43 protein-coding genes are annotated in these 57,671 nt (G+C 34.6%); 21 read left to right on the top strand and 22 right to left on the bottom strand.

Annotation, left to right across the window (positions count from 1 at the left end; translation table 11 throughout):
* Positions 1-326: 326 nt before the first annotated feature.
* From ABXQ82_RS00005 to ABXQ82_RS00040, 8 genes are all read left to right on the top strand, one after another.
* Positions 327-1,106, top strand: coding sequence for a metal ABC transporter ATP-binding protein (locus ABXQ82_RS00005; protein WP_367053244.1), 780 nt, complete (start codon positions 327-329; stop codon positions 1,104-1,106).
* Positions 1,107-1,525: 419 nt separating this feature from the next.
* Positions 1,526-2,653: a metal ABC transporter permease gene (locus ABXQ82_RS00010; protein WP_367053246.1), complete on the top strand. Its 1,128-nt coding sequence runs from the start codon at positions 1,526-1,528 to the stop codon at positions 2,651-2,653.
* Positions 2,646-3,806 (top strand): metal ABC transporter permease, encoded by a 1,161-nt coding sequence (locus ABXQ82_RS00015; RefSeq protein WP_367053248.1) that lies wholly within the window; start codon positions 2,646-2,648, stop codon positions 3,804-3,806. Before ABXQ82_RS00010 ends, ABXQ82_RS00015 begins: the two co-directional genes overlap by 8 nt.
* Before the next feature lie 57 nt (positions 3,807-3,863).
* Positions 3,864-4,169 (top strand): GIY-YIG nuclease family protein, encoded by a 306-nt coding sequence (locus ABXQ82_RS00020; RefSeq protein WP_367053250.1) that lies wholly within the window; start codon positions 3,864-3,866, stop codon positions 4,167-4,169.
* 195 nt (positions 4,170-4,364) lie between these two features.
* Positions 4,365-7,661, top strand: a complete 3,297-nt coding sequence (locus tag ABXQ82_RS00025; protein ID WP_367053252.1) for a tetratricopeptide repeat protein — start codon at positions 4,365-4,367, stop codon at positions 7,659-7,661.
* A gap of 2 nt (positions 7,662-7,663) precedes the next feature.
* Positions 7,664-9,580, top strand: coding sequence for a DUF3857 domain-containing protein (locus ABXQ82_RS00030; RefSeq protein WP_367053254.1), 1,917 nt, complete (start codon positions 7,664-7,666; stop codon positions 9,578-9,580).
* Positions 9,581-9,590: 10 nt separating this feature from the next.
* Positions 9,591-11,555 carry a DUF3857 domain-containing protein gene (locus ABXQ82_RS00035; protein WP_367053256.1) on the top strand — a complete coding sequence of 655 codons (1,965 nt, stop codon included), beginning with the start codon at positions 9,591-9,593 and terminating at the stop codon, positions 11,553-11,555.
* Between the two features lie 17 nt (positions 11,556-11,572).
* Positions 11,573-11,932, top strand: coding sequence for a YraN family protein (locus ABXQ82_RS00040; protein ID WP_367053258.1), 360 nt, complete (start codon positions 11,573-11,575; stop codon positions 11,930-11,932).
* Positions 11,933-12,020: 88 nt separating this feature from the next.
* On the opposite strand, the gene ABXQ82_RS00045 is transcribed toward ABXQ82_RS00040, so the two are convergent.
* Together ABXQ82_RS00045 and mfd are read right to left on the bottom strand one after the other, a co-directional pair.
* On the bottom strand, positions 12,021-13,355 hold the full coding sequence (locus tag ABXQ82_RS00045) for a TlpA disulfide reductase family protein (RefSeq protein ID WP_367053260.1): 1,335 nt from the start codon (positions 13,353-13,355) through the stop codon (positions 12,021-12,023).
* 33 nt (positions 13,356-13,388) lie between these two features.
* Positions 13,389-16,799, bottom strand: a complete 3,411-nt coding sequence (mfd, locus tag ABXQ82_RS00050) for a transcription-repair coupling factor (RefSeq protein WP_367053262.1) — start codon at positions 16,797-16,799, stop codon at positions 13,389-13,391.
* A 104-nt stretch (positions 16,800-16,903) separates the two neighbouring features.
* On the opposite strand from mfd, the gene ABXQ82_RS00055 reads away from it, so the two are divergent.
* Positions 16,904-17,551, top strand: a complete 648-nt coding sequence (locus tag ABXQ82_RS00055; protein ID WP_367053264.1) for a DUF2459 domain-containing protein — start codon at positions 16,904-16,906, stop codon at positions 17,549-17,551.
* Between the two features lie 300 nt (positions 17,552-17,851).
* Positions 17,852-18,283 (top strand): TerB family tellurite resistance protein, encoded by a 432-nt coding sequence (locus ABXQ82_RS00060; protein WP_367053266.1) that lies wholly within the window; start codon positions 17,852-17,854, stop codon positions 18,281-18,283.
* A 140-nt stretch (positions 18,284-18,423) separates the two neighbouring features.
* Here ABXQ82_RS00060 and ABXQ82_RS00065 read toward each other — a convergent pair whose 3' ends face one another.
* On the bottom strand, positions 18,424-19,350 hold the full coding sequence (locus ABXQ82_RS00065) for a LysR family transcriptional regulator (protein ID WP_367053268.1): 927 nt from the start codon (positions 19,348-19,350) through the stop codon (positions 18,424-18,426).
* A 91-nt stretch (positions 19,351-19,441) separates the two neighbouring features.
* Here ABXQ82_RS00065 and ABXQ82_RS00070 point away from each other — a divergent pair, with 91 nt between their 5' ends.
* Complete coding sequence (locus tag ABXQ82_RS00070; protein ID WP_367053270.1) at positions 19,442-20,410, top strand: sodium-dependent bicarbonate transport family permease; 969 nt, start codon at positions 19,442-19,444, stop codon at positions 20,408-20,410.
* Between the two features lie 90 nt (positions 20,411-20,500).
* Here ABXQ82_RS00070 and can read toward each other — a convergent pair whose 3' ends face one another.
* The 11 genes from can to ABXQ82_RS00125 all read right to left on the bottom strand — a co-directional run bounded on the left by can (position 20,501) and on the right by ABXQ82_RS00125 (position 33,314).
* Positions 20,501-21,142, bottom strand: coding sequence for a carbonate dehydratase (gene can, locus ABXQ82_RS00075; protein ID WP_367053272.1), 642 nt, complete (start codon positions 21,140-21,142; stop codon positions 20,501-20,503).
* A gap of 18 nt (positions 21,143-21,160) precedes the next feature.
* Positions 21,161-23,023 (bottom strand): SulP family inorganic anion transporter, encoded by a 1,863-nt coding sequence (locus ABXQ82_RS00080; RefSeq protein ID WP_367053274.1) that lies wholly within the window; start codon positions 23,021-23,023, stop codon positions 21,161-21,163.
* 154 nt (positions 23,024-23,177) lie between these two features.
* Positions 23,178-23,474: a hypothetical protein gene (locus tag ABXQ82_RS00085; RefSeq protein ID WP_367053276.1), complete on the bottom strand. Its 297-nt coding sequence runs from the start codon at positions 23,472-23,474 to the stop codon at positions 23,178-23,180.
* A 60-nt stretch (positions 23,475-23,534) separates the two neighbouring features.
* Positions 23,535-24,296, bottom strand: a complete 762-nt coding sequence (locus tag ABXQ82_RS00090) for a tetratricopeptide repeat protein (protein ID WP_367053278.1) — start codon at positions 24,294-24,296, stop codon at positions 23,535-23,537.
* A gap of 1 nt (position 24,297) precedes the next feature.
* Positions 24,298-26,070 carry a BatD family protein gene (locus tag ABXQ82_RS00095; protein WP_367053279.1) on the bottom strand — a complete coding sequence of 591 codons (1,773 nt, stop codon included), beginning with the start codon at positions 26,068-26,070 and terminating at the stop codon, positions 24,298-24,300.
* Between the two features lie 294 nt (positions 26,071-26,364).
* Positions 26,365-27,228: a tetratricopeptide repeat protein gene (locus ABXQ82_RS00100; protein WP_367053281.1), complete on the bottom strand. Its 864-nt coding sequence runs from the start codon at positions 27,226-27,228 to the stop codon at positions 26,365-26,367.
* 141 nt (positions 27,229-27,369) lie between these two features.
* Positions 27,370-28,407 (bottom strand): VWA domain-containing protein, encoded by a 1,038-nt coding sequence (locus tag ABXQ82_RS00105; RefSeq protein WP_367053283.1) that lies wholly within the window; start codon positions 28,405-28,407, stop codon positions 27,370-27,372.
* 197 nt (positions 28,408-28,604) lie between these two features.
* Positions 28,605-29,612: a VWA domain-containing protein gene (locus tag ABXQ82_RS00110; RefSeq protein ID WP_367053285.1), complete on the bottom strand. Its 1,008-nt coding sequence runs from the start codon at positions 29,610-29,612 to the stop codon at positions 28,605-28,607.
* Positions 29,612-31,294 carry a BatD family protein gene (locus tag ABXQ82_RS00115; protein ID WP_367053286.1) on the bottom strand — a complete coding sequence of 561 codons (1,683 nt, stop codon included), beginning with the start codon at positions 31,292-31,294 and terminating at the stop codon, positions 29,612-29,614. The genes ABXQ82_RS00110 and ABXQ82_RS00115 overlap by 1 nt, the downstream gene beginning before the upstream one ends.
* A gap of 14 nt (positions 31,295-31,308) precedes the next feature.
* Complete coding sequence (locus ABXQ82_RS00120) at positions 31,309-32,175, bottom strand: DUF58 domain-containing protein (RefSeq protein WP_367053288.1); 867 nt, start codon at positions 32,173-32,175, stop codon at positions 31,309-31,311.
* 137 nt (positions 32,176-32,312) lie between these two features.
* The gene (locus ABXQ82_RS00125; protein ID WP_367054014.1) at positions 32,313-33,314 is read right to left on the bottom strand and encodes a MoxR family ATPase; all 1,002 of its coding nucleotides are present in this window, start codon (positions 33,312-33,314) and stop codon (positions 32,313-32,315) included.
* A 339-nt stretch (positions 33,315-33,653) separates the two neighbouring features.
* Between ABXQ82_RS00125 and ABXQ82_RS00130 the strand changes: the two genes are divergently transcribed.
* The gene (locus ABXQ82_RS00130; RefSeq protein ID WP_367053290.1) at positions 33,654-34,787 is read left to right on the top strand and encodes an ATP-binding protein; all 1,134 of its coding nucleotides are present in this window, start codon (positions 33,654-33,656) and stop codon (positions 34,785-34,787) included.
* Positions 34,788-34,936: 149 nt separating this feature from the next.
* On the opposite strand, the gene ABXQ82_RS00135 is transcribed toward ABXQ82_RS00130, so the two are convergent.
* The 4 genes from ABXQ82_RS00135 to ABXQ82_RS00150 form a co-directional block, all read right to left on the bottom strand.
* Positions 34,937-36,127 (bottom strand): DUF1501 domain-containing protein, encoded by a 1,191-nt coding sequence (locus ABXQ82_RS00135; protein WP_367053292.1) that lies wholly within the window; start codon positions 36,125-36,127, stop codon positions 34,937-34,939.
* A 2-nt stretch (positions 36,128-36,129) separates the two neighbouring features.
* Positions 36,130-37,521, bottom strand: a complete 1,392-nt coding sequence (locus ABXQ82_RS00140) for a DUF1800 domain-containing protein (RefSeq protein WP_367053294.1) — start codon at positions 37,519-37,521, stop codon at positions 36,130-36,132.
* Between the two features lie 155 nt (positions 37,522-37,676).
* Positions 37,677-39,230: an aldehyde dehydrogenase family protein gene (locus tag ABXQ82_RS00145; protein ID WP_367053296.1), complete on the bottom strand. Its 1,554-nt coding sequence runs from the start codon at positions 39,228-39,230 to the stop codon at positions 37,677-37,679.
* Positions 39,231-39,383: 153 nt separating this feature from the next.
* Positions 39,384-41,654, bottom strand: coding sequence for a sulfatase-like hydrolase/transferase (locus ABXQ82_RS00150; protein ID WP_367053298.1), 2,271 nt, complete (start codon positions 41,652-41,654; stop codon positions 39,384-39,386).
* A 171-nt stretch (positions 41,655-41,825) separates the two neighbouring features.
* Between ABXQ82_RS00150 and ABXQ82_RS00155 the strand changes: the two genes are divergently transcribed.
* The 3 genes from ABXQ82_RS00155 (at position 41,826) to ABXQ82_RS00165 (ending at position 49,339) form a co-directional block, all read left to right on the top strand.
* On the top strand, positions 41,826-42,869 hold the full coding sequence (locus tag ABXQ82_RS00155; protein ID WP_367053300.1) for an isoaspartyl peptidase/L-asparaginase: 1,044 nt from the start codon (positions 41,826-41,828) through the stop codon (positions 42,867-42,869).
* 123 nt (positions 42,870-42,992) lie between these two features.
* A complete protein-coding gene (locus ABXQ82_RS00160; protein WP_367053302.1) occupies positions 42,993-48,563 on the top strand; it encodes an MG2 domain-containing protein in 5,571 nt (1,856 codons plus the stop codon).
* 572 nt (positions 48,564-49,135) lie between these two features.
* A complete protein-coding gene (locus ABXQ82_RS00165) occupies positions 49,136-49,339 on the top strand; it encodes a hypothetical protein (protein WP_367053304.1) in 204 nt (67 codons plus the stop codon).
* 4 nt (positions 49,340-49,343) lie between these two features.
* Here the strand turns inward: ABXQ82_RS00165 and ABXQ82_RS00170 are convergent, their stop codons facing one another.
* Positions 49,344-49,931: a riboflavin synthase gene (locus ABXQ82_RS00170; protein WP_367053306.1), complete on the bottom strand. Its 588-nt coding sequence runs from the start codon at positions 49,929-49,931 to the stop codon at positions 49,344-49,346.
* Positions 49,932-49,996: 65 nt separating this feature from the next.
* Here ABXQ82_RS00170 and pdxA point away from each other — a divergent pair, with 65 nt between their 5' ends.
* The 6 genes from pdxA to accC all read left to right on the top strand — a co-directional run bounded on the left by pdxA (position 49,997) and on the right by accC (position 55,005).
* Positions 49,997-51,055 (top strand): 4-hydroxythreonine-4-phosphate dehydrogenase PdxA, encoded by a 1,059-nt coding sequence (gene pdxA, locus ABXQ82_RS00175; RefSeq protein ID WP_367053308.1) that lies wholly within the window; start codon positions 49,997-49,999, stop codon positions 51,053-51,055.
* Positions 51,056-51,117: 62 nt separating this feature from the next.
* Complete coding sequence (locus ABXQ82_RS00180; RefSeq protein WP_367053310.1) at positions 51,118-51,654, top strand: DUF177 domain-containing protein; 537 nt, start codon at positions 51,118-51,120, stop codon at positions 51,652-51,654.
* Between the two features lie 8 nt (positions 51,655-51,662).
* Positions 51,663-51,866, top strand: coding sequence for a 50S ribosomal protein L32 (rpmF, locus tag ABXQ82_RS00185; protein ID WP_367053312.1), 204 nt, complete (start codon positions 51,663-51,665; stop codon positions 51,864-51,866).
* 177 nt (positions 51,867-52,043) lie between these two features.
* Positions 52,044-53,039 (top strand): beta-ketoacyl-ACP synthase III, encoded by a 996-nt coding sequence (locus ABXQ82_RS00190; RefSeq protein ID WP_367054017.1) that lies wholly within the window; start codon positions 52,044-52,046, stop codon positions 53,037-53,039.
* A gap of 30 nt (positions 53,040-53,069) precedes the next feature.
* Positions 53,070-53,555, top strand: a complete 486-nt coding sequence (gene accB, locus ABXQ82_RS00195; protein ID WP_367053314.1) for an acetyl-CoA carboxylase biotin carboxyl carrier protein — start codon at positions 53,070-53,072, stop codon at positions 53,553-53,555.
* Between the two features lie 94 nt (positions 53,556-53,649).
* Positions 53,650-55,005, top strand: coding sequence for an acetyl-CoA carboxylase biotin carboxylase subunit (gene accC / locus ABXQ82_RS00200; RefSeq protein WP_367053316.1), 1,356 nt, complete (start codon positions 53,650-53,652; stop codon positions 55,003-55,005).
* 262 nt (positions 55,006-55,267) lie between these two features.
* Here the strand turns inward: accC and ABXQ82_RS00205 are convergent, their stop codons facing one another.
* Genes ABXQ82_RS00205 through ABXQ82_RS00215 form a run of 3 tightly spaced genes read right to left on the bottom strand, consistent with a single transcriptional unit; the run spans position 55,268 to position 57,663 of the window.
* Positions 55,268-55,663, bottom strand: a complete 396-nt coding sequence (locus ABXQ82_RS00205) for a hypothetical protein (RefSeq protein ID WP_367053318.1) — start codon at positions 55,661-55,663, stop codon at positions 55,268-55,270.
* Entirely contained in the window at positions 55,641-57,143 is a 1,503-nt protein-coding gene (locus ABXQ82_RS00210) for a PIN domain-containing protein (protein ID WP_367053320.1), read from the bottom strand. Before ABXQ82_RS00210 ends, ABXQ82_RS00205 begins: the two co-directional genes overlap by 23 nt.
* The gene (locus ABXQ82_RS00215; RefSeq protein ID WP_367053322.1) at positions 57,127-57,663 is read right to left on the bottom strand and encodes an ATP-binding protein; all 537 of its coding nucleotides are present in this window, start codon (positions 57,661-57,663) and stop codon (positions 57,127-57,129) included. Before ABXQ82_RS00215 ends, ABXQ82_RS00210 begins: the two co-directional genes overlap by 17 nt.
* Between the last annotated feature and the right edge of the window lie 8 nt (positions 57,664-57,671).

Here is a 57,671-nt window from a genome sequence, read left to right on the forward strand (position 1 = left end):
AGAATTTAGAATTTAGAATTTAGAATTTAGAATTTAGAATTTAGAATTTAGAATTTAGAATTTAGAATTTAGAATTTAGAATTTAGAATTTAGAATTTAGAATTTAGAATTTAGAATTTAGAAAGTTGAAAAAATAATTTGGGAAATAAAAAAGAATCCAGTAGAAAGTCAACACTTGATTATATTCGCATAATTGAACATTAAACGCACAATCCCGAAGCGTCGGGACCGAGAACAGGAGAACAAAGTTCGACGCGGAGTTTTCAAATCGGTTTTCATACCAATGAAAAGCGGAATGAACATAGAATAATTTATAAAAAATAAATATGATTCTAAAGGAAGATAAAAATTCAAAAGAGACACCCACCTCCGCAGGTGCAGTAGCAGTAAAAGTAGATGACCTAACCGTAGCCTATAACTACAAACCCGTACTCTGGGACATCGATTTAGAAATCCCAGAAGGTGTACTTATGGCTATTGTAGGCCCAAACGGCGCGGGAAAATCAACCCTCATAAAATCAATTTTAGGCATTTTAAAACCCATTGCAGGCAGCGTTAGCATCTACGACAAACCTTATGAAAAACAACGAGAGCTAGTTGCGTATGTGCCACAAAAAGGAAGTGTAGATTGGGATTTCCCAACAACCGCTCTAGACGTTGTCATGATGGGAACTTATGGCAGTTTAGGCTGGATAAGGCGTCCAGGACAAAAAGAAAAAAAAGCAGCTTTGGAAGCCTTGGAGAAAGTAGGCATGCTTTCTTTTAAAGGCAGACAAATAAGTCAGTTATCTGGGGGACAACAACAACGTATTTTCCTTGCAAGAGCCTTAGTACAAAACGCATCTATTTACTTTATGGATGAACCTTTTCAAGGGGTAGATGCTACAACCGAAATTGCCATAATCAATATTTTAAAGGAATTAAGAAAAGCAGGAAAAACAGTCATCGTAGTACATCACGATTTACAAACCGTTCCTGAGTATTTCGATTGGGTAACTTTTTTAAACGTAAAAAAAATTGCCACAGGGCCAGTTAAAGATATTTTTAATGATGATAACTTAACTAAGACTTATGGTATTAACTATAAAGTGAGTATTCAGGAGTAAAAAGCCCCCTAACCCCCATGAGGGGGAACTCAAATCCCTCCTGAAAGGTTTCAAAAACCTTGTAGGTATGAAATGAAGAAGTAAAATAAAATGAGATTGTGAAACAAGTTCAAGGCAATAAAAGTATAACAGAGAGAAAAAATAAAAAAGCTAAGCAAAAAGTCAAGTCCTAAATCAATTCGTAGAATTGACCGTCAAGACGCAGAATAGATGAAGAAAAGCTCCGAGAAAAGGAGAACGAATGTTCGACGCGGCGTTTTCAAATCAGTTTTCATTCCGATAAAAATCGGAATGAAAACTTACTCGGCTTGAACTTGATTTCCTGCCGGCAGGCAGGTTTGGTTCGTTTTGCATCTAGGCAAAATGAACATTAAAATAAAAAGCGAAATCAGGAAGAGATTCCTGCCTTCGCAGGAATTATGGATATAACAGAATACTTTTCATTAGTCTTCACAGACTACACCCTAAGAACCATCACCTTGGGCACCGCCATACTAGGCGCAGTTACTGGTATGTTAGGAAGTTTCGCTGTACTCCGAAAACAAAGTTTATTAGGCGATGCCATTTCGCATGCAGCTTTACCCGGAATTGCGATCGCTTTTTTAATTACTGGTGCAAAAGACAGCAATGTCTTATTATTAGGCGCATTGGTTAGCGGACTCATTGGCACATTTTGGATTCGAGGTATCATTAGTAAAACACATTTAAAATCAGATACCGCTTTAGGATTAATTTTGTCGTTGTTTTTTGGTTTTGGGATGTTGCTACTCACTTTCATTCAAAAACAACCCAATGCAAATCAAGCAGGATTAGACAAATATTTATTTGGACAAGCAGCAACTCTTTTAGAAAGCGATGTTTGGATGATGACGATTGTAACAGGCATTTGTTTATTCGTTTTACTGCTCTTTTGGAAGGAATTTAAAATCCTTTTATTTGATGCAGATTACACCAAAACCTTAGGTTTCAACACAAAATTTATAGACATACTAATCACTATCTTCATAGTTCTAGCCATTGTTTTAGGATTACAAACCGTTGGTGTTGTACTTATGAGCGCTATGCTGTTAGCACCCGCAGCTGCTGCACGCCAATGGACAAATAGCTTAGGGGTAATGGTGTTTTTAGCCGCCATTTTCGGTGCATTTTCTGGGGTTTTTGGAACAGCCATAAGTGCGAGTCAAAACAATCTTTCAACAGGGCCAGTCATCGTTATTGTAGCAAGTGTTTTTGTATTGATTTCATTTATATTTTCACCAAGTAGAGGTTTGCTGTTTAAACAAATTCGTTTTATAAAAAACCGTCGCGATTTACAGCTACATAAAACATTATCATTTATGTATCATATCGCAGAAACCCACGATAATATTTCGCATCCGCACACCATAAAAATCTTAAATAATTTTCAAGGTTATACAAAAGGCACACTTCAAAAATTAGTAAGCAAAAACTATGTAGAACTTGATGGCGACATGTGGAGCTTAACCGAAGAAGGTTTTAAAACCGCTTCTAATTTGTACAACCAGCAAAACGAAAACAATGAGTAACGCACAACTAGAAATACAACTTATTGCGAGTTTGGTTGCCATTGCCTGCGCCATTCCCGGAACGTTTTTAGTCCTCAGAAAGATGGCGATGATTAGCGATGCAATTAGTCATTCTATTTTGCCAGGTATTGTTATTGGTTTTTTTATTACTCAAGATTTAAACTCGCCGCTACTTATTTTACTCGCTGCGCTTACAGGAATTATTACCGTTGTTTTGGTAGAGTACATTCAAAAAACTGGTTTGGTAAAGGAAGATACTGCTATTGGCTTAGTCTTTCCTGCGCTTTTTAGTATTGGTGTGATTATGATTGCCAAAAATGCAAATGATGTCCATTTGGATGTTGATGCTGTTTTATTGGGAGAATTAGCTTTTGCCCCTTTTGACAGACTATTAATTTCTGGAGTTGATGTAGGACCAAAATCATTATGGATTATTGGTAGCATCTTGATTATAACAATTGGTTTGCTCATTGCCTTTTTCAAAGAATTAAAGGTAAGCACATTCGATGCTGGTTTAGCAGCATCTTTAGGGTTTTCGCCAGCAATAATTCATTACGGATTGATGACGGTTTCGTCTGTAACTACAGTTGGCGCTTTTGATGCCGTTGGCGCAATTTTAGTAGTCGCCTTAATGATTGCTCCAGCCGCAACCGCATATCTGCTTACCAACAATTTAAAACGCATGCTTATTTACGCCATTTGTTTTGGAGTTTTTAGTGCCATTTCAGGCTATTGGGTAGCGCATTGGCTTGATGCTTCTATTTCTGGGTCTATAACCACAATGTTAGGCCTATTGTTTTTAGTGGTTTACTTATTCTCCCCAAACAAAGGTATTATAGCCGTAATGTATCGTGAAAAACAACAACGTACGGAAGTCTCTTTATTGACCTTTCTACTGCATTTAAAAAACCATACTGAAGAAAGCGAACGCCATGTAAACCACCTCAACGAACATATCAATTGGCAAAAAGTACGCTCTAAAACGGTATTGGATTTAGCTTTAAAAAACAACATGATTCGGTTTGATAAAAACATTGTGTATTTAACTGAAAAAGGGGACGATTTCACATCCCAAGCCATTGATTATATCATTACCAATCAAGATAATAAGATTGAACATATGAAAGATGATTTCTTTTTGTTTAGGGGGTAATTTGTCATTCAGAGCGGAGCGAAGAATCTCTTTTATAAAAAAATTTAAATTGATAATATGAAGACAATTGGCAATCACAATTATTACGTTTACATGCTTCCGAATAAAAACAAAACGGTTTTATATACTGGTGTAACTAATAATCTGAAAGAACGTCTTTATTATCATAAAAATCCACTTCCGTTTTCTAAAGCATTTACTTCAAAATATAATTGTTATTTTTTAGTTTACTACGAGCATTTTTATCAGATTGAAGATGCAATTACAAGAGAGAAACAGATAAAAGGTAAGAGTAGAGCAAAAAAAGATGCTTTAATTTTCGATTTTAATCCTTCATGGACTTTTTTAAATGATGATATTTAAAGATTCTTCAGTCGTTCCTCCTTCTGAATGACAAATACAAGTTATTGTTTAGGGGGTAACTTTGGTATCTTTATTGTGGCTATTATTCCATTCCTCACTATAATCACGTAGTTCAACAAAAAAATAATTTTTTCGGTTTAAAAATCAATGACCAAGTGTGATTTTTTCGTACATTTCTCGACCTAAACACACTTCATGAGACACATTTTAGCCCTAGCCCTTCTACTTTTTATTAGCCTTAAAAGTGAGGCACAAGAAAAAATTCCTTTTATCGATTTAGATGATATTTACGAGCAACTATCAGAAGGAGAAGAACTTTCAGATTACTCTAAAAACATTGAACTCCTAAATAAAATAAGCAAAAATGATTCTTCGTATTGTGATGTTTTGGTTTCTAAATCCTATTACCTTTTAAATTCAGAAAAGTATGAAGAAGCTCTAAAAACCATTGATGAAGGTCTCGGTTTAGATTGTGGCAGTTTAAATTTATCATTCTACATTAATAAAGGGTTAACCTATACCCTTATGGAAGATTACGACAAAGCAGTTGATGTCTATAAAAAAGCCTTGGAAACCTATCCAAAAAATGCTGAATTATGGTTCAACAAAGGCTTGGCATACGAAAAAGCAGAAAACCTAGAAGAAGCTATTAAGGCTTACCAAACTGCAATAACCCTAAAACCCACTTATGCACAACCGCATTTACAACTCGGGAATATTTGCTACAAACAAGAGCGCATGACACAAGCAATGATGTGTTTTAACGTCTATTTAATTTTAATTATTGATGAGGAAAATGACTTTAGAACTCTTCAATCGCTAAACAGCATTGTGTCTGATAAAAATAATAACGAAGCTAATCCAGACTTTGAAATATCTCCAGACGACGAAGCTTTTGATGACATGGATTTAATATTGAGCAATAAAATTGCTCTAAACAAGAAATATAAAACTGGGCATAAAATTGAAATACCACTTACCAAACAAAATCATGCTTTACTAGAACAAATAAAAGATTTTGAAGGAAACGATGGTTTTTGGGATAAAAAATATGTGCCATTATATAAATGGATTGCTGAACATGATCTGTTCGAAAATTTTACCTATACACTTTGCTACCCCATAGAAAATAAAAGGTATGCTAAAATAATTAAGAGCAACGAAAAAAATATTATAGATTTTCTTGGTAAATTCTATGATAAGTGGCGTGCTATTATGAGCAACAATACCATTGAATTTGATGGCAAAACCCAAGAGGTTTCAAATTTTTATTACAACAACTATACCCAAGCCGTTGGAAAAATGAACGGCGAAACTTCAGTAGGTAAATGGTTTATTTATAATGAAGACGGACAATTAGCCTCGGAAGGCACTTATGATGACAATGGCGAACGCGACCAAAAATGGACGTGGTACTACCCTAATGGCGACATTAAAGAAACGGCGTTATACGAAAACACCAAACTTAACGGTGCAAACCATCAGTTATTCAAAAATGGCAAACCAAATATTGTTACCAACTTCAAAGATGGAAAATTGGACGGCGAATACCTGCTCTATAACGACAAAGGCGCATTAATTGAAAAGAAATATTTTAAGGAAGGTAAATTGGATGGGCTATACAAGTCCTATTTCAAAGTGGGAGAATCGCTTCTGGAATGGCATGTCCCTTATAAAAACGGCGACGTTGCATCTATAGCCACCGAGTATTACGCCAATGGTGATGTATATGCTGATATTCCGTTTGAGAACGGCAAGAGACACGGGGTTGAAAAGAAATATTATTTCAACAAAAAAACATCTTCTGAAATTACATATGCGAATGGCCAATTAAACGGTGCCTATAAAACATATCATTCCAACGGAACGCTTTGGAAAGAAGGGATCAGTAAAGACGATTTTTACAACGGGCCATTTAAAACCTATTACAGAGACGGCACTTTAGAGAGCGATCAAACCTATATTGAAGGTAATCATGATGGAGACTATAAGCATTTCGACAGGGATGGAAAACCTCATTATGATTTTGAATATAGAAAAGGAGTAGTGCTCGCTTACAAATATTATGATAAAGAAGGTAACGTTATAAAGGAAGCTAGAAAAAAAGGAGGTAAATTTCAGTTTACTGGGTATTCTGCTCAAGGTGTAAAATTCTCGGAAGGTTTATATGATATTAAAGGTGGAAAAGAAGGGGTTTGGAAATTCTATTCTGATAATGGCGTATTGACAGCTAAAGGAAAATATTCTGACAACAAGGTTTTTGGAGCATATACCGATTATTATAATAACGGTGAAATTGAATCTATATCGCAATATGAAAACGATTCTCTTACTGGATATTACGTAGGCTACCACAAAAACGGTCAATTAAAACAACAGGGATGGTATAAAAAGAATGCTGCTCACGGCGAATGGCGTACCTACTACATCAACGGCACACTAAAGGAAATAAACTTTTACCATAATGGAGATTTGAACGGTACACAAGAATTATTTGCTGCCGATGGAAGACCCGAGCGCACCTATACCTACAAATTAGGAGAACTTGATTCTGAAGTTTATTTTGATCAAGATGGTAATACGCTTGGAAACATAAACTACCGTCCTAAAGAAAACGACTTCACCTTAACCTATAAATTAAGCAATGGAAAAACAGATTTTAAGTTAGATTATGTTAACGGCGTAAAACATGGCACCTACATAAGCTACGATTTTTATGGAAACACCTTGGTTGAAGGCACTTATAAAAATGGCGAAATGAATGGCGAGTGGATCTGGTATTTCCCCAATGGAAATAAAAGTATTGTAAAAAACTATCGCAATGGCACTTTACATGGCGACTATTTAGAGTATTACGAAAATGGGCAATTAGATGAAAAAGACGTTTATGTATTCGGAAAAATTGAAGGCACATCAACTTCGTTTCATGAAAATGGTGTACAATCGCATGCAACCGATTTTGAATACGGACAACTTCATGGTAAAAAATTATTTTATGATAACTCAGGAAAACTTCAATTGATAAGATTTTACAATTATGGCAGACTAATTGGATACAGTTATTTAGACACCAATTCTAAAGAGTTACCAATGATACCGTTGGAGAATGAAACTGGAAAAATAAAAGCTTTTTTCGATAACGGGAAAGTATCTCGGGATTTTGAATATAAAAATGGTGATTTATCAGGCAATTACAAAGAGTATTATTATTCTGGTCAGTTAGAAAGCGACATCACTTATAAATCGGGAAAATTTGATGGGACTGTAACCACCTATTATGCAAATGGTAACAAAAAGGGTGTCTATAATTATCAATACGGCGTACTTCAAGGTTTAGGAACAAAATATCATGAAAATGGTAACTTAAAAGAAGAAATAAACTATGTTAACGATTATAAAAATGGGGCTAGAAAATATTATAATACCAACGGAAAATTAATAAAAGAAGAACAGTATTTTAATGGTGATATTTACAAATCTAAAACCTTCTAAGTATGCGAATAATATTTTTTATCATCATTTTTTTGAGCCTTAATTGTTTGGGGCAAGAGTCGGAAGAGTTTCAACGCTACAAGGATTTGTACCCCAATTCCAATGCAGTCACTTTAAATAAGGAAATTATAATTACAATTGAATTGGATTCTGAAACTATTAATATTACCCAAGAACATTTAGAAGAAGATTTATATTTAGATGAAGGCGCAAGCAGAAACTCGAAGCGTTCATTACATTTTTCATCATTTTTTGAATTGGAAGATGTTGAAGCCTCTACTTTTTCCTTTTCAGACGGAAAGTACCGTGAAATAGAAGTAAAAGAATTTAAGGAAAAAGATGAATTAGATCAATCGTTTTATGACGATTCTAAATCTTTAAATTTTATTTACCCGAATCTTAAAAAAGGCTCTAAATCGCGTTTAAAATATTCCGAAAATGTTAAGAACCCTCGTTTTTTAAGTCCGTTTTATTTCGGCGATTTTTCCCCTATCATCAACAATAAAGTCACTATTGTTGCCCATAAGGACATCAATTTAAAATTCAAGGAATTTCATACTGAAGATTTGGGAATTCAGTTCAGTAAACAAGAAAAAAGGAACACCATTACTTACACTTGGGAACTTAAAAACATGGATAAGTTTAAGTACGAATCTAATTCTCCTACGTATAAAAAAATATTTCCGCACATTGTGCCCATCATCACATCTTATAAAACTAAAAACAATACTGTAGCACTAGCCAACGAGGTTTCAGATTTGTATAATTGGTACTATTCATTAGTGAAAGATATCAATAAAGACGTCCCAAACGAAGATCTTGTAAAAGTGGTTCATGAATTAACTGCTGACAAATCCAACGATTTTGAAAAGGTAAAAGCCATTTATTATTGGACACAAAAAAACATAAAATACATTGCTTTTGAGTATGCTTTGGGAGGTTTTATACCCAGACAAGCCAATGACATTTTTCAAAAAAAATATGGGGATTGTAAAGATAATTCCAGCATACTGTATCAAATGCTGGACATTGCTGGAATACAAGGTAATTTAACATGGATTGGCACACGAAAAATTCCGTATAGTTATGACGAAGTACCTACGCCAATAGTAGATAACCATATGATTTTATCTTACACAGAAGGTGATGACACCTATTTTTTAGATGCAACCGGACGATTTGTTCCCATTGATTATCCTACCCCATTTATTCAAGGAAAAGAAGCACTTATTTCGCAAGGCGAATCTGGTTTCATTATTAAAAAAGTCCCCGTTGTTCCAGCCGAAAAAAACGCTGTAATAGATGTTACGACGATTGACCTAGTCGGTGAAAATTTAGTCGGCACATCTAAAGTTGAAATCTCGGGCTATAGAAAACTAGACTGCTACAATGCTTTGGAATATATGAATACGGATGACAAATTGAAAACCTTCTTCATCAGGCAATTTCAAAAGGGAAATAACAAATTCATCGTTGAGGATTTTACCGAAACCAATAAATATGATTACGATAAGAATTATATAGTAGATTACAACTTCAACATTAATGGTTATGCTCAAAAATTAGGAAATGAGCTTTATATCAATCTTAATTTGAACAAAGAATTAAGTCCGTACAAAATGGATGAAGACCGAAAAAACGAGTTGGAATACGATTACAAAAACTATTTTAGTTACACCTCGATACTTAATATTCCAGAAGGTTATACGGTTGACTATATTCCAGAAAACGCAAGTGTTTCAAACGAATTTTTAAAGAGCAATATTAGCTATACATCCAAAGAAAACAGCATCACATACAAGCATGATGTTACCTTTAATTTCATAACGTTAAACTTAGAACAACAAAAAGAAATTAGTGGTCTTCTAAAAACCATTGAAAAAGCATACAAAGAAGTTATCGTACTCAAAAAATCATAATTTAAGCACCATGAAAAAAATAAACCTACTCCTTGCAATTCTGTTTTTAACGCAGTTTGCCGTATCTCAATCCGAACTTTTCTTTGAAGATTACACTTGGGAAGAAACGCCAAATTTCACTATTGAAGCAGAAGCCGATGACCACATGATAGCATTAAAGGACAAAACTGCTACCGAATTTTATTTTGAAGGCGACGGCTTGGTGGAATATTTTTTAGAGCACAAGGTGTTATGGTTAAACTCCGATGAAAAAATAGAAGCTTACAACAAAGTGTATTTGCCTTATAATTCATCTTCAGAATTAAAAATAAATAAGGCGCGAGTGATTACCAAAGACGGCGAAATTATTGAATTGGATGACAGCAAAATATTAACCGCTACCGACGATGAAACAGGGAGAAACTATAAATACTTCGCTTTTGAAGGTGTTACAAAAGGGAGTTTTATAGAATATTATTATGTGGTAAAACGCTATCCGAAATACAGTGGCAACAGTATTACATTTCAATCGAGTTTTGATAAAAAAAGTGTGGAGTTTGATCTCTACGCACCTAAAAACCTGATTTTTGAATTTAAAACTTATAACAAAATTCCAGAAGTAGAATTAGATACCGTTCTAAAAGAAAAGAAACATTGGCACTTAAAACTTCAGGATTTAAAAGGGCTTCAAAATGAAGAAGTATCAGCTTACAATGCATCAAAAAGCATGGTGGTCTATAAATTAGACCGCAACATCTTTAGCAATGTAAAAGACATATCCTCTTATAGTAAAGTGTCCCAAAACATCTATAATTTTTACTATCCTGAAATTAGTGATAGAACAAAAAAACAGCTCAAAAAATTCATTGCCGAGGCAACTGGTAAAAAAGAACTGGAAGGAGAAGCACTAATTAGAAAGCTGGAATTTTATATCAAAAGCAATATTTTTATAACCGCAGGAAGTGATGAAAAGCTAAAAGATTTAAGTGAAGTTATCACTAAAAAAGTAGCAAGTGAATCAGGTGTTTTAAAACTATATACCACACTTTTCAAATATCTTGATATCAAGCATGAGATTGTAATTACCAGCGATAGACAAGAACTAAAATTCGACAAGGATTTTGAGGCCAATAATTTTTTAACAGATTTTTTAATTTACTTCAACACATACAAAACCTATTTTTCTCCATCGGATTTGCAATCACGCTATGGCTTCCCTCCTGCCTTTTTAACCGATAATTACGGTTTGTTTATCAAAGAAGTGAAAGTTGGTGACTTTACTTCTGGTTTGGGCAAAGTAAAATACATTAAACCTATTCCTGCGGAAAAAACCGTGGATAAAATGATACTGGATATTTCTTTTGAAGCAGACAATATTGCCAATTGCAAGGTAAAATTAGATAGGTCTATGGCAGGTTATTACGGTATGTACTTTCACCCTGTAATGCATTTGATAAAACAAGAAAACAAAGACGAACTAGTTGAAGGGTTTGCCAAACGTATTAATGAAAATGTAACCATAAACAGTAAAGAAATCCAAAATGAAGACCCTGAATTGTTTGGGGTGAAACCTATCCATTTTATTTTAGATTTTGAATCGGAAGCGTTTACCGAAAAAGCGGGACGGAAATATTTGTTTAAAATAGGCGAACTTATCGGGAGACAAATGGAACTATACCAAGAAAAAGAGCGTGTATTACCAGTTGAAAATGAGTTTACAAGAAGCTATTTCAGAACTATAAATCTTAGCATCCCTGAAGGTTATAAAATCGCAAATCTTGATGATATCAACATTCATAATTCATTTTCGGAAGACGACAAGGAGATACTAATTTTTAATTCCTACTATAAACTAAATGGCAACCAATTAGAAATTACGGCAGACGAGCACTACCGCAAAAATAAGATTGACGTTGCCAATTACGAAGATTATAGAACAGTAATTAATAGTGCAGCAGATTTTAATAAAATAGTTTTGATTTTTGAACCTATTTAGAATTGGATATTTAATTCATGGCTAAACATAACGAACTAGGTGAAAAAGGCGAACAACTTGCAGTAGATTTTCTTCTGAAAAACAACTATGAGATTGTGGAACGAAATTATCGATTTGAAAAAGCCGAAGTTGATATTATTGCCAAAAAAGGAGATTTTTTGGCCATAGTTGAAGTAAAAACCCGTTCCACCACAGATTTTGGAGATCCACAAGATTTTGTGAAACCAAAGCAAATTCAGCGTTTGGTAAAAGCGGTTGATGAATATGTAGTTGTTAATGATTTAGATGTCGAAGTGCGCTTTGATATTATTGCCATTGTAAAAGAAAAAAAGGGCTTTAATATAGAACATTTAGAGAATGCTTTTTATCATTTTTAATTCCTGTGAAGGCAGGAATCTATTTTTTAAACCATTTAAAAGTTTGTGGATTCCTGCCTTCGCAGGAATGACAGAACTCCTTTAGAAATCATTCTAAATCAAAAAAAACTTTCAACTCTTCAAAATCAATAGGTTTAGCCACTATCTTTTTATCTTTATCTAAAATAAAATAGGTTGGTGTTGCGGTAACACCATAACTATCTCCAATTTCGTTATCCCATTTACCTTTACCGTAAACGTGCAGGAAATCAGGAAAATCGTAGGTTAAATTTTTCCATTTATAAGGTTCGTCTTCTAAACCAATGGCTATAACTTTAAGCTTTCCTTTTTCTAAGGTTTTTTCAAACTTATGTAATTCTGGTATTTCCTCTAAACAATGCGAACATGTACTACTCCAAAAGGCAATGATGTAATTTTGGGCAACATTTAGCTCACTTAATTTTTTGGTACTAGTTTTTTCTTTATTTGTGACTTCAAAAGAAAAATCTGGTGCTACACTTCCAATTGAGGTGTTTTGATATAATATCAAAGTTGCCAATAATTGCTGGTCGTTTAAGGCAACCGCCAAATCCATCAAATAATTTTCAGCTATAAAATTAGCAACAGGTTCTAGTTTTAAATCTACCATTTGCTCCCATAAATCTGTATATAAAGATTTTTTAATTGTTTGAGGTGCATCTTTCATGGCTTTATTAAAAATTGCGATGTTGTTTTTATAGGTCTCAATTTCATTTCCGTTTTTGGATGACATTCCGAAAACACAATTCAACATACGTTCCGTAAGAAACTTAGAGCGTTGCAATACTTCATTTTTAAAATCTACGTGGTCAAAATAATGTTTTTCAAGAAGGTTTACATAGGTTTTGGCATCCACAACCTTTTTAGGAATAAACGGTCTGTTCGCTTTTATAAAATGAGAAGCAATAGTGCCTTTTGAAGCATCTTCAAATCCTTTTTGGGTTTCGCGTTGGGTTTTAAAAATCGCTGCTAAGGCTAGCGTATCTTTGTCTTTATTTTCATCTCTAAAATAATTGCCAATAGTACTCGTAATCATGAGCATACTATTGGTGTAGGACGCCAATAATTTATTTTCTCTAGACGCTAAGAATTCAACACCAGTTTCAGAATTAAATGTTAGTTCCACATCCTCTTTCGCATTATAAATAACATCGAAATTATATTCTTCTTGCGGTACTGCATAGGTTATGCGATACATGCCTTTGGTAACGGTAGTATCTAATTTGAACTCAAACCTTCCATCCGCTTCAATTTTTGTATTGGTAATGTAACTGGAAAGTGTTGGTTCAACTTTATATAATAACGCAATTTCGAATTCTCCAGCAGGAGAAAACGTGCCTTTTATGCTATGTTGCGCAACCAATAGTGTCGGCAAAAAAAGTGCTAAAAAAAGTAACTGTTTCAATGTGATATTCTTTTTATTTTATTAAAACAACAATTAAGCCACAATAGGTTGTAAGGCTTCCAATGCTTGTTTTACTGATTTTATGTTATCAAATGTGAGCAATAAACGCAAACCTGCCCTGGTTTGTTTTTCCTTCATCTTACACACATTTGGATGTGTTTGTACAAACTGCAATACTTTGGTAAAACTACCACTTTGGTAGAAACTACTTTGCTGATCGGTAATAAAATAACCTATCAGTTTATTTTGTTTCAAAATGATTTTTTCGAATCCAATTTTGGTAGCCAACCACTTAATTTGGACACTATTTAATAAATCGGTCACTTGTTTTGGCAATTCTCCAAAGCGGTCAATTAACTGCACTTTAAATTGCTCTAATTCTTCTTCAGTTTTTAAATTATTCAGTTGGGTGTACAAATTTAAGCGTTCAGCAATATTATTCACGTAATCGTCTGGAAATAAGAGTTCAAAACTTGTGTCGATGGTGACATCTTTTACATAGACTTTGGTTGCTTCATCTTCATCGTAAAGCTCCTTAAACTCATTTTCCTTGAGTTCTTCAATAGCTTCATTCAATATTTTTTGATAGGTGTCAAAACCTATTTCATTGATAAAACCACTTTGCTCTCCGCCCAATAAATCGCCTGCACCACGGATTTCCAAATCTTTCATGGCGATGTTGAAACCGCTCCCCAATTCTGTGAATTGCTCTAAGGCCGTGATACGTTTTCGAGCATCATCTGTCATTGCGGAATACTCTGGTGTGATAAAATAACAGAATGCTTTTTTATTGCTTCTTCCTACACGACCGCGCATTTGGTGCAAATCACTTAATCCAAAATTATTGGCGTTATTTATAAAAATAGTGTTGGCATTTGGCACGTCCAAGCCACTCTCTACAATGGTTGTACTTACCAAAACATCAAAAGCACCATCCATAAATTGTAGCATAAGCTGCTCTAATTTTTTACCTTCCATTTGTCCGTGACCAATACCAATTTTAGCATCGGGGACTAAACGCTGTAACATCCCTGCAACCTCTTTAATATTTTCAATACGATTATGAATGAAGAAAATTTGCCCGCCACGTTGAATTTCATAACTCACGGCATCACGAATAATTTCTTCACTAAAACGAATGACATGACTTTCAATAGGATATCTGTTTGGAGGTGGTGTGGTAATTACCGATAAATCGCGAGCCGCCATTAAGCTAAACTGCAATGTTCTTGGAATAGGTGTTGCTGTTAAGGTTAACACATCTACATTATCTTTTAAAGTCTTTAATTTCTCCTTTACGGCTACGCCGAATTTTTGCTCTTCATCTACAATAAGTAAGCCTAAATCTTTAAATTTTACGTTTTTATTGACGAGTTGATGTGTGCCGATTATGATGTCAACCTTTCCTTGCTCTAAACCCTCTAAAGTTTCTCGTTTCTCTTTGGCGGTTCTAAAACGGTTTACGTAATCTACCGTAACAGGAAAGTCTTTCAACCGCTCTCTAAATGTTCTGGAATGTTGGTACGCTAAAATAGTTGTTGGTACCAATACTGCAACTTGTTTTCCGTTATCAACCGCTTTAAAAGCTGCACGAATAGCCACTTCTGTTTTCCCGAATCCTACATCGCCACATATCAATCTGTCCATAGGGCGTTCGCTTTCCATGTCCATTTTTATGTCAGCTGTTGCAGTGCTCTGATCTGGGGTGTCTTCGTAAATAAATGAGGCTTCCAACTCGTGTTGCATATAGCTATCAGGATTGTACTGATAGCCTTTTTCGGTTTTACGTTTTGCGTAAAGTTTAATTAAATTGAACGCAATATGCTTTACACGAGCCTTGGTCTTTTGTTTAAGGGTCTTCCACGCTTTACTCCCTAGTTTATAAATTTTAGGAGGTTTGCCATCTTTACCGTTAAACTTGGTTATTTTATGTAGCGAATGAATGCTTAAATACAGTACATCGCGCTCGCCATAAATCAGTTTTATCGCTTCTTGTTTTCTGCCCTCCACATCTATTTTTTGAAGTCCGCCAAAACGCCCAATACCATGATCGATGTGTGTGACGTAATCACCAATATCTAAGTTAGTCAGCTCCTTTAAAGTAATGGCTTGCTTTTTAGCATACCCATTTTTAAGATGAAATTTATGATAGCGTTCAAAAATTTGATGATCGGTGTAACAGACTATTTTAGTATCATGGTCGATAAAACCTTGATGCAGCGATAAAATAATGGTTTGATATTCTTTGACGTCGAGGTTTGAATCGTCGAAAATATCATGGAAACGTTTCGCTTGTTGTTCACTTACGCAGGCGATATAATTTTTATAACCGCTTTCGTGATTGGTATTTAAATTTTCAATTAAGAGATTGAATTGTTTGTTGAAAGCGGGTTGTGGTGTAGTGTTGAATTCTATTTCGTCTTTAGGAGGAGTTTGCGACGAAGTAATCTCATCCAAAGAAACAGATTGCTTCGTTTCTCTCGCAATGACGTTATTACTGAAAATAGTAGAACTTCCAAATTCAATAATTGAAAAATCGAGCAGTTGTTTTTTTAATACTGTGGAATCACAAAATAACTCGTGGGGTTCGGCATGTTTGATGTCATTAGATAGTGCTTTAAAAGCGTCTTCGGCTTTACTGTAGAAATCATCAATTCTGGAAAATAGCAAATCGGCATTTTTAATACATACAACTGTTTTTTGAGCGATGTATTTTAAAAAACTTTGTCGGCTTTCTTCCAGCAATTTATTCGCTACGTTAGGAATAATGTTGATTTTTTTTATCTGCTCTATCGATAGCTGCGTTTCTACATCAAAGGTCCTGATGCTATCTACCTCATCTCCAAAAAATTCTATTCTATAAGGCTCATCATGCGAAAATGAAAACACATCTACAATACCTCCACGAACGGAAAACTCGCCAGGTTCGGTAACAAAATCCACGCGCTTAAATTTGTACTCAAAAAGAATTTCGTTTACAAAATCTATGGATAAATTATCGTTTACACCAACTTTAAGTGTGTGGCGTTCTAACTCTTTTCGTGTGACTACCTGCTCAAATAAAGCATCGGGATAGGTTACAATTATTGCGGGTTTTTTTTGTGAATTTATACGGTTTAATACCTCAGCACGTAATAATACGTTGGCGTTATCGGTTTCTTCTATGTCGTAGGGTCTGCGGTAACTTCCTGGGTAGAACAATACATCTTTTTCACGACATAATTGTTCTAAATCGTTTAGGTAATGTGCCGCTTCCTCCTTATCATCAAAAACCAACAAAAAGGGCTTTTGTGCTTCCTTAAAAATACTGGAAATCACAAAGGAAAACGAGGCACCTACTAGTCCTTTTAAATGTGTTCTACTTTGGGGTTGGGCAATAGCAGCTTGCAGATTTTGCGTTTGCAAAGCCTGTAAATAAGTTTGCGAGAGGGACGATTTACTCACGTAATTTTGTTTTACGAGTGCAAATATACGGTTTAGGTTTATTCTAAAAATGATTTAGTGTAAATTAGCTTATGATTGCTAATTATATAAGTACAGTTTGATATTTGAAAACAATTAAAAAAATACTAAAGTGGATATTATACCTGTTAGCACTTCCTGTGCTATATACTATTATCTCTTTTTTACTAACTGCTATAACAATAAATAAGCCTGATACTGAATCAGAACATCATAGCAAAATTTATTTAAGCACAAACGGCGTTCATTTAAATATTGTTATTCAAAAAAAAGATATTGATACCGCACTTCTAAAAAGCTTATTAATATTAGAAAACGAAAAATATATTTCTTTTGGTTGGGGTGATGAAAATTTCTATATAAATACGCCTACATGGGGTGATTTAACATTCAAAAATGCCTTTTCCGCTATGTTTCTGAAGAGTTCTGCTTTAATACATTTGACTAGGTATTCATCAATTGAAAGTTCATGGGTTGAGGTTCCAATTGATGAATCGGAATTAAAAGATTTAAACAACTATATTTTAGATTCCTTTGTATTGGACGAAAACGGTAGTAAAATTATATTGCCTAACGTTGCTTATACATTGAACGATAATTTTTATAAAGCAAAAGGTAGTTATTCTTGTTTTAATACTTGCAATTCTTGGGTAAATAGAGGGTTTAAAACTTCTGGTCTAAAAGCTTGTTTATGGACCCCATTTGATTTTGGACTTATTGGTAAATATGAGTAAGAAACCTTTATTAAGACGCATTCTTCAAGATGTATTGTTGTTTGAAATTAAAATATTACTGAAAATTCTGAAAATAAAGGCTTCACTAGTTTGAGATTGCAGTGGCATCCTTTTAAAACTTATATGCAATAAATTTAGTAAGAACTACAAATAAACAGATAGCCGCGTCGAACACTCTACCATTGACGCTTTAAAAAAGATAGAAATCACTCGAAATGACATCCAGTTTATTTTATAAAAATGAGTTTAAATTCTTAAAAAAAATATGTAGGTTTGTAGCACTAAAAAAAGAAGCATATTATGTCGTTTTCAGATTTATTCGATAGTGGTTTTAAAAAGCGTAATGAGAGTCATTTTGCTGCAATTGTTCGTGTTGCCATGGATGATGGCATTATTACACCTGAAGAACAAGAGTTTTTGGACAGATTGGCGCAGAGATTGGAGATTGGCGAGGGAGATTTTAAGGCTATTTTAAAGAATTATAAATCGCACCCGATTAATCCGCCAGTATCATATGATAAACGTTTGGAGCGTTTGTACGACCTAGTACGCATGGTATATGTTGACCAAATAAAAGGGGATCCAGAGCACAAACTTTTAAATAAAATTGCTGTTGGACTTGGGTTTCACGCAGTAAACGTAAAATACATCATCGATAAGGCTTTAACCCTTGTAAATAATGGCGCAGATTTAGATAATTTTGTAGATCAAATAAAGAATATGAATAGATAAGAAATATATTGAACCGTCTTAAAATAGAGGGTTTTTATTAACTATAAATGAAACCAGAACATTGATTTGTTCTGGTTTTTTGTTTTGTTAAATGATTTATGTTGAGATAAAAGCTTTTCTAATAGAGACTCCAAAATAGCTTAATACTGCTCCATCCACTTGAAAAATTCGTTATAAACCTTGTCTTTTTCTTGTTTTACGTAGTCTAAAAAAGCTAGAGCTACCGGAGATAAATTCTTTTTCTTTAACCAGATTAATTTCCATTGCGATTCTAAAGGCAATCCTTTTACTGGAATAATTTTCAGCTCATTTTGAGATAATTCGTTCTTAATGCTTAGCAATGAAACTATAGACATCCCGATATCTGCTACTACTGCTTGTTTTATGGCTTCGTTGGTGGTTAATTCTAATTTTATTTTAGGTTGAATTTTCTCCTGCGCAAAAAACTGTTGCATCGTGTAGCGCGTTCCAGAACCTTCTTCTCTATATATTAATGGTATTCTTTTAAAAAGCGATTTGTCTTCAATCTTTTTAATATTCAAACTATGACTTTTTGCTGCTACAAGGTGTAGTCTATTCGCCATAAGTGGTTCTTCATTTAAATCTAAATGTTTCGGAATTACGGTAACCAAAGAAAAATCAACTTCGTTTTGCTCTAAATCTTTAATAACATTGGCCTTGTTTGAAACATCCAACACCAAATCTATTTCTGGATGCTGTTTTAAAAAGCCGTTTAGAAAATACGGCATTACATAATTGCCCGTCGATACAACAGATATTCTCAGTTTACCAGATAACAACCCTTTAAACGTCTGAGTTTTGTAATCAATAGTACTAACCTTATTTAGAATTGACTCAGCTATGTCATAAATCTCGCTCCCAAAATTGGTAACGTAAAGCTGTCTTCCTAAAATCTCGGTCAAAGGAATATCAAATTGATCTTGAAAGTTTTTAAGCTGAATGGATGCGGCAGGTTGTGTCATGTTCAATTCTTCTGCTGCTTTTGTAACACTTTTATTTTGAACGATAACGCTAAATACTTTTAGTTGGTGTAATGTGAAATTCATAAATATTCTTTATGTGTTTGATAACAAATTTAAATAAAAATATATGGATAACTTAAAATACTTTTGCCCCCGAACTTAAAATACTTACCGTATGAATGTAGATGTACTTATTAGCAATTTAACCAACCCTGTTCTGTTATTCTTTATCTTAGGAATATTAGCCACAGCTTTAAAGAGTGATTTAAAAATTCCCGAAAACTCATCAAAATTTATTTCCCTGTATTTACTTTTTGCCATTGGGTTTAAGGGCGGGCAGGAATTGTCGCATAGTGAGTTTAATTCTGAAATTTCATACTCTATTATTTTTGCAATTTTGCTTTCGAGCTTGGTTCCCATTTACACTTTTTTTGCGCTGAAAAAGAAAATTGGTGTTCCTAATGCTGGTGCAATTGCTGCTGCCTATGGTTCGGTAAGTGCCGTTACTTTTGTTACTGCGGTGTCATTTTTAGAGAATCAAGGCATTAGTTTTGGCGGACATATGGTTGCTATCATGGCGATTATGGAGTCTCCTGCAATTATTGTCGGTGTGATTTTAATTATGCTTTACGATGCGGGTAAAAAATCTGAAGAAAAAAAATCTATAGGATCGCTAATAAAACATTCCTTAACTGGCGGAAGCGTGCTGATGCTTATAGGTAGTTTAATCATTGGACTGATTGCCGATGCTACACAAGCCCGAGGTATTGAACCTTTTACTACTGATATCTTCAAAGGCTTCTTGTCCTTATTCCTTTTAGAAATGGGAATGGTAACCGCAAAACGAATTAAGGGCTTCAAAAAATATGGTGTGTTTTTATTTGCCTTCGGAATTATTGTGCCACTTATAAACGGATTAATAGTAGCCTATTTAAGTGGTTTTATTACTGAAAGTGCAGGCAACCGATTATTGTTTGCAATACTTGGTGCTGGCGCGTCTTATATTGCTGTTCCTGCAACCATGAAGCTTGCCGAACCAAGAGCAGATGCAGGGATTTATATCCCAATGGCGTTAGGAATTACGTTTCCCTTTAATATTACATTAGGGATGCCTATTTACTATGCTTTTATTCAAATGATGTAACTACATTTTAATGCTTTTGAAAAGGAAATGTGAATTAAAAACCCCCATCAAATAAATATTTGATGGGGGTTTCATTTTTTTCAGAAAAATTTAATCTAAATCTAATGTGAAAATATCGTCTAAATGAGCAGCACTATCCATCGATACTTTTAAATCTTTAATAATACCGTCGTTTATACCATACACCCAACCGTGAATTTCGAGGCCAGTATCATTTTTCCAAGCACTTTGGACTATAGATGTTTTCGCCAAATCATAAACTTGTGCTTTTACGTTTAACTCTACCAATCTATCAAAGCGTTTTTTCTCGTCTTCAATCTTTCTTAACTCAGTAATATTCTCTTTATAAACCTCCTTAATATTTCTAATCCATTTATTGATAAGCCCTAAAGATTTGTTTTGCATTGCGGCTTGTACACCTCCACAACCATAATGCCCACATACAATTACATGTTTTACTTTTAGATGGTTTACGGCATAATCCAAAACACTCAACATATTCATATCTGTATGCACTACCATATTGGCAATGTTTCTGTGCACAAACATTTCTCCGGGAAGCGTTCCTGTTATTTGATTTGCGGGTACTCTACTATCTGCGCAACCAATCCATAAAACAGGTGGTTTTTGACCTTTTGATAATTCTTCAAAAAACTTTGGATCTTTATCGATTTTTTGTTGGACCCACTCTTTGTTATTTTGTAATAACTGATGATAATATGTGTTTTTCATAATTTTATTTTTTAACGATTAATATTTATCTTTTACATTGTCTTTAACCCATTTCATACACTCATTGAAGGTTTTGAATATATGTTCATTAGGAATAAAATCCGGAATAATGTCAATACGTTCCATCATGTAACGCGGTTGTTTTAATAACCCAACAAATAATACTTCTACACCCCTATTCTTCAGTTCTAGAAGCATATCTTCCATGGCATATAGTCCAGATTGATCCATATATTGCATACGTCCTAATCTTAAAATCACTACTTCTGCCGTATTGGGTATTTGTTGTGTTAGCGCCTGAAAATCACTAGTTGAGCCAAAGAATAGCGGCCCTTTCAAGTGCTTTATAAATACTTCTTCTTTTAAATTTGAAGGAAATGAGCCCTCGTCTGCCCATGCTTCCTCTTTAAGCGCTTTTACATCCGATCGTTCAGCAGTTAAATCTCCAATCTTTTTCATAAACATTAAAGACGCTATCACTAACCCTATTCCAACAGCATAGACTAAGTTCCAGAATGTAGAAAGGAATAGAACAATCAACATAATTAACACTTCAGAACTCATTTTAAATGGTCCTATTTTCATGTCTTTAGGTAATACAGGTATCGCTTTTAAACCTTTATAATCCATGACGCCTATACCAACAGTAATTAATATTCCTGCTAATACGGCCGCTGGAATTTGTGACGCCACAGGCCCTAAGCCTAAAAGAATAATCAATAACATAATACCAGCTATCATTCCCGATAATTTTGTTTTTCCGCCAGAGGTAATATTTACAACCGTTCTAATAGTTGCTCCTGCACCGGGAATGCCTCCAAAAATTGCAGCAATACTATTTCCAATACCTTGACCTACTAATTCCTTATTTGGTTTATGTTTGGTCTTCGTCATATTATCTGCTACAACACTTGTCAATAAGGAATCTATAGCCCCTAATAATGCCAAGGTCAATGCTGTAAAAACATGAGGTGTTATGCTACTTACACTAAAGCTTGTAAAAATCTCCAAATTAGGAACAGGCAGCCCACTTGGAATTTCTTCAATGGGCCTGTAATCTAATCCGAAGCCTACCGCAATACCAGACATAACCACTAATGCAACTAGAGTACTGGGCACAGCTTTGGTAATTCTTTTAAATCCATAAATGATAAAAATAGTTCCTAATGCTAAAATTAACTCCAACCAGTTGATGTTTTGTATAGCTTTCGGAAAGGCCTTTATAGCACCTAACGCACCTGATGCTTCCTTAGCCGCCAAAGTTTGGGACTCCTTTAAAATATCTGCTTGTGTTGTTCCATTTGCCCTATTAATAGTTTCTTTAAAATTTTCAAGCACCAAAATACCTTCTCCAGCTTCCTCTTTTAGTATATTTTCTAAAATAACTTCCTCTGCTTGCGGCTTAAATGTATTCACAAATTCCATATCTTCTTTTGGATAATAACCGAGAGAGGGTAAAATTTGAGTGAGTATAATAATAACCCCTATGGCGGTCATAAAACCGGAAACTACGGGATAAGGAATATATCTAATGTATTTACCTAATCCTAAAACGCCCAAGCCTATTTGCATTAAACCTGCCAATAAGAATACGGTAAGAATAACGGGTAGTGCTTTAGAAATATCACCATCATTAGTAGCGATAATACCTGCAATAACTATCATACTTACAGCAGTCATTGGTGCTGTAGGTCCAGAAATTTGGGTGTTGGTACCTCCAAAAAGAGCCGCAAAAAAACTGATAAAAATAGCGCCGTAAAGTCCGGCTGTGGGACCTAATCCAGAAGACACACCAAACGCTAGTGCTAATGGTAATGCAACAATTCCTGCGGTAATACCACCAAAAGCATCGCCTTTAATATTTGAAAATAAATTTTTCATTTGTTATTTTTATTGTTTATCGGTTGTAAGATGTTACCTCTATGCTAAAAATAATCATTTCTTTTTAAACTGATTATTTTTAAAACTATTGGTTTTTATTCGAAATAAAAAAAGAATTCATTGCCTCCTTCATCAAAAAGAAGCATGAAATTATCTATATATAATCTGGAGGGGGAGAAATCAGATTTAAATGAGGTATGGGATATGTTTTAAAAAAATATCTCAGACTGTTTTCAGAAGCATTAAGTGTTAAATTATCTTCATTGAAGATATCTTCGAAGCAAATAAGGTTTAGGCTTTTACCGTTTTCAGAACCTTTTTCCTCTTCTTCTGTAATTGCATAAAACATTGAGATATCAATGGAGTCGTCAATAACTGTAATAACTGTTGGCGCCGTTACAAACGCCATAAAAATTAGTGCCATTACTATTGAAACTCTTTGTTCCCCCATGGTTTTTCTCATTCAGCTCTAACAAATATAACATTTACAATTTGTTTTGTTAAATCTCTTTTAAAAATTGTTTAGCGCTTTTATGTCTTCGGAAGAAATCCATCCCATTTTTCCATCCGTAAGTTTTATTTTTTTCCAATCATTATAAGTTTCAATAATTTGAACCTTAGTGCCTTCATGTAACCTAAAAGATTCTTCGCTTCTAGTATTAGGATCGGTTTTAACTTTGGCCTCTTGAGCAAATACTATGGCAGGATTGTTTTTTTTATCTATTTCAAATTTATTAAAAGCAAAAGCCAACGTGATGAAAAGCGCAATTAAACAAGTGATGCTTCCAACGAAAGTAATCCGTTTTTTTACAGATGAAAATGAAAAATAATAAAGCAACACCAAAATAACATAACAGAAACCTAATGCCACCGTGATTTTCGCCCAAGTATCAAAATGAAAGGTGTTGGTCATGTTTTTAATCAACTTTGAAAAACCAACTTCTGGCAAATTGTCAATAGCATCTACCGTCATATTATTCGCAAATGCCAAATTGTTTTTGATGTCTTTATCCTTCGGATTTAATTGTAACGCTTTTTCGTAATAATAAATACTTGGTGCTACGTTGTTTAATTTATAATGTGCGTTTGCCAAATTATAATACAACTCTGAAGAATGATTTTCAGTCTCTAAAACAGCCATGTATTTATCTATGGCTTCGGCATATTTGCCTTTGTTATATAACGTGTTCCCTTCATCAAAAAGCGTAGTGTTCTGAGCTTCAATAGTTGAGAAACTTAATAGAATTATTAATATCTGTAAAAACCTTTTCATCTTAACGAGCCTGTTTATCAATTAATGAAATAGTTTTAGCTGCCTTATCATAATCTGCTTGCATGGTTACGTTTGTAATTGGCGTGTAACGTGCCAATTCACAGTTTTCAAAAATGGCAATAAAGTCGTTTATAACAGAACTTTCCACACCTCTTTCCTGTAATAAAGCTTGTATTCTATCTTTGCTCAATTCGCTAGTTTCTATTCTTAATTTAGCTTTGAGATAATTGTGCAATGCTTTTTCTAGGGCTTCATAAAACGCTTCTTTTTTACCTAACTGTTTTTTTGCACCTTTCAAATATTTTCTGGCTAGCCTGTCTGCTTTCCTAATTTTATTGCCAACGATATCCGCATCCATAGACGCCTTTTTTCTTCTGAACACTATGGCCAATGGAATGGCTAAAAAAGGCACTAACAACAAACTCCAGAATAATTTGGATTTAAAAAAGTATTCCCTCTTAATTGGCGAAAAGTCAGTTTTTGTCTTTATAAAAGCAAATTGATTATTGTTTGAAACTACTGCTTGTTTTGTGTTATTTATTGATGAATTATTTGCTTCGGAAGCTGTATTTGTAGGGCCGCCCAATACATTAATCACTATCTCATCGGAAGATAAACGCTTATACGTTTCAGTTTTTAAATCGAAATAAGAAAACGAAATACTTGGCAACGGATATTTCCCTCTATACTGCGGCACAATGGTGTAACTATCAGAAATACTGCCTTGCATGCCTCGAGTGGTAGTACTTACGTTTTCCTCGTGTTCTGGTTCATATACTTCCAAAGAACTCGGAAGGCTTATTTTTGGTAAATTAAAAAGCTTTAAGTTCCCTTTCCCTCTTACTTCAACCTTAGCTTGGAGTGATTCTGAGGCATCCAACTCTGTTTTCGAAGTGCTTACTTTAAAACTAAAATCGCCAACCGCACCCGTAAAATCTGCAGGTTTTCCTTTTTCTGGCAATGGTTTTACATTGATGACTTTATTTTCAGCTGAAACCGTTTTGTTTACTCGTGTCATTAAGCGACCACCAAAAATATCGCGCCTATTTGTTGGCACTTGAACGGCAACATTTAAACTTAAAGGTTCTATGTTTAATTCCCCCGTTCTTTGCGGATATAATACCGTTTTTCTTAACACCAAATACCGGTAATCTTCGCCGTCATAAGTACCGTTTTGAACACGTTGCCCTTTGGTATCTATTGTCTGGCTCCAGAAATCATCATATTTGGGCATATCAATTTCTCGCCAATTGTCAACCCCTGTATTAGGAGCAACATACAATTTGTAAACTACAGTAATGGCTTCGTTTAAATACGGATTTGTATTTGAAACCTCAGCAACCAAATGGATATTATTTGTAGCCACATAATTAGGGTCATTGGGGTCTTTTGGCTTATCGATTGCCGCCGTAACCTCTATTTTTACAGGTGTGGTTTTATAGGTTTCGCCATCTATAACAATAGTAGCTTGACTTATTGTAAAAGTTCCTCTTTTTTTTGGTGCTAAAAAATAACTGTATGTTTTTTTATAAGAACGCACACCGTTAATCCATGAGTTGCTAACGGATTGATTTGGACCACCAATTACTGTAAAACCAGTAAAACTTGGCGGATTGAAATTATCCCCATCTTGGTTCATCTCAAAATCTATTCGTAAACGCTCGTTTACCCCTAGTTTTTTCTTGCTCACTTTTGCCTCGAAAGTTACTTGGGCAAATCCGATACTTGAAACAAGTATGCATAGAACAATTGATATGTGCTGAATAAATCTCATAAAAATTAACGAACAACGATTAACGATTAACGATTTTTGAATTGTTGGCCTTTGATGTTTTGATACTTGCTACGAAAATTGAACAGAATTGCTTGTTTTTAAATAAAAATACTTCTGATCTTCCCATAATTCTTTCTGACTTTTTATTTAGTAAAAAACGATTAATGATTTTTTAAATTATTAGTTTTGGATGTTTTGATACTCTCTACGAAAATTGAAATATGTGCTGTATAAATCCCATAAAAATTAACGAACAACAATTCAAAAATCGTTAATCGTTGTTCGTTACTCCTTTTACCAGTCTTTCTCAGTTTTAATTTTAATTCCTTTTTGTTTTTCAACATTCATTTTTTCTTGAACTTTTTGCTCTTGATTGTTCATGGCCTCTAACAAACTTTTAATTTGCTGAGGAGATAATTGTCCTTGTTGAGGCTGGGGTTGTTTTTTTTCTTCTTTATCCTTGTCTCCTTTGCCCTTATCGTCTTTTTTATCTTCTGGATTTTTCTTTTCATCTTCTTTATCGCCTTCATCCTTTTTATCTTCTTCGTTTTCTTTCTTATCGTCCTTATTTTCGTTGTCTTTATTATCTTCGTTGCCCTTATCCTTGTCGTCTTTGTTTTCTTTATTCTCGTCTTTTTTATCCTCGCTGTTGTCCTTATCCTCCTTGTCATCCTTATTCTTGTCGTCCTTATTTTCGTCTTCCTGCTTTTTAGCGCATTCTTGTGCTAAACCCAAATTGTAACGTGTTTCATCATCAGAAGGATTGTTTCTCAATGCATTTTTATAAGCTTCTACGGCTTCTTTACAGTTGTTGTTTTTCATGAGAATATTTCCCATATTATGAAATGCCTTGTGTTTTTCGGCTTTTGAATTGGACAATTTTGCTGTCTGTTGAAGACGGTATAAGGCTTCTTCATAATTACCACTTTTGTAATATGAGTTTCCTAAATTATATAAGCCTGCAATATTATTTGATTGTTTTGACAATGCTTTTCTGTATTCCATTTCAGCAGAAACGAAATCTTCATCTACCAATTCATTCGCTTCATAAACGTAGTTATTAGCTTTTTTTTCGGCCAATAACCGCTCTTTGTCCTTTTCTTGCGAAAAAGATACTAGCGTGATAAAGAGGATAAAAAAAGTTAGTAATTCTCTCATTTTTTTATTTCTAATTTATAAAACCTATAATTTTTGAGCGTTAAAAAATTTATAAAATAATTCTGTCTTTTAATTTTTTAGATTCCGCCCCTGCCTGCCGGTAGGCAGGTTCTAGGGAATGAGAATTTCTAAATGATGCGTTTAAAAATTCTCATTAAACAAATTCAACTTCTTCAACCAAGCCGTTTTTCGTTCTAACAGTAAAATATCTATAAACAAAAAGAAAATACCGAAACCTAAAAACCATTGAAATTGATCTTTAAAATCTGCAAATTGTTTGGCTTCAAATTCGGTTTTATCCATTTTGTTTAAAATCTCTCTAATGCTTTCTACCACATTGTCTGTAATTTTTCCGTTGATGTAAGCGCCATCGGCTTCTGCAGCTATTCCTTTTAAGGTCTCTTCGTTCAATTTCGTGATAACAGTTTCTCCTTGATTATCCTTTTTATAACTGACTACTACGCCATTTCTTTTTAATGGAATTGGACCGCCTTTTAAATCGCCCACTCCAATTGTAAAAATGCGAATACCTTCTTCATGAGCTTCTTCGGCTAAGGCAATAGCTTCTTCACTATGATCTTCGCCATCTGAAATAATAATCAACACCCGATTGGTTTGCTCTTCATTATCAAAATAGGTTTTAGATAATTTAATGGCTTCGTTTATAGCGGTTCCCTGTGAGGACAACATATCTGTATTCATGTTGTTTAAAAACATTTTTGCCGATGCATAATCTGTGGTTATTGGCAATTGCGGAAATGCTTTTCCTGCATAGGCAATGATCCCAACCCGATCGCTCGCCAAATTATTGATGATTTGAGTCACGAGTTGTTTTGCTTTTTCTAATCTATTTGGCGCAATATCTTCGGCCAGCATGCTTTTTGAGACATCTACTGCAAATACAATATCGACACCTTCGCGCTTTACGGTTTCTAGCTTTGTGCCTATTTTAGGATTTACCAATGCTATTGTAAAGCATAAAAAAGCTAAACAGAGTAAAACTATTTTTAAAGTTGGTTTGAATAATGATTTATCTGGACTTAACTTTTTAAGCAATTGCTTATCGCCAAATTTCTTTTGCGTGTTGTATTTCCAAATTTGGAGCACCAAAAAGAACAGGAGAATTACCGGGATAATTCCCAGCGTCCAAAACCATATTTTTTCATCTAATTGATACATTTTTCAGTTTACAGTTTACAGTCTTCAGTTGGCAGTCTCAACGAATTCTTGATTTTCTAACTCTTTCTCTCTTCTCTTTTTTCTCTATTCTTTGTTCTCTTCTCTTTTTCATACCTACTCCCAACGCTTCGAGATTTGAAACCTTGCTTAAATTATTATTTGAGATTTCCGCCTTCGCGGAAATGACAAAACACTACTTATACAAAACTCCTAAAAATTGTAAATCGCAGCAACAATTCCAAGAGCAATAACATGCCTGCAAGCAATACTAGCGGACGATACTTTTCTTCATAGTTATAAAACTTAAATTCTTCAATTTCCGTTTTTTCCAGTTTGTTTATTTCCTTGTAAATCTCTTCTAGCTTTTCGTTATTGGTCGCTCTAAAATATTTACCTCCTGTGGCGTCTGCTATTTCCTTTAATAGTTCTTCATCTATTTCAACTTGAATTCTGCCGTATTGAAAACGACCTGTTCTAGCATCTATAGCTATTGGAGACAGTGCCATTCCGTTGGTGCCTAAACCGATTGTGTATGTTTTTATGCCATATTCAACCGCTAATTCGCTTGCAGTTCTCGGGTCTATAAAACCAGAATTATTGACGCCATCGGTTAATAAAATTATGACTTTACTCTTCGCCTTACTGTCTTTTAATCGGTTTACAGAGGTCGCTAAACCCATCCCAATCGCAGTTCCGCCTTCAATAATGGTGTTATATTTTATATCTTTTAAAGAACGTAATACAATGGCTTTATCGCTGGTTATTGGGGTTTTGGTGTAGCTTTCTCCAGCGTATTCCACTAAGCCAATTCTATCGTTTGGTCTTCCTTTTATAAATTCTCCAGCTACATCTTTAAGTGCTTCTAGCCTGTTAGGTTTTAAATCTTTTGCCAGCATACTTGCAGAAACGTCTATTGCCATCACAATATCAATGCCACGAGTTGTTTTTGTCCTGGTTGAAACATCTACCGCTTGTGGTCTTGCTAAGGCAGTAATTAACAACCCTAATGCTAGAAGTCTTAATAAAAACAATCCATGTTTCAATTTTGGCAACCATGAATTCGTAATTTTAAACCCTTTTAAACTCGACATTTTAAGTTCGGCAGTTTGTTTTTTATGCTTAAAGATGTACCATACGATTGCAATTGGCAGTAGTAATAGCAACCAAAATAGTTCTTTATTTAAAAACTGAATGCCCTCTAACATTATTCTTCCTCATTTTTAAGTTCAACAGAATTTAAAATGCGCTCTACCATTCGGTCTGCATAATGATCATGCTCTTTCCAGACTAACACTATTTGCTGAAACACATTATCCGAATTAAACAGCAATATGGTGTAATTCCCTTTTTCTTTCTTATCATTTATAATTGTTGGGAAATCTCCTGTGCCATGAACTTTTAAACCCTCGGCTCCATTTGGCGTTGTAAACTTATCGTTTTTAACAATCATGTTTTCTATCCCTTGTTGCTCAATCATTTTAATGCTTTGCTCTGCAATTTGCTCAAGTTCAATTTTGTTCTTGCCCATGTTCTTCACTTTTGTAGTAATCACAACTACATTAAAACCGTCAAGAAGACTCCCATAACCAAACATGGTCATATCCACTTGTTGTTTCGCTTCTTCTGGAATAGGGGGTGGCATTCTCTTTAATACCTTTGGCGTTGAAATTGTAACAGGTGGTACACCGTATTTACTAGTTACCCATTCGCCTTCAAGCAGCTCTTTGCTTTCATGGCCTATAATGGTATCTTTCACATAATCGAACCCGAATTTTATTGAAAAACCTGTGATTGCAACGAGCAGCAAGAACACACTTAATCCAACTGTAATCCAAACTTTTTTGCGTTTTTGTTTGCGCTCTTGTTCTTCACGGTATTGTTCATCGAGCAGCTTTTCTTCTTCAGTTGGTTCTGGTAACACCTCTTTAACATGATCTATTTCGGCATCTATTGTATTTCTATCTAATTCTGCCAAAGCGATATCTGGTGCGGATTTTGCAAATTTTACCAAATCGGCACGTCTCAAAATACGGTCTAAATTCTTTATGGTTTCATCACTTAAATCGATTTGATTGCCTTCTTTTAGCAATTTTAATCTCGAAATCAATTCATCAGTAGTGCTTTCTAAAGCATGGTCGTACACCTTTTCATCTAAATATTTTCTGATGATTAAGGTTAATTCTGAATAGTAATCCTTTAATTGTTCGTGTTTTAAATAATGACTTTCATCTAGTTTTTTAAGTGCCAATTTTGCACGGTCGTAAGGCGGTAATAAGGCGATTTTTTGTTCCTCTGTCAATGGTTTTTGTCGCCAAATAAGCCACCATAAAATAGCTGCAATCACTCCAATAACAAGCAATCCGATTAACACATATTTCCACCAATTGCTGCCTCTTTTTTCAACTTCAATCATTGGCTTTATATCGAATAACCCTTGCTTAGTAGTATCTATGGCAATCGTATTCACTTCAACTTTTAAAGAATCCGTAAAAACCGTTTTATCTCCAATAATAATTTGTTGCCTTGGTATGGTGTATGATCCCGAATCGAATTGCGTTAGCCCATATTTTTTTATCAAGCTGAATTTATCTTTCTTTTTAATGGTATCTATGGCGTAAGATTCAATCATTTCCATAGGCGTAAACGTTTGCCCTTCTGGAAAAACCACCAAATTTGTAGAATCTGTTTCAACTTGGATTTTATAGGTGATTTGCTCTCCAATTTTTATGGATGTTGAATCAATTGATGCTGTAACTTGGGAAAAGGAGAGGAAAGAAGAAAGACAAAAGAGAAAAGACAAAATGACCGAAGACGGAAGACCGAAGACGGAAAACAGGCTGCCGAAAACGGAAGTTCTTTTATTTATAAATCTAAAATCGTTAATCATAAATCGTTAATCTCTTAGCTTCTTCTTTTAAAATATCCTAATAATTTTTTTACGTAACTTTCGTCCACGCGACAATTCATTGTTCCTGCGCCCGAGCGTGAAAAACTTTCTTTATAATAGGTTACTTTGTCATTATAAAATTTAGCGTAATTGCGGCGTACTTTTTTTGAAGTGGTATTTACCAACATTAATTCTCCTGTTTCTTCATCTTGCATTTGTACCACACCAAGGTTAGGAATTTCCTCTTCCCGCTTATCGTAAACTCGTATGCCAGTTACATCATGTTTTCCAGATACTATTTTCATGGTGTGTTGGTAATCGTCTGTCATAAAATCTGAAAGCACAAAAACAATGGCTTTTTTCTTCATAACGTTCTGCATGAATTTTAAAGCTTGGGCTAAATCGGTTTGTTTGCTTAGGGGTTTGAACTCAATCAATTCTCGAATAATTCGCAATACGTGAGAACGTCCTTTTTTAGGTGGAATATAAAGTTCTATCTGGTCTGAAAATAAAATCAGTCCGATTTTATCATTATTTTGAGTTGCTGAAAATGCAAGAGTTGCAGCAATTTCGGTAACTACTTCATTTTTAAATTGTTGTACTGTACCAAATAATTCCGAACCCGAAATATCCACCATTAGCATCATGGTCAATTCGCGCTCTTCTTCAAATACTTTTACGTAAGGTTCGCTATAACGGGCTGTAACGTTCCAGTCGATAGTTCTTACGTCATCCCCAAATTGATACTGGCGCACTTCACTAAACGTCATACCACGCCCTTTAAAGGTAGAATGGTATTCTCCTCCAAAAATATGATCAGACAAGCGGCGTGTCTTGATCTCTATTTTACGTACTTTTTTTAGTAATTCTTTAGTATCCATAGCCCCCTAACCCCCAAATGGGGGAATTGATTGCGGTTAAGTGTTAATTTGAAATTGATGTTTTAAACATATTTTTATTTCGCCCCTTTGGTTACGCACGAGTGAGTGTTCCCCCTCATGGGGGTTAGGGGGCTTTTTTATGGTACCTCAATTTCGTTTACAATCTTGTTGATGATGTCTTCGGAAGTTACATTTTCTGCTTCAGCTTCATATGTAATACCTATTCTGTGGCGCAACACATCATAAACAACGGCACGAACATCTTCAGGAATAACATATCCACGACGCTTGATAAATGCATAACATTTGGCCGCCGTGGCTAAATTGATACTTCCACGAGGAGATGCTCCAAAAGAAATCAATGGTTTTAAATCAGTAAGTCTATATTTCTCTGGATATCGCGTAGCAAAAATGATATCCAGTATGTATTTTTCAATTTTTTCATCCATGTAAACATCCTTAATAGCTTCTTGCGCCGCCAAAATTTGTTTTACAGAAACAACGGGGTTTACTTTATCCCAAGCACCATTCATATTGGCTCTCATAATTAATTGTTCCTCGTCAATTTTTGGATAATCGATGACTGTTTTTAGCATAAAACGATCCACCTGAGCTTCTGGCAAAGGATAAGTTCCTTCTTGCTCCACAGGGTTTTGCGTTGCCATTACTAAAAATGGTTTATCAAGTATAAAGGTTGCATCGCCAATGGTCACTTGTTTTTCCTGCATGGCTTCCAGTAATGCCGATTGTACTTTTGCTGGTGCTCTGTTAATTTCATCTGCCAATACAAAGTTGGCGAAGATTGGTCCTTTTTTAATGGAGAAATCATTCAACTTCATGTTATAAATCAAAGTTCCCGTTACATCGGCAGGTAATAAATCTGGTGTAAACTGAATACGACTAAAACTTCCGTCAACCGCTTGCGCCAAAGTATTAATGGCTAAGGTTTTTGCTAAACCTGGCACACCTTCCAGAAGTATGTGTCCGCGACCTAGAAGGCCTATTAGTAAACGCTCAATCATGTGTTTTTGACCCACGATTACTTTGTTCATTTCAAACGTTAGTAAATCAACAAAAGCACTCTCCTTTTCAATTTTCTCGTTTATCGACTTAATATCAATTGTACTTGTTTCTTCCATCATTTTTATATTTTACTGCTCGAATATACAACTCAATTTTTGAGGATTGCAAATTGTTAAAATTTTTATTTGAAACCTGTTAAAAATTGGTTAAAAAATTCAGTAAAGTGCCATGTTTTCTAACTTTAACCAATAATTATGATAAGATCTTCTTAATTTGAAAATAGGCGTGAATAAATTCTGATGAAATCTGAATCAAATATTATTGAAAAACATGCCTTTTTAGGTATTTTTAATGTAAAATTAAAAACGAATTTTAAACAACCTAAAAGAGAAAATTCGAAAAGGGAAATTGAATTGCTATAAAGCGTATTCCGTTTCGAGTGTGGAATGACAAATATGATTAACAAACGCCTTCTCATAAAACACCTTTTAGCTCATAACGATGAGAACAGTTTCTATGATAAGAAACGAAAAATAGATATTGGGCAAAAAGAAGGAAAGGCGAAGTTTTTAAAGCATATTTGTGCGCTCTCTAACAGTAACCCAAAAAACAACTCTTACATTGTTATTGGTGTTGAAGATGAAGATAATGCTATAATTGGTGTTGATTTTTTTGATGACAGTAAAATTCAAAACCTTATTAATGCGTACTTGACACATCCGCCAATTGTGCAATACGAGAATATTCCGTTTCCACATTTACCAGACGATAAAGTCGTTGGGCTAGTAACTATTAGAGCCATTGGAAAACTGACGTCGCTTAGAAAAAACATCTGGAAATATTATGGCGGCTCAGTGTTTTTTAGAGACGGCAGTATTAGCATGCCCAAAGTTTTTGAAAGCGATATTAAAGATGTGAATTCTAAAATTGTCGCTGCCATTGAAAACAATTCCCAAAACAATATTGAGCATACGCTTAATGGTGTTATGGATTTTATGAATAGCCGTAAAGACTTTAATGCGCAATACAAGGTTTTTAAGGAATATTTTGTGGTATGTTGGGCAGGACAAAAGAAAACGGTAAAAAAAGAGGTCTTTTATTCTAGGGTTGACATTGAATTGATCAATGAACAAGTGCGTTTATTTTTTTCTGCTTTAGACGAAGTATCTATCACCATTACCGATGATAGTTTTAAAATTATTGAATACGTAAACCTAGGTTTTAAGAAAAGCTTTAAATATTATCCGTTAGAAGAAACCATTATTAATTTTCATGATAATGCTAATTATAATATTGAAAAAAAGCTACTTTTTGAGCCTCCGCAGTTTAACAAAAAAACATTGCACCATATTTACAATACGAACAATGCCATTCTTGAAAAATTAAAAAAGGGATTAACGCTGACAAATAATGAATTGGTAGATTTAAACAATTTGCCATCAACGTACTTGATATGCTACCTCAACGATTTCCCGGAAGCTCTAGATAGCCTACTAAAAGCTAAACCTTATTTAAAGCATTACAATGAAGATGTTTATGTTTTGTATAAAGAAGCACTTCGTATTTTAAGGAAGGTGAGGTATAATTAACATTTGTTAATAAGTTTAACATTAAGTTAACATTGGGCTATTTTCATTTTGAAAAAAAATATTACATTTGCACCGCTATTAATCATTTAAGAAAACCTTGATGCCCCAAATCGTAAAGAATAGGCTCAGGGTTTTTTTATGTCTTTACTTTAAACAAAATCCAACTGATTAAAGGACTTGTTCAGTACTTTTTTATCATCTACCTCTAGCCATTTATCTAAAACAGTAGCGTAAATAGTTCTAAAATCTATCTCGAATTTTAAATCTCCATTATCATCTAAATCGCTAAGGCTTGCCATATTGTTATATAAGCCTTGTTTTTTAAGATTTTCGCCAATGACGAACACATTATTTGCAGTTCCGTGGTCCGTACCTGCACTCGCGTTTTGTTTTACACGACGCCCAAATTCTGAAAAGGTTAAAATTAACGTGTCTTTAAAGCTGTCGTTATTTTTTAAATCTTGTACAAATGCTTCTATACCATTTGCATATTGACCTAATAAGCGGTTTTGGGTATTGAGCTGATTTACGTGCGTATCGAAACCGCCCAAAGAGGTATAAAACACTTTGGTTTGCAATCCCGAATTGATAAACTGCGCCGTGGTTTTTAGCTGTTTCCCGAATTTATTATTTGGATATTCTTGCGAGCTGGTAACCGTTTTACTGGTTTCGAATATATATTTAGCTGAAGATTCGGCAGCAATCATGGATTTGTACAAGTAGCCCAAATTATGTTCGCTTAAATGCGCATCGTTTTGATGGTTATGAATATTTTTGAAATAGGGGTCTTTTGATAAATTATAAAACGTTCTAGCATTTTGAGTAGCAATAGCATTCGTGTTTTCGCCTTTCATGGCTAAGGATAAGCTCTCGTCTATTTCGATAGCACTATAAGGTTTTTTTCCGTAGTTATCTAAATAACGACCAACCCATCCACTTTGGGAAAACTCGTTAGAATCGGTAGCGGTTTGCCAAATATCCATAGATCTAAAATGAGATCTTACTGGGTTTGGGTACCCTACATTATTTATGATGGACAAATAACCCTTATCGTAAAGTTTTTGTAACGGTTCAAGGCTAGAATGTAAGCCAACCTCATCGTTTAATTTAATGATATCGTTTTTGGCAATGCTTAACGTAGGTCGCTCTTTGTAATACAAATCGTTTCTGTAGGGAATAACGGTGTTTAATCCATCATTGCCTCCAGATAATTGTATAATTACCAAACGCTTGTAGCCTAATTTGCTGCTTGCCACTTGCTCAAAAGCCCTTATAAAACTAGGGACCATAAATAAGCTACTAGCTAACGACGACTGTTTTAAAAATTTTCTTCTGTCCATAATTAACACATTTGATATTCTGGTAACGACATGAGTTGGATGCAATGTTCTCGTTTTGATACTTTCTCTAAAGATTGTAGATATACTTTTGCACTTTCGTTAATTTCACAAGCCAACAAGTGATTTTGAAACTCATTCATTTCAACATTTTTGAATTGATTATTGAAATATTTCCAGTTCACTTCTGTTTTATAAAACTTACCATAACTTTTCTTGAATGCCTCCTTTTTAGTTGTCATTAGAGCATCATCTTGCCCCTGTTTTACTTTAGAAATATAGGCGTTATTAAGCAATAGAGATGGTAACTTTAAACGTAAAACAATGGTGTTGCTATCTATCCAGTTTCTACCACCTTTCCAACCGGCAACATTTGGCGGGTCTAATAAAGTTTGCCCCAACAATTTTTGAAGGTATAGCAACTGTTTAGGGTTTTTGAATTTAGTGGGGACTAACGTTTTAATTCCTACTAAAAACTCTATGGGCGATTTTATTTTTGTGCCTCTATTTTTTTCATCGTAAAACCAATCTGAGGTTAGTACAAACCGCATCAGGTTTTCAATGTTATAATCTTTGTAAAACACATTTGCCATGGCATTAACATGTTTTTCATGTATGTCATCATTTACAAAATAGCGGTATAGTTTTCCGCAGATATAGGTTGCACATTGTTTTTGCTCTAAAATAATGTCGATGATATCTTCTCCAGAGAAATTACCTGTTTTCCCAAAGAATGTTTTATCGCTTTCATCATGCTGGCGTTTTCTAAACACGAATTCGCCTTGTAAATTATGGCTATAACCTGTAAAAGCTTTAGCACTTTCTTTAATGTCTTCTTCGGAATAATGCCCAACCCCTAACGTGAACAATTCCATCAATTCGCGTGCAAAATTCTCATTGGGCTTTTGCTTTCTATTTTGTTTGGTATTTAAATATTTTGTCATGGCAGCTTCCTTTGAAACGGCATTTACAAAATCTTTAAAATTCCCCAAAGCATGTTTTCGAAGCGTATTGTTAAATTGCTGAATGTAGGTAATGCTATTATCTTCACACACAAAATGATTGGCCCAAAAGAGTGTCATTTTCTCTCTTAAAACTTCAGGGGAATTGGTAAGTCTGTCTATCCACGCTACATTAAGTTCAATTTGCTTTTTACGACTTATCTTTTGAATTTTTCGGCGCGTTTCAGGGTCGAGTTTAGAATTCATCATCATGCTACCACTAAAAATATCTTTTATTTCTGAAGTATCAACCTCAAGTGGTGTTATAGTTTTAGAAGACTTAAAAAGGTTATTGACAACCTCCTTTTTGCTCTTTTTGGATAGCTTATTGAGTTCCGTGGGTAAAATTCCAAAACCGATACGTCTGTATAGATGTTGAATGTATATAGATTTCATAGAGCGATATTATTAAGACATAAAACCAATTAAATAATGGTGTGGTAAATTCTTAGACTTGAATTTGTTGAAATGGTTTAATTGGAATATTGAAGATACAAAAAAGACGTTTCAACTTTGAAATGGGTTTTAAACATTTTATACTAAGCTACGACTTATAAATCAAACTTAATCCCCTGTGCCAAAGGCAACTCCGTAGTATAATTAATCGTATTCGTCTGCCTTCGCATATACACTTTCCAAGCATCAGAACCAGATTCTCGTCCGCCACCAGTTTCTTTTTCACCGCCAAAAGCACCGCCAATTTCAGCACCTGAAGTTCCAATATTAACATTGGCAATGCCACAATCTGAACCCTGAACAGATAAGAAACGTTCTGCCTCTCGTAAATTATTTGTCATAATTGCTGAACTTAATCCTTGAGCTACTTCATTTTGAATAGCAATAGCATTTTCAACGCCTCCAGAATATTTTAATAAGTATAAAACAGGAGCAAAGGTTTCATGTTGCACTATTTTAAAATGAGGTTTTGCTTCTGCAATGGCGGGTTTTACATAGCATCCGCTTTCATAACCTTTACCGGAAAGCACACCGCCTTCAACACTAATTTTTCCGCCTTGTTCTACAACTTTTTCTAAAGCCTTTTTATACATGTTAACAGCATCAGTATCTATTAAAGGACCAACGTGATTGTTTTCATCTAATGGATTTCCAATTCTAAGTTGTTTATAGGCATCAACAAGAGCATGTTTTACTTTATCATAAATCGAGTCATGAATGATTAATCTTCGCGTAGAAGTACAACGTTGTCCTGCGGTACCAACTGCTCCAAAAACAGCACCAATTACGGTCATTTTCATATCAGCATCCGGTGTTACAATAATCGCATTATTTCCACCCAATTCTAAAAGTGATTTCCCTAAGCGTGCTGCAACTTCTTTTGCAACAATTTTTCCCATTCTGGTGGAGCCTGTAGCCGAAATTAATGGAATTCGTGTGTCTTTCGTCATAAATTCGCCGACTTTATAATCGCCATTTATTAAACATGAAATGCCTTCGGGCAGATTGTTTTCAGCAAATACTTCAGCAGCTATATTTTGACAAGCGACACCACACAGAGGTGTTTTTTCAGAAGGTTTCCATACACACACATCGCCACAAACCCATGCCAAAGCGGTATTCCACGCCCAAACGGCAACTGGAAAATTAAATGCTGAAATTATCCCAACCACACCAAGAGGATGGTATTGCTCGTACATGCGATGTCCTGGTCTTTCAGAATGCATGGTCAACCCATGAAGCTGCCTTGATAATCCTACCGCAAAATCACAGATATCAATCATTTCTTGAACTTCGCCCAGTCCTTCTTGGTAACTTTTTCCCATTTCATAGGACACCAATTTGCCTAAAGCTTCCTTTTTTTCCCGCAATTTTTCCCCAAACTGGCGCACTATTTCTCCGCGTTGGGGCGCTGGCATCGTTCTCCAAGTTTTAAATGCAGAAGTTGTCGCTTGCATTACTTTCTCGTAATCTTCTTTTGAAGTCACTTTTACTTTACCAATTAATTGACCGTCAACAGGAGAAAAAGATTCAATTATTTCGCCACTAGAAAAATTATTTGAGCCTGTAGAAGTGCCTTCATTTACAGCTTTTACACCTAATTGTTTTAGGGCGTCATTTATTCCGAAATCTACAGAGATTGCTCCCATATATATTTAAATTTTATGAATTATTAAATTTTTACGTGAATATACTAATTATTGTACGGCTATGGAAGCTCAAAAATCAATACTATATCTAAATAAAAAAGCCAAAATTCTAAATTTAGAATTTTGGCTTTTAGTTATATAAAGAAGATTGTCTTATTCAATCATAATCTTTTTAGTGAAATATTGTTTGCCTTCTACAAACGCTTTCATAAAGTAAGTTCCTGCAGGCAGTTTTGAGACATTAATACGCTCTACATCTCCAATAGATTTTTTAACCAACTTTCCTGTAATATCAAAAATATATGCTTTAGTGACAACGTAAGGCCCTGAAATATTTATATAATCTGAAGTTGGATTAGGAAATACTGTAACACTTTGAGTATCTGCCATTGGCGTACTAAGTGTAATACCAGTTACTTGACTAGACCAATCATCTAAAAATATCTCACCATCATCCCTACCCAATTGTAACCTAACCTCTATGGATTCAGTATTTTTATTGGTTATTTGCGATGTATTATAAGTATGACTGTATTGACTATAACTACTGCCAGTTGTAAACGCATTTCCATTAAATGTCTGGTTAGTATCATCTGTATAAAATACTTTAAGCTGGAATCTTATTCTGTTATTATTATTTGACTTAGCATATACACTTAATGTAATATCGCCACCAAAAAAATTATCATAATAAGTGGTATTGGTTACTCTTACTTTACCATAACCATTTCCATCAACAACATCTACTTTTAAAGCCACATTTCCTGTTCTTACATCAGAAGGATCTGCACTAGCTATAGAAGCATCCGATGTAGAGTCAACCTTTAATGGCCAATCTAAATCGTACCAACACTCGTGACCTGCATTGTATATGATATCATTACTCCCAGTTGGTTCAGCACATCCAAAACTAGCTTGAATATTAGAACCCGTAGCAGCATTCATATTATCATACAAGTACTTGTTTTCTGCAATATGTCCTGAATTATTAACTCTATGAGTAACACCTGCATTACTTCTATAAGAAAATAAAGCATTTCTTAACTGTGTAACCAGAGCAGGATTAGCACCACTAATATCGGTTGTTTCTCCTGGGTCTGTAGCTACATTATACAATTCAAAAACATTATTATATTTAAATTCCAATAGTTTGTAATCGCCTTGTCTTATTCCTGCCATGCTCACATTTGCAGTTCCTGAACTGGCGAAGTTAAAATCCCAGATAATTGGATTTGTTCTGCTCCAAGCAGGGTTGCCTCCCGTTGCCAACAATAAATCTTCAAAGCTTTCACCATCTAAATGCTGAGCTGGTAATAATTGAACGCCAGCCATTTCTAACATGGTTGGAAAAAAATCTGTACCAACTACTGGCTCATCTTCAACAATACCTGTTCTATAATCTGGACCGTAAACTATTAACGGTAATTTAATACCACCTTCGTATAACCATGTTTTACCACCACGTAAAGGTCTGTTTGATGTTGGCAACTCTCTGTTACCTCCAATTTCGGTAGTTGATAATCCTCCGTTATCTGATGTTAATATAATAACCGTATTGTTTGCAATACCTTCGGCAACTAAATTTGCTCTCAAAGCACCAAGACTCTCATCAATACTTTTTACCATGGCTGCATAAGTTGCATTGTCCTGGTGTAATTTTGTTTTTGCAGTTAAATCGTTTTCAAATTCTGGACCTGTGTACCCATCATTATCTGCTATGTTTTGAAAATAACTCACATCAGCAGTTTTAGCCTCTAAAGGTGTGTGCACACCATAATGAGACACCATTGCTAAAAATGGTTGTGTGGGGTTATTAAGCACATGATCATCAATAAACGCATTAGTTTCGTCTGTAATTCTATCAGTTAAATATTCGCCAGTTGTTCCGCCAGTACTTAAATCGGGCAAGACATCTCCCCCGTCAGAATATGGATACCAGTATGTTGGAGGTGCTCCAAAATCGGCACCAGCAATATTGATATCAAAACCAAAACTATCTGGGTAGTGATTTGCGTCATGTCCTAAATGCCATTTTCCGATAAAAAATGTTTTATAACCTTCATCATTTAAAGCTTGAGCAAATGTGGTTTCGGAGTAACCATCAGGATTGTTATCCGCAGGCAAATACATCCCTCCAGAAACTGATGGTCTAGATTCAAATTTTCCTGTCATAATTGAGGTCCTTGAAGCAGCACAACGTGGGGCAGCTTCATAACCATTTGTAAAACGAATTCCGTCTGCCGCCAATTGATCAATATTGGGCGTTTCGTAAAAATTAGAGCCGTAACATTCTAGGTCATAATATCCTAAATCATCAACCACAAAAAATATGATATTTGGTGAGGTAGATGTTGTAACTTGTGAAAATGATGCAGATGCAATCATTAACATAGCTATGGTAAAAATTTTTCTATATAATTTCATGTGTTGGATTTTTATATCTGCAATAAGCGAAAAAATGATCCAGTATCAAAATCAATGAATGAATTTTGACGTAAAATGGTATAATTTTGACGAATTTTATACCGTTAATCGATATTATTAGACAGATAATCCGAAAATATATGAATTTTGTCGAATTAAATAAGACATCTTATGAAATCTAAACTAAGCCTTTTTGTAATTATTTTATTGCTATTTAACTGTGGAAAAACTAAATCTAAAGATGAATTCTCAGTTAAAAAAAATACATCCAACAAAGCTGAATTTTCAATACTAATTCACGGTGGAGCAGGAAGTATTAGAAGAGATAATATGTCTGAAGAAAAAGAAGCAGAATATCGACAAGAACTTGAAGAAGCGATTCGGGTAGGTTATCATATTTTGAAAAATGGAGGTACAAGTTTGGATGCCGTTCAAAAAACCATAAACATTTTGGAAGACTCTCCACTTTTCAATGCAGGAAAAGGGGCTGTTTTTACTCATGAAGGTTTTAACGAACATGATGCTTCCATAATGGATGGAAAAACGCTAAATGCAGGCGCATCGGCAGGCACAAAAACCGTTAAAAACCCTATTAATTTGGCGCGTGCCGTTATGGACAAATCGCCTCACGTCATGCTTTCAGGAAGTGGTGCTGAAACGTTTGCCGAAGAACAGGGTTTAGAGATTGTAGCACCCAGTTATTTTTCAACTGAAAAGAAGTTGAAATCTTTAGAGCGTGTAAAAACATCCGAGAAAAATAAAGTGGCGTCGTTTTATGATGCTGACCTTCTAGATTCAAAATTTGGAACCGTTGGTTGTGCTGCACTTGACAAACATGGCAATTTAGCAGCAGGAACTTCAACAGGAGGTATGACTAACAAACGTTGGGGACGTATTGGCGATTCGCCCATAATCGGTGCTGGAACTTATGCCAACAACAATACTTGCGCCGTTTCAAGTACAGGTTGGGGCGAGTTTTTTATTCGTGGCATGGTAGCTTATGATATTTCTGCGCTTATGGAATACAAAGGGTTAACTTTAAAAGAAGCATCCCATTTAGTAATTCAGAAAAAACTACCGGAACTTGGAGGTAATGGTGGTATTATCGCTATAGATAAAAACGGTAATATGGTCATGGAATTTAATACCCAAGGCATGTTTAGAGCCACTATGAAGGATAAAGGCGAATTATATATTGGTATGTTTAAAGACTAATTTTAAGAACAATTTAACGAAACAATACAATCTAAATTCCAATTTTTGAACGTACTTTTATTAACGAGAAACTCCCTACGCTTTCTTTTCATCAGTTCATTTTCATCTAAAATCCATCAATCCATGGCATTAAAAAAGTTCTTTGCTTTCGTATTAATTATTACGTTAGCCGCATCTTGTAAAAAGAAAGTTGTAGAAACCGATAACCTTTTCAAGTTTCGAGATTACATCAGTTATACCACTTCGGGGATAACATCTGTGGCAAGCCCCATCCAAATCAATTTAGCCAATGACGTTGAAGGCTGGATAATGGGACAAGAAATAACCAATAAAATCGTGAGCATCAAACCTCATGTTGAAGGCAAATTAACAGTTGCAAACAATCACACCTTACTTTTCACACCCGATGAACATTTAGAACCAAACACAGAATACACGGTTACCGTAAAACTGAATGACATTTATAAAAATATGCCCGATGGGTTTAACAATTACACCTTTCAGTTTAAAACCATCACACCAAGTTTTAATATTGAAACCAATCATTTACAATCTTACAGCAAAAATTGGCAATACCTTGAAGGTGTTATAAAATCTGCCGATGCTATTTCTATTGAAGATGCAAAAACATTGATTGAAGCTTCTCAAAACGGCAAAAAACTAGCATTGGTTTTTAATGAAGCAAACAAAAGTTCTAAACATTTCGAATTCAAAATTGATAGTATAAATCGATTAATAGAAGACAGCAAAATCCTTGTGAAATGGAACGGAAAAGTTATAAAAGCTTCAAATGAAGGTGAAAATACCGTTGCAATTCCGGGCATTAACAATTTCACTATTATTGAAACAGATGTCGTTCAATCGCCTGAGCAACACTTATCTATTAACTTTTCAGACCCACTTAAAAAACAACAGAATTTTGATGGTTTGGTATCCATTCAAAATGTTAAGAATCCAAAATATATTGTTGATGGCAATGTGCTTAAAGTGTATCCCGACGGTAAATTAGTGGGCAATATTCAAGTTGATGTCTTTCAAGGCATTAAAAATACTGAAGGTTATAAACTGAAAAAACCATTTTCTGAAACCATTGCTTTTGAAGAGTTAAAACCTAGTGTCCGACTAATTAGCAATGGCACCATTTTACCAAATTCCCAAGAATTAAAATTCAATTTCGAAGCCGTTAATTTAAGTGCGGTTGATGTTCGCATCATCAAAATATTTGAAGATAATGTGCTTCAATTTCTTCAAGATAATAACTTGAATAGCAACAATAGATACGATATTAAAAAAGTAGGGCGTCGGATTGCAAAACAAACCATTCAACTTCAAACCGCAGCTGAAAATACAGGAAAATGGAAAGCGTATAGCATCGATTTATCCCATTTTTTTAAAGCTGATGCTGGGGCTATTTACAGAATAGAATTAAGTTTTGATAAACACTATTCACTATATGATTGCGAAGCCAATGCTGGTGTTTCAAATTCTGGAGACGATGATTATGAGGATTATTATGAAGAAGACTATTATCAGGATGATTATGCTGCATCTGATATAGAAGATGAAAATTTACGCGAAGAGCAATACTGGGATAATTTAATTTACCGCTACAAAAACTACACGTACAATTGGCGCGAAGAGCAAAACCCTTGTCATGATGCGTATTACAACGAGAACAAAATAGTATCTCAAAACCTTTTGGCTTCAAACTTGGGCGTTATTGCAAAACGAGGGGCAAACAACTCCTATTATTTCGCCGTTACCAATATTTTAAGCACAGAACCTGAAGCAAATGCAACAGTAAAACTTTACAATTTTCAGCAACAAGCACTTTCCAGTAGAACTACTGACGCTCAAGGTTTAACAACTATTGATGCCGAAAAACACGCCAATTTTGCTATTATTTCCAAAGGAAGTAACACCACTTATGTAAAACTTCATGATGGCAATTCTTTATCCTTAAGTAAGTTTGATGTCTCCGGAAACCGTTTGCAGCGTGGACTAAAAGGCTACCTGTATGGAGAACGTGGTGTTTGGCGACCGGGAGACACTTTGCATTTAACGTTTATGCTGAATGATAAAGCCAATAAACTTCCAAAAGGGCATCCTGTAAAACTTGAAATCACGGACCCAAATGGAAAATTGGTTCATAAAAAAGTTACCGCAGATAACTTAAACAACTTCTATAAGTTCACAGTTCCAACGTCAACAGAAGACAAAACAGGAAGCTACAATGCTAAAGTTTCAGTTGGGGGTGCCACATTTTATAAAAGTCTAAAAATTGAAACCGTTAAACCCAATCGTTTAAAAATTAAAATAGATTTTGAAAACGAAATTCTTTCGAGTAAAGCACCTTTAAAAGGCAATTTGGATGTAAAATGGCTCCATGGCGCTCCAGGAAAAAACTTAAAAGCTGAGGTTAAAGCAAAATTCAGTACTGCATATACTGCTTTTAAAAATTATAAAAACTATACCTTTAACGACCCAACACGAAAATTTCGAACTGAGGAAATTAATGTATTTGAAGGTAAAGTTAATGAAGAAGGTTTAGCAATTATAAACAAAAAGTTGAGTGTTGGTAAAAACGCACCAGGCATGTTGAAAGTTCAATTTTTAGTGCGTGCTTTTGAAAATGGAGGCGATTTCTCAATGGATGCCTTTTCCAAACAATACGCTCCTTATGAATCTTTTGTTGGATTGCGTTCTCCTAAAGGCAATGCTTATGGCTCGTTTTTTACAGATGAAAATCAGACGTTTGATGTGGTGGTTGTTGATGAAAATGGGAAACCTATTAAACGCAATAACCTTGAAGTTAAAGTTTATAAAGTTGAATGGCGTTGGTGGTGGAACTCATCTTATGACGATTTAGCGAGCTATGTTTCTAGTAATTATCACAGACCATATTCCACTTCAAAAATAAATACCGATGTTAACGGAAAAGCTAATTTCAACATAAAAATTCCAGATAATGACCGTGGAAGATACTTGATTAGAGTGTCCGACCCTATTAGTGGTCACGCCACAGGAAGAACCGCATATTTCTATAAAAACTGGTGGCAAAAAGCACCATCAAGCGATAAAGAAGCTGCAAAAATGTTAGTGTTTTCTGCGGATAAAGAAAATTATAATGTAGGCGAAACTGCTAAAGTGACGTTTGCCTCAGGAAGTGAAGGTCGTGCTTTGGTAAGCATTGAAAATGGCACCGAAGTGTTGGATTATAAATGGGTGAAAACGAGTAAAGGCGAAACGGTGGTTGATATTCCTATCAGCAAGGAAATGGCACCAAATGTATTTGTAAATATTTCATTATTACAACCACACGCTATTACCGCTAACGATTTACCAATCCGATTATATGGTGTGATTCCTTTGATGGTTGAAAACCCAGAAACTAAATTGCATCCAGAATTAAAAATGCCAGATAAGTTAAAACCAGAACAGACTTTTGAAGTGAAAATTTCAGAAAAAAACAATAAAGCGATGACTTATACTATTGCTATGGTTGAAGAAGGCTTGCTGGATTTAACACGCTTTAAAACGCCTAATGCTTGGGACGAATTTTATAAACGTCAAGCCCTTGGTGTAAAAACTTGGGATGTTTTTGACGATGTCATTGGTGCGTATTCAGGAAGTATAGACCAAGTGTTTGCCATTGGTGGCGATGGCGATGCTGCAGGTGGAAAAAACAAAAAAGCAAACCGTTTTAAACCTGTGGTTACTTATCTCGGGCCTTTTAAACTAGATGCTGGAAAAACAAAAACGCATCAAATTAAACTGCCAAATTATATTGGTTCGGTACGCACTATGGTGGTTGCTGGAAATAATAACAATGAAGCTTATGGAAGCACAGATAAAGCTGTTGAAGTTAAAAAACCGCTCATGGTTTTGGCTACGCTTCCGCGGAAATTAAGCCCAGGCGAAAAAGTAACGTTGCCAGTTACCGTTTTTGCTATGGAACCAAAAGTGAAGAATGTTAATATTAGTTTGAAATTGAGTAATGGTATTTCGGTTGTTGGGGAAAATTCCAAATCGCTTTCTTTTGCGAAACCTGATGAGCAAATGGCATATTTTGAATTGGATGTGAGTAAAGCGAAAGGCATTAATACCGTTGAAGTTATTGCGACTGGAAATGGTGAAAAATCGACGTATAAAGTAGAATTGGATGTTGTGAATCCGAACCCGATATCTTCAAAATCTACTGATAAGAGTTTAACTGGAAATACTTCTGAAACTTTAGAGTTTTCAACCTTTGGAGTTGTTGGAACAAATTCGGCAACTGTAGAGTTTTCAACCCTGCCTCCAATGGATTTTACACGCAGATTGCAATATTTGATTCAATATCCCCATGGTTGTGTGGAACAAACCACTTCAAGTGTTTTTCCGCAGTTATTTTTAGCTGACATTTTCGATTTAACTTATGAAAAGAAACAAAACATTCAGAAGAATATTGAAAATGGCATTAAGCGATTAGGACATTTCCAAAGGTCTCATGGTGGATTGAGTTATTGGATTGGAGAATCTAGTGCTAACGATTGGGGCACAAGTTACGCTGGTCATTTTTTGATTGAAGCCGAAAAGAAAGGTTACGTTTTGCCACTAACTTTTAAAAGCAATTGGTTGAGCTACCAAAAACAAGCGGCTAGAAATTGGCGACCAAGTTATCGCACTTATAATTCTGATTTAGCTCAAGCTTACCGATTATACACTTTGGCATTAGCTAGAAGCCCAGATTTAGGAAGTATGAACCGTTTACGAGAATTTAGTGAAATTTCCAACGAAGCCAAATGGCGATTGGCTGCGGCTTATGCTTTGGCTGGACAAAAAGAAGCTAGCACTAAAATTTCGCAATCGGCAAACATCAACTTTAAACCGCAACGTTATAATTATTACACATACGGCTCTGTGGATAGAAATAGAGCGATGGCTTTAGAAACTATGGTGCTCACTAAAGATTCAAAAATGCGAGGATTGGCTGAGGATATTGCTAAAGATTTATCTGGTAATAGATGGATGAGTACGCAAACCACAGCTTATAGTTTATTGGCTATGGCGAAAATGGTGGATGCGAATGGTGGAAAAGCACTAAGCGTAAATTACAGTATTAATGGTGTTTCTGAAAGTATTGAAACAAAAAGTGCTATCGCGCAACGTGAACTGAAAATTGTGGATGGTCTTAATAAAATGACATTTAAAAATGAAAAAGATAATGTGGTCTATGTACGGGTTTTAAATTCTGGAAAATTACCCCTCGGACAAGAATTGGTAGAACAACGCGGATTAAGTATTGCTGTGCAATACAAGGATTTAAAAGGGAATAAAATTGATGTTTCTAAATTATTGCAAGGTCAGGATTTTGTAGCTACGGTTAGTGTTAGTAATTTGAAAAACAACTCGGTTAATGATGTGGCTTTAACACAAATCTTCCCGTCAGGTTGGGAAATAGTCAATACGCGTTTTACCGCTTTTGGAAGTACAACCACAAGCGCAGCAAGACATACCGATATTAGAGATGACCGTGTAAATTTCTATTTTGATTTACCTAAAAAAGGAAAACACAGCACAAAAATCTTTAATATGATGCTGAATGCATCGTATTTAGGAACCTATTATTTACCGGGTGTGCAAGCGGAAGCCATGTATGATAATGAGTATTTGGTAAGGACTAAAGGGGAATGGGTAGTGGTTGAGAAGTAGTATAAACCACCTCGTCTTCGTTTTCTTTTTGGAAAACCGAACCCACTCCTCCTTAAAAAAGGAGGAGATTTGAAATTGTGACTAAGATTGATAATTAGAGCTAAATTTGAAATTTAAACCTCTAAATAACATCTTCCCTTTTAAGTGTAGAGCTTGTGTCAATTTATTTCGATAATTACTAATTTGTGTAGCTGCTTTTAAGTATCTTTTATCATGAACAAGATTTTACAAGTAAGGCACAAAAAAGAATTAAAGTTGTTTTTACAAGCGGTTTAAAAGTAAATTTTAGTTTGTGCCCATCATCTATATTGTAGTTATTAACTTATCATTTGTTAATATTTTTAGCGCAATAGTGTCAGTGTCATTAAATCTTTTTTATATTTGTGCTGTAATTAGGTATATATAAAGGGATTAATATAGCTGTGATTATACTTTTAAGAGGTTTATTGCGTTTAAAATACAAATGATCAACTAGACGAAATTGCATTTCGTCGAACTTTTTTACGTTTTATAGATGTTTTTTTAGTAAATTTACTTTGCTATCATTCTTTTTTTTATACATTTGCGTCCCAATGATGATACAAAATAAAAGAATATTTGCCTCAATCTTATTTGTATTAATAAGTGTTGTATGTGTTGCACAAGGTAGTGAACCGCCACCGCCTTTGCCGCCACCGCCTTTTGGTTTTCCAATAGATGGAGGTGTTATATTGGGTGCCATTATCGGATTATTATATGGTGGTAAAAAGTTGTTAATAAACAAAAAAGAGCATTAAGGCTTTACCTTAGCTCCATTAATCGCGCCACATATTTTCCTAAAACATCAAATTCTAGATTAACCTTAGTGCCTTTTTTGAAGGTTTTAAAGTTAGTATGCTCATAGGTATAAGGTATTATTGCTACACTAAATCTATTTTTTTTAGAAGATATTACCGTTAAACTTGTTCCATTAATAGTAATAGACCCTTTTTCAATTGTCATATTATTTAGAGATGCATCATATTCAAAAGTAAATACCCAACTTCCATCTTCATTTTCAATATTCGTGCAAATTCCTGTTTGGTCAACATGCCCTTGAACAATATGTCCATCAAGTCTATCTCCCAATTTCATGGCACGTTCAAGATTTATGGTATCGTCAACTTTAAGCGTATTCAAATTGGTTTTATCCAAAGTTTCTTTTATTGCTGTAACCGTATATTCTTTATTATCAATAGCAACTACAGTTAGGCAAACTCCATTATGAGCAACACTTTGGTCTATTTTTAATTCATCTGTAATATTACTTTTTACAGAGATATGTAGATTATTTTGGTCTTTTTCCAAATTGGTAACAGTACCAAGAGATTCAATAATTCCAGTAAACATAATATTGTGCGTTTATTTGGTTAAATTTGCACTTCAAAATTACAAACAAAAAATTAGTATTGTCAATGAAGAATCAAGAAAATATTGTTGTAGGAATTTCGATAGGCGATTTAAACGGAATTGGTGGAGAAATTATATTAAAAACCTTTGATGATGCTAGAATTCTTGAGTTTTGTACCCCTGTAATTTTTGCCTCGGCTAAAGTGATGAGTTTTTTAAAGAAACACTTTGAGTCGTCAATTGACTTTCATAGTATTTACGATATTAATCATATTGCGCATGGTAAAATAAATGTTTTTAATTGTTGGAAAGAACCAGTAACTATCAATTTTGGTCAAGAAGACCCTAAAATTGGCGAGTACGCTTTAAAATCGCTTCAGGCCGCAACAAAAGCTTTAAAAGAAGAGCGTGTGGATCTTTTGGTAACAGCACCAATTAATAAGCACAATATACAATCTGAAGCTTTTAATTTCCCAGGACATACAGATTATCTGGCCAAAGAATTGGGTGGAGAAAGTTTAATGTTTATGGTTACCGATACATTAAAAGTTGGTCTGCTTACAGATCATGTGCCTGTTAAAGATGTGTCAGATCATATTTCAGAAGAACTCATCACCAAAAAAATTGAAACAGTTTACAATACGTTACGGAAAGATTTTAGAATAGTGAAACCCAAAATAGCAGTTTTAGGCATCAATCCGCATACTGGCGATAATGGTGTCATTGGAAGTGAAGATGACGCTATTATGCGACCTACTTTAAAGAAAATAAAGGAAAAGGGGAAATTAGTTTACGGCCCTTATGCTGCTGATAGTTTTTTCGGAACAAAAAATTATAAAAATTTCGATGCCATAATAGCATCATACCACGACCAAGGTTTAATACCTTTTAAAACATTATCATTTGGTCAGGGTGTTAATTTTACTGCTGGCCTAACACGAGTTAGAACCTCCCCAGATCATGGAACGGCCTACGAAATAGCAGGAAAGGGAATTGCCGATGAGAGTTCGTTTAAAGAAGCGATTTTTATGGGAATATCTATTTTTAGGAACCGATATGATTTTGAGGAACTTACATCAAATCCCTTAAAAAAAAGCCCTAGAAAAGTAGGTTTAAAAAAATAGCTATATCGTATCTGGCATAAGTAAAAAATTTATATATTTGCAGGCTCAAATTAGTTGTGATAATGAAGCCACTAAAAGAATATACAATCCCTTTTGTGGGATTAAAGGTTGCAATACACGATTTTGAGTTTAAAATAGACCAAACGTTCTTTGATTATTTTGAGTATGAAGATTTTAATGCTGTAAAGGTTGCTGTAAATGTTGCTTTAACAAAAAAAGAAACTTTACTAGAATTACATTTTAAAATTAATGGACATGTTACTATTAATTGTGATTTAACAAACGAGCCCTATAATCAAGGCATTGAAAATGAATTTGATTTAGTAGTGAAATTTGGACAAGAGTATAACGATGAAAATATCGATATACTTATTATTCCACATGGCGAATATGAAATTAACATCCAACAGTATATTTACGAACTGATAATTCTTGCTGTACCTATTAAAAGGATACACCCAGGAGTTGAAGATGGTACATTAGATTCAGAAATTCTCGAAAAACTTGAAGAATTAAGCCCTAAAGGCGAAAAAGAAAAAACAAATGAGGAAATAGATCCTCGTTGGAATACATTAAAGAAATTATTAACGGATAAATAATATAAAAAATGGCACATCCTAAGAGAAAAATCTCGAAAACAAGAAGAGATAAAAGAAGAACACATTATAAAGCAACTGTGCCACAGATTGCTACATGCCCAACAACAGGAGAAGCTCATTTATACCACAGAGCACATTGGCATGAAGGAAAACTGTACTACAGAGGCCAGGTGCTAATTGATAATTCAGAAGCAGCAGAAAACTTAGCATAATTAATATGCATGCATATATAAAACGTTCACTTGTGAGCGTTTTTTTTATACAATAAGTTTTTCTAAAACATAAAAACAAATTAATTTGCATCATATTTATTCAAAATTTCCTATTTTACATCACATTTTGGATGATTTTGAATCATTTAAAGCATTTTTTTGCAACAACTAAAAGGTATGGGGAAAATTTCAGCAGCAATTACTGCGGTAGGAGCATATGTTCCAGAGTATGTATTAACCAATCAAATTCTTGAAACAATGGTGGATACGAATGACGAATGGATAACGAGTAGAACTGGAATTAAGGAAAGAAGAATTTTAAAAGACGATGGCAAAGGCACATCTTACCTAGCCATCAAAGCAGCACAAGATCTTATAAACAAAAAGGGTTTAGACCCAAAAGATATAGAACTGGTCATTGTGGCAACCGCAACTCCTGATATGAAAGCAGCCTCAACGGCGTCGTTCACGGCATCAGAAATTGGAGCGGTAAATGCTTTTTCTTTTGATATGGATGCGGCCTGTTCTAGTTTTTTATACGGCATGTCTGTTGCAGCAATGTATATTGAATCTGGTCGTTATAAAAATGTATTGCTTATTGGGGCCGATAAAATGTCTTCAATAATAAATTATAAAGATAGAGCCACATGCATTATTTTTGGAGATGGTGCAGGTGCAGTTTTATTTGAGCCTAATACCGAAGGCCTAGGCTTTCAAGATGAATATCTAAGAAGCGACGGAACTGGCAGACAGTTTCTACAAGCTACTTACGGAGGATCTTCACACGCTTTAACAGCAGAAGTTTTGGAAAAAGGCGGTCAATATGCTTTTCAAGAAGGAAGAACCGTTTTTAAAAATGCTGTTTTTAATATGGCTGATGCCACAGTTAAAGTGCTTGAACGAAATAATTTAACTAAAGATACTGTAGATTGGTTGGCAGCACATCAAGCTAATAAACGTATTATTGACGCTACCGCACAACGCATAGATTTAGATGCGGAAAAAGTGATGGTAAATATTCACAAATACGGAAATACAACCTCCGCTACATTACCTTTACTTATTAATGACTACGAATCACAACTTAAAAAAGGTGATAACATCATATTCGCCGCTTTTGGTGGCGGATTCAATTGGGGCGCTATTTATTTAAAATGGGCCTATAATTCTTAATAACTAACTATTAAAACCAATAGCTAAATTATGGATATAAAAGAGATTCAAAACTTAATTAAGTTTGTTGCCAAATCGGGAGCAAGCGAAGTTAAATTAGAAATGGATGATTTAAAAATCACTATCAAAACAGGATCAGACAATGAAGGTGTATCTCATGTACAGTATGCACCAGTTGCTGCACCACAAATGGCACAAGCTCCGGCTCAACAGGCAGAAGCAGCTGCTCCAGCAGAAGCTGCTCCACCAAAAGCAGCGCAAGAAGATACTTCAAAATTCATTACTATAAAATCACCAATAATTGGTACATTTTATAGAAAACCTTCACCAGACAAACCTTTATTTGTAGAGGTTGGGCAAACTATTAGTGAAGGCGATGTGCTTTGTGTTATCGAAGCAATGAAACTTTTCAATGAAATAGAATCTGAAGTTTCAGGAAAAATAGTTAAAGTTTTAGTTGACGATTCTTCACCTGTTGAATTCGACCAGCCACTATTTTTAATAGATCCGTCTTAATTTTAAGTTTAGAAGTTTTAAGTTTAGAGTTTAGGTGCCTTAGCATTTAGACTTATAAACTACTAAACTATAAACTCTTAAACTCATTTAAGTTATGTTTAAAAAAATATTGATTGCCAATAGAGGCGAGATAGCGTTACGTGTTATTAGAACCTGTAAAGAAATGGGCATTAAAACCGTGGCGGTTTATTCTACTGCAGACGCAGAGAGCTTGCACGTAAAATTTGCTGATGAAGCCGTTTGTATCGGCCCTCCATCTAGTGCAGAGTCATATTTAAAGATGTCTAATGTGATATCTGCTGCCGAAATCACTAATGCAGACGCTATCCATCCAGGTTATGGTTTTCTATCTGAAAACGCCAAATTTTCTGAAATTTGTGAAGAACATGGTATCAAATTCATTGGCGCTTCGGCTGATATGATTGATAGAATGGGAGATAAGGCAAATGCCAAGGAAACCATGAAAGCTGCTGGTGTACCCTGTGTTCCGGGAAGTGATGGTGTAATTAAGGATTTTGAAGAGTGTATAAAATTAGCTAAAGAAACAGGCTATCCTGTAATGCTTAAAGCTAGTGCCGGTGGTGGTGGAAAAGGAATGAGGGGCGTTTTTAAGCCTGAAAACCTTAAAGATGCTTGGGATTCGGCGAGACAAGAAAGTAAAGCTGCTTTTGGAAATGACGATATGTACATGGAGAAACTTATTGAAGAACCAAGACATATTGAAATCCAGATTGTTGGAGATTCTAGAGGTAAGGCTTGCCATTTATCGGAAAGAGATTGTTCTATACAGCGTCGTCATCAAAAACTGACAGAAGAAGTGCCATCTCCTTTTATGACCCCGGAACTTCGTAAAAAAATGGGAGCTGCTGCCGTAAAAGCTTCAGAATATATTAAATACGAAGGTGCCGGAACAGTAGAGTTTTTGGTGGATAAACACCGTAATTTCTACTTTATGGAAATGAATACGCGTATTCAAGTAGAACATCCTATTACAGAACAAGTCATTGACTTCGATTTAATAAGAGAGCAAATTTTAGTAGCGGCAGGAGTGCCAATTTCGGGTAAAAATTACGATCCGAAATTACATTCCATAGAGTGTAGAATAAATGCTGAAGATCCTTATAATGGCTTTAGACCATCTCCAGGGAAAATTACAACCCTACATGCCCCTGGTGGTCATGGTATTCGTTTAGATACTCATGTTTACGCAGGTTATACCATCCCGCCAAATTACGATTCTATGATTGCGAAGTTAATTACAACGGCGCAAACCAGAGAAGAAGCGATCAGTAAAATGAAACGTGCTTTAGACGAATTTGTTATAGAAGGTATAAAAACCACAATTCCATTTCATAGACAATTAATGGATCATCCAGATTATATCGCTGGAAACTATACTACTAAGTTTATGGAAGACTTTGTAATTCAAAAACCAGAAGTAGAAGAATAAAAAGTATAAACTCCGGAAGCGATTTCGGAGTTTTTTTATGGTGTTACTGTAAAGGGTTGGGCTTTTACTACTCTCTCGATGATCTCGAAATCAAACATGCTGTTCCCCCGAAGCGTCGGGGCCTAACACAAGGGTTTGCTAGATTATGGTTTTTAAATTGAAAGTTAATTTTGTTTTTGGAGAAGCTTGTTTAACGGTCTTGTATAAGAATAGTATAGCGGAAAAAACGCACGAACTAATCGGTTTAACACAAGCCAAATTTTTATACGTTGTTGTGCAACGTACTTTCTCGCAAGTATGCAAAGGACTGTGGCGGATTCAATCCATAATTTTGTTTGATACAAAGATTCATTTTGTATTTTTTAGGATTTTTAACTTCTATCGCATATCCATTTTCTTTACCATCGAAATATTGCATATAATAATCTTCTGTTATTCCAGAAAATTTGGAAGTTTGATTCCACAATAGTTCTAATTCTTCGTGAAAAATTCTATCAATTTCAAATTCGCCTATTACTTTACTTATTGGTGCAGATGCATAAACAATGATCACTTTAACCTCTTTATTTTTAAACAAGGTTCGTCTAAATTCAAATTTCTTTGTTCCATTAAATATCTTGTTTGCAAATTCAGGTTTAATCGATAATATAACTTTCATTAGCTCTTGCTTCTTTTAATATTTGTTCAAATTTCGCATCACTTATTTGTTCAAAACCTCGTGGTGCATCTTGTATGATATTTAATTCCCTCAATCTCTTTAGGTTAACTTTTGGCATTGGGAATGAGTCAATGTATAAAAAATTAACGATAAAAGGCCTATTATTTTTTCTGTAATTCCAAAATTCTTTTAATCCCGCATCATCAAAAACACTTCTCTTTCGACAGAGTTCGATAAAGTGATTTTCATCTCGAATATTGGTTACGACATTTTCTACAACTCCAATAGTTGAGACAACTCCAGCGTAATGACCACCAGTTCTATAGAATAGCACCAAATCTCCACCGTTTAAATTTCTATTGTAAGAACGTGATATATAGACCTTTTTAATTGCATTTCGATAAGGCTCATTTTCAGTAAAATCTTGTGGTGACTCATTATTGAGAATTGAATCGGGAAATAGTTCAGTATGGTATTGTGGATATATCGGAACAATCCATTTGGTTGTATTTTTTGATACAGCTGGAAATGTTAGTTTTGGTTGTTGCAAGTTAGGGGCTGGTTTACATTCTCTAACAAAAACTTGCTCAATACCGTCGTCGGTTGTTTTAGTCCCCCAATGTTTAAATCCCCAATCTTCTAGTAAATAAATAAGTCTTAATTGTTCATCCCTTTTATTGAAAATAGTTACATAAATTTCTTCTACATCATATTGTAGTGCATTATCAAAAATTACTTTTAGAAATCTTTCTCCTAATTTGTACCCAGTTGATGTAACTTTGAAGGTTCCGATTTTTAGTCTTTTCTTTTGAGGAAATGACGGTTCTATATCATTGTAAACTTCATTGGTATCTTCCTGTTTTAAATATAAGAATGCTTTTACATCTCCATCTGTAATACATACATACGAAATGTTATCAGCTTTTTTATTGAACCATTTTCCAAACTCGTTATAGTCTTGTTTGAATGAATCAAAGAATACATCATTGAGGTTGATGTTCCCGAAGTATTCTTTTTTTACTGCTAATACTTGATAATTTTTTAATTCAGGGTTTTCTGCAATGCATTTCTCTAAAAAAGCATCGATTTTGAAAACCTTTTCTGAACAACCTAAAAAGTTAGCTTTTCTATGGATTCCTCTGTCTTCAGTTATTAGAAAGTCAAGACGATTATTATATACCTCATTTAATATACTCGTATCTATAAAATCGTTACGTGATTTATCTGATTGGCGAATTTGCGTTATTAATTGGTCATCGGCTGAAACCGTTTTCAATAGATTGTAGTTGGCAATCTTAATTTTCATAGTTTTAACTACATTCTCATCTTGATACCCAGAAATTTCTTCAAGTGAAAGTGGATGAACGCATTTATCAAATTTTAGTTTATCAAGCCAATTGAAAAGTAGCCCTATATCTTCGTTGAAAACACGATTTGCCTCACGATGAATTATTATGTTAGTGTCAATAAGTATTCTCATAATTTTCTAAATATTCAAAAATTGAAGTTGTGTCTTCGTCGATAACTCTAAATAAAGGTATATCTAATTTTTGTGAAATGTATTTGGCGTGTTCGATTTCCATTACTTGCATTTTTTCAAGAACATCTAATTTGTAAGACGAGTTGTCTCTTTCCTTTAATCTTTCAAAGATTACTTCAGGTTCGCAGGTCAGTAATATTATTGATTTTGGTTGAATTCCAACAAAAGTAGATTCATCAATTTTTTCAGGCTCTCCGTTTGAGTTTAATAGTGTGAAATGACCGTCAAGTAAATACGTTTTATTTGGCTCTATTATTTTATCTAAATTATTTAGTAATCTATCTTGTGTTGTCTCGAAATCTTGAACCTTTTTATTCTTTAAATCACTTATCTCATTCCATTTGAGAACTTGACTTGCGGACAAATGCTCAAAATTAAATTTTTGAGTTAATTTTTCACAAACAGTTCCTTTTCCAACTGCGTGAATTCCTCCGACAAATATTATTTTCCTATCATTCATAGTGTTGG

The organism is Algibacter sp. 2305UL17-15 (assembly GCF_040720935.1).
GTDB lineage: Bacteria > Bacteroidota > Bacteroidia > Flavobacteriales > Flavobacteriaceae > Jejuia.

Bases quoted from the DNA above. Each gene is read 5' to 3' on its own strand.
- ABXQ82_RS00005 (WP_367053244.1), top strand. From the start codon at position 327: ATGATTCTAAAGGAAGATAAAAATTCAAAAGAGACACCCACCTCCGCA.
- ABXQ82_RS00010 (WP_367053246.1), top strand. From the start codon at position 1,526: ATGGATATAACAGAATACTTTTCATTAGTCTTCACAGACTACACCCTA.
- ABXQ82_RS00015 (WP_367053248.1), top strand. From the start codon at position 2,646: ATGAGTAACGCACAACTAGAAATACAACTTATTGCGAGTTTGGTTGCC.
- ABXQ82_RS00020 (WP_367053250.1), top strand. From the start codon at position 3,864: ATGAAGACAATTGGCAATCACAATTATTACGTTTACATGCTTCCGAAT.
- ABXQ82_RS00025 (WP_367053252.1), top strand. From the start codon at position 4,365: ATGAGACACATTTTAGCCCTAGCCCTTCTACTTTTTATTAGCCTTAAA.
- ABXQ82_RS00030 (WP_367053254.1), top strand. From the start codon at position 7,664: ATGCGAATAATATTTTTTATCATCATTTTTTTGAGCCTTAATTGTTTG.
- ABXQ82_RS00035 (WP_367053256.1), top strand. From the start codon at position 9,591: ATGAAAAAAATAAACCTACTCCTTGCAATTCTGTTTTTAACGCAGTTT.
- ABXQ82_RS00040 (WP_367053258.1), top strand. From the start codon at position 11,573: ATGGCTAAACATAACGAACTAGGTGAAAAAGGCGAACAACTTGCAGTA.
- ABXQ82_RS00060 (WP_367053266.1), top strand. From the start codon at position 17,852: ATGTCGTTTTCAGATTTATTCGATAGTGGTTTTAAAAAGCGTAATGAG.
- ABXQ82_RS00065 (WP_367053268.1), bottom strand. From the start codon at position 19,350: ATGAATTTCACATTACACCAACTAAAAGTATTTAGCGTTATCGTTCAA.
- ABXQ82_RS00070 (WP_367053270.1), top strand. From the start codon at position 19,442: ATGAATGTAGATGTACTTATTAGCAATTTAACCAACCCTGTTCTGTTA.
- can (WP_367053272.1), bottom strand. From the start codon at position 21,142: ATGAAAAACACATATTATCATCAGTTATTACAAAATAACAAAGAGTGG.
- ABXQ82_RS00080 (WP_367053274.1), bottom strand. From the start codon at position 23,023: ATGAAAAATTTATTTTCAAATATTAAAGGCGATGCTTTTGGTGGTATT.
- ABXQ82_RS00085 (WP_367053276.1), bottom strand. From the start codon at position 23,474: ATGGGGGAACAAAGAGTTTCAATAGTAATGGCACTAATTTTTATGGCG.
- ABXQ82_RS00090 (WP_367053278.1), bottom strand. From the start codon at position 24,296: ATGAAAAGGTTTTTACAGATATTAATAATTCTATTAAGTTTCTCAACT.
- ABXQ82_RS00095 (WP_367053279.1), bottom strand. From the start codon at position 26,070: ATGAGATTTATTCAGCACATATCAATTGTTCTATGCATACTTGTTTCA.
- ABXQ82_RS00100 (WP_367053281.1), bottom strand. From the start codon at position 27,228: ATGAGAGAATTACTAACTTTTTTTATCCTCTTTATCACGCTAGTATCT.
- ABXQ82_RS00105 (WP_367053283.1), bottom strand. From the start codon at position 28,407: ATGTATCAATTAGATGAAAAAATATGGTTTTGGACGCTGGGAATTATC.
- ABXQ82_RS00110 (WP_367053285.1), bottom strand. From the start codon at position 29,612: ATGTTAGAGGGCATTCAGTTTTTAAATAAAGAACTATTTTGGTTGCTA.
- ABXQ82_RS00115 (WP_367053286.1), bottom strand. From the start codon at position 31,294: ATGATTAACGATTTTAGATTTATAAATAAAAGAACTTCCGTTTTCGGC.
- ABXQ82_RS00120 (WP_367053288.1), bottom strand. From the start codon at position 32,175: ATGGATACTAAAGAATTACTAAAAAAAGTACGTAAAATAGAGATCAAG.
- ABXQ82_RS00125 (WP_367054014.1), bottom strand. From the start codon at position 33,314: ATGGAAGAAACAAGTACAATTGATATTAAGTCGATAAACGAGAAAATT.
- ABXQ82_RS00130 (WP_367053290.1), top strand. From the start codon at position 33,654: ATGATTAACAAACGCCTTCTCATAAAACACCTTTTAGCTCATAACGAT.
- ABXQ82_RS00135 (WP_367053292.1), bottom strand. From the start codon at position 36,127: ATGGACAGAAGAAAATTTTTAAAACAGTCGTCGTTAGCTAGTAGCTTA.
- ABXQ82_RS00140 (WP_367053294.1), bottom strand. From the start codon at position 37,521: ATGAAATCTATATACATTCAACATCTATACAGACGTATCGGTTTTGGA.
- ABXQ82_RS00145 (WP_367053296.1), bottom strand. From the start codon at position 39,230: ATGGGAGCAATCTCTGTAGATTTCGGAATAAATGACGCCCTAAAACAA.
- ABXQ82_RS00150 (WP_367053298.1), bottom strand. From the start codon at position 41,654: ATGAAATTATATAGAAAAATTTTTACCATAGCTATGTTAATGATTGCA.
- ABXQ82_RS00155 (WP_367053300.1), top strand. From the start codon at position 41,826: ATGAAATCTAAACTAAGCCTTTTTGTAATTATTTTATTGCTATTTAAC.
- ABXQ82_RS00160 (WP_367053302.1), top strand. From the start codon at position 42,993: ATGGCATTAAAAAAGTTCTTTGCTTTCGTATTAATTATTACGTTAGCC.
- ABXQ82_RS00165 (WP_367053304.1), top strand. From the start codon at position 49,136: ATGATGATACAAAATAAAAGAATATTTGCCTCAATCTTATTTGTATTA.
- ABXQ82_RS00170 (WP_367053306.1), bottom strand. From the start codon at position 49,931: ATGTTTACTGGAATTATTGAATCTCTTGGTACTGTTACCAATTTGGAA.
- pdxA (WP_367053308.1), top strand. From the start codon at position 49,997: ATGAAGAATCAAGAAAATATTGTTGTAGGAATTTCGATAGGCGATTTA.
- ABXQ82_RS00180 (WP_367053310.1), top strand. From the start codon at position 51,118: ATGAAGCCACTAAAAGAATATACAATCCCTTTTGTGGGATTAAAGGTT.
- rpmF (WP_367053312.1), top strand. From the start codon at position 51,663: ATGGCACATCCTAAGAGAAAAATCTCGAAAACAAGAAGAGATAAAAGA.
- ABXQ82_RS00190 (WP_367054017.1), top strand. From the start codon at position 52,044: ATGGGGAAAATTTCAGCAGCAATTACTGCGGTAGGAGCATATGTTCCA.
- accB (WP_367053314.1), top strand. From the start codon at position 53,070: ATGGATATAAAAGAGATTCAAAACTTAATTAAGTTTGTTGCCAAATCG.
- accC (WP_367053316.1), top strand. From the start codon at position 53,650: ATGTTTAAAAAAATATTGATTGCCAATAGAGGCGAGATAGCGTTACGT.
- ABXQ82_RS00205 (WP_367053318.1), bottom strand. From the start codon at position 55,663: ATGAAAGTTATATTATCGATTAAACCTGAATTTGCAAACAAGATATTT.
- ABXQ82_RS00210 (WP_367053320.1), bottom strand. From the start codon at position 57,143: ATGAGAATACTTATTGACACTAACATAATAATTCATCGTGAGGCAAAT.
- ABXQ82_RS00215 (WP_367053322.1), bottom strand. From the start codon at position 57,663: ATGAATGATAGGAAAATAATATTTGTCGGAGGAATTCACGCAGTTGGA.